The sequence below is a fragment of the Terriglobales bacterium genome (genome assembly GCA_035567895.1).
In the GTDB taxonomy this organism is placed as follows: domain Bacteria; phylum Acidobacteriota; class Terriglobia; order Terriglobales; family Acidobacteriaceae; genus Gp1-AA112.
The window spans coordinates 1-45764 of record DATMPC010000109.1; the positions used below are offsets into that span (position 1 = coordinate 1).

42 protein-coding genes are annotated in these 45764 nt (G+C 56.3%); 21 read left to right on the forward strand and 21 right to left on the reverse strand.

Going from position 1 to position 45764, the window contains the following annotated elements:
• Both VNX88_23395 and VNX88_23400 read left to right on the forward strand, forming a co-directional pair.
• A partial coding sequence (locus VNX88_23395; GenBank protein HWY71631.1) for a hypothetical protein occupies positions 1-286 on the forward strand: 286 nt, incomplete at its 5' end.
• A 63-nt stretch (positions 287-349) separates the two neighbouring features.
• Positions 350-1642, forward strand: coding sequence for a GAF domain-containing protein (locus VNX88_23400; GenBank protein HWY71632.1), 1293 nt, complete (start codon positions 350-352; stop codon positions 1640-1642).
• 156 nt (positions 1643-1798) lie between these two features.
• On the opposite strand, the gene VNX88_23405 is transcribed toward VNX88_23400, so the two are convergent.
• The 4 genes from VNX88_23405 to VNX88_23420 form a co-directional block, all read right to left on the reverse strand.
• Positions 1799-3769 (reverse strand): CocE/NonD family hydrolase, encoded by a 1971-nt coding sequence (locus VNX88_23405; GenBank protein HWY71633.1) that lies wholly within the window; start codon positions 3767-3769, stop codon positions 1799-1801.
• A 292-nt stretch (positions 3770-4061) separates the two neighbouring features.
• A complete protein-coding gene (locus VNX88_23410) occupies positions 4062-4586 on the reverse strand; it encodes a superoxide dismutase family protein (protein HWY71634.1) in 525 nt (174 codons plus the stop codon).
• Between the two features lie 241 nt (positions 4587-4827).
• Positions 4828-6288 (reverse strand): pitrilysin family protein, encoded by a 1461-nt coding sequence (locus VNX88_23415; GenBank protein ID HWY71635.1) that lies wholly within the window; start codon positions 6286-6288, stop codon positions 4828-4830.
• Complete coding sequence (locus VNX88_23420; GenBank protein HWY71636.1) at positions 6285-7817, reverse strand: pitrilysin family protein; 1533 nt, start codon at positions 7815-7817, stop codon at positions 6285-6287. The genes VNX88_23415 and VNX88_23420 overlap by 4 nt, the downstream gene beginning before the upstream one ends.
• 332 nt (positions 7818-8149) lie before the next feature.
• Between VNX88_23420 and VNX88_23425 the strand changes: the two genes are divergently transcribed.
• The 3 genes from VNX88_23425 to VNX88_23435 all read left to right on the forward strand — a co-directional run bounded on the left by VNX88_23425 (position 8150) and on the right by VNX88_23435 (position 11201).
• Complete coding sequence (locus tag VNX88_23425; protein HWY71637.1) at positions 8150-9475, forward strand: protein kinase; 1326 nt, start codon at positions 8150-8152, stop codon at positions 9473-9475.
• A 196-nt stretch (positions 9476-9671) separates the two neighbouring features.
• On the forward strand, positions 9672-10298 hold the full coding sequence (locus VNX88_23430) for a hypothetical protein (GenBank protein ID HWY71638.1): 627 nt from the start codon (positions 9672-9674) through the stop codon (positions 10296-10298).
• A 240-nt stretch (positions 10299-10538) separates the two neighbouring features.
• Entirely contained in the window at positions 10539-11201 is a 663-nt protein-coding gene (locus tag VNX88_23435) for a hypothetical protein (GenBank protein ID HWY71639.1), read from the forward strand.
• A 111-nt stretch (positions 11202-11312) separates the two neighbouring features.
• Here VNX88_23435 and VNX88_23440 read toward each other — a convergent pair whose 3' ends face one another.
• Together VNX88_23440 and VNX88_23445 are read right to left on the reverse strand one after the other, a co-directional pair.
• A complete protein-coding gene (locus VNX88_23440; GenBank protein ID HWY71640.1) occupies positions 11313-12020 on the reverse strand; it encodes a metallophosphoesterase in 708 nt (235 codons plus the stop codon).
• Positions 12021-12071: 51 nt separating this feature from the next.
• On the reverse strand, positions 12072-12899 hold the full coding sequence (locus VNX88_23445) for a nucleotidyltransferase (GenBank protein ID HWY71641.1): 828 nt from the start codon (positions 12897-12899) through the stop codon (positions 12072-12074).
• A gap of 154 nt (positions 12900-13053) precedes the next feature.
• Here VNX88_23445 and ligD point away from each other — a divergent pair, with 154 nt between their 5' ends.
• The gene (gene ligD / locus VNX88_23450) at positions 13054-14109 is read left to right on the forward strand and encodes a non-homologous end-joining DNA ligase (protein ID HWY71642.1); all 1056 of its coding nucleotides are present in this window, start codon (positions 13054-13056) and stop codon (positions 14107-14109) included.
• Between the two features lie 48 nt (positions 14110-14157).
• Positions 14158-14847, forward strand: coding sequence for a GntR family transcriptional regulator (locus tag VNX88_23455; GenBank protein ID HWY71643.1), 690 nt, complete (start codon positions 14158-14160; stop codon positions 14845-14847).
• A gap of 53 nt (positions 14848-14900) precedes the next feature.
• Here VNX88_23455 and VNX88_23460 read toward each other — a convergent pair whose 3' ends face one another.
• From VNX88_23460 to VNX88_23470, 3 genes are all read right to left on the reverse strand, one after another.
• Positions 14901-15170: a DUF2277 domain-containing protein gene (locus VNX88_23460; GenBank protein HWY71644.1), complete on the reverse strand. Its 270-nt coding sequence runs from the start codon at positions 15168-15170 to the stop codon at positions 14901-14903.
• Positions 15171-15290: 120 nt separating this feature from the next.
• Entirely contained in the window at positions 15291-15800 is a 510-nt protein-coding gene (locus VNX88_23465) for a DUF2147 domain-containing protein (GenBank protein HWY71645.1), read from the reverse strand.
• Positions 15801-16028: 228 nt separating this feature from the next.
• The gene (locus tag VNX88_23470; GenBank protein ID HWY71646.1) at positions 16029-16691 is read right to left on the reverse strand and encodes a hypothetical protein; all 663 of its coding nucleotides are present in this window, start codon (positions 16689-16691) and stop codon (positions 16029-16031) included.
• Positions 16692-16916: 225 nt separating this feature from the next.
• Between VNX88_23470 and VNX88_23475 the strand changes: the two genes are divergently transcribed.
• Entirely contained in the window at positions 16917-17453 is a 537-nt protein-coding gene (locus tag VNX88_23475; GenBank protein ID HWY71647.1) for a DUF1569 domain-containing protein, read from the forward strand.
• A gap of 117 nt (positions 17454-17570) precedes the next feature.
• Here the strand turns inward: VNX88_23475 and VNX88_23480 are convergent, their stop codons facing one another.
• A complete protein-coding gene (locus tag VNX88_23480; protein ID HWY71648.1) occupies positions 17571-18119 on the reverse strand; it encodes an SRPBCC family protein in 549 nt (182 codons plus the stop codon).
• A gap of 102 nt (positions 18120-18221) precedes the next feature.
• On the opposite strand from VNX88_23480, the gene VNX88_23485 reads away from it, so the two are divergent.
• The 6 genes from VNX88_23485 to VNX88_23510 all read left to right on the forward strand — a co-directional run bounded on the left by VNX88_23485 (position 18222) and on the right by VNX88_23510 (position 22858).
• Positions 18222-18578 carry a metalloregulator ArsR/SmtB family transcription factor gene (locus VNX88_23485; protein HWY71649.1) on the forward strand — a complete coding sequence of 119 codons (357 nt, stop codon included), beginning with the start codon at positions 18222-18224 and terminating at the stop codon, positions 18576-18578.
• A gap of 20 nt (positions 18579-18598) precedes the next feature.
• A complete protein-coding gene (locus VNX88_23490) occupies positions 18599-19054 on the forward strand; it encodes an SRPBCC domain-containing protein (protein HWY71650.1) in 456 nt (151 codons plus the stop codon).
• A 419-nt stretch (positions 19055-19473) separates the two neighbouring features.
• On the forward strand, positions 19474-19839 hold the full coding sequence (locus tag VNX88_23495) for a DUF1801 domain-containing protein (GenBank protein HWY71651.1): 366 nt from the start codon (positions 19474-19476) through the stop codon (positions 19837-19839).
• 302 nt (positions 19840-20141) lie between these two features.
• Entirely contained in the window at positions 20142-20513 is a 372-nt protein-coding gene (locus VNX88_23500) for a DoxX family protein (protein HWY71652.1), read from the forward strand.
• A 733-nt stretch (positions 20514-21246) separates the two neighbouring features.
• Positions 21247-22176 (forward strand): hypothetical protein, encoded by a 930-nt coding sequence (locus tag VNX88_23505; GenBank protein HWY71653.1) that lies wholly within the window; start codon positions 21247-21249, stop codon positions 22174-22176.
• Positions 22177-22570: 394 nt separating this feature from the next.
• Entirely contained in the window at positions 22571-22858 is a 288-nt protein-coding gene (locus VNX88_23510) for a hypothetical protein (GenBank protein HWY71654.1), read from the forward strand.
• A gap of 168 nt (positions 22859-23026) precedes the next feature.
• On the opposite strand, the gene VNX88_23515 is transcribed toward VNX88_23510, so the two are convergent.
• Together VNX88_23515 and VNX88_23520 are read right to left on the reverse strand one after the other, a co-directional pair.
• The gene (locus VNX88_23515) at positions 23027-24847 is read right to left on the reverse strand and encodes a PAS domain S-box protein (GenBank protein HWY71655.1); all 1821 of its coding nucleotides are present in this window, start codon (positions 24845-24847) and stop codon (positions 23027-23029) included.
• Positions 24848-25414: 567 nt separating this feature from the next.
• Positions 25415-26812 carry a M20/M25/M40 family metallo-hydrolase gene (locus tag VNX88_23520; protein ID HWY71656.1) on the reverse strand — a complete coding sequence of 466 codons (1398 nt, stop codon included), beginning with the start codon at positions 26810-26812 and terminating at the stop codon, positions 25415-25417.
• A gap of 85 nt (positions 26813-26897) precedes the next feature.
• On the opposite strand from VNX88_23520, the gene VNX88_23525 reads away from it, so the two are divergent.
• Positions 26898-28751 carry a mechanosensitive ion channel domain-containing protein gene (locus tag VNX88_23525; GenBank protein HWY71657.1) on the forward strand — a complete coding sequence of 618 codons (1854 nt, stop codon included), beginning with the start codon at positions 26898-26900 and terminating at the stop codon, positions 28749-28751.
• 8 nt (positions 28752-28759) lie between these two features.
• On the opposite strand, the gene VNX88_23530 is transcribed toward VNX88_23525, so the two are convergent.
• Complete coding sequence (locus VNX88_23530) at positions 28760-29194, reverse strand: helix-turn-helix domain-containing protein (protein ID HWY71658.1); 435 nt, start codon at positions 29192-29194, stop codon at positions 28760-28762.
• Between the two features lie 161 nt (positions 29195-29355).
• On the opposite strand from VNX88_23530, the gene VNX88_23535 reads away from it, so the two are divergent.
• Complete coding sequence (locus VNX88_23535) at positions 29356-29892, forward strand: DinB family protein (protein HWY71659.1); 537 nt, start codon at positions 29356-29358, stop codon at positions 29890-29892.
• A 54-nt stretch (positions 29893-29946) separates the two neighbouring features.
• Here VNX88_23535 and VNX88_23540 read toward each other — a convergent pair whose 3' ends face one another.
• Entirely contained in the window at positions 29947-30792 is an 846-nt protein-coding gene (locus tag VNX88_23540; GenBank protein ID HWY71660.1) for a hypothetical protein, read from the reverse strand.
• Positions 30793-30901: 109 nt separating this feature from the next.
• Positions 30902-31810 carry a winged helix-turn-helix domain-containing protein gene (locus VNX88_23545; GenBank protein HWY71661.1) on the reverse strand — a complete coding sequence of 303 codons (909 nt, stop codon included), beginning with the start codon at positions 31808-31810 and terminating at the stop codon, positions 30902-30904.
• Between the two features lie 276 nt (positions 31811-32086).
• Between VNX88_23545 and VNX88_23550 the strand changes: the two genes are divergently transcribed.
• Positions 32087-33148 (forward strand): AI-2E family transporter, encoded by a 1062-nt coding sequence (locus VNX88_23550; protein HWY71662.1) that lies wholly within the window; start codon positions 32087-32089, stop codon positions 33146-33148.
• A 186-nt stretch (positions 33149-33334) separates the two neighbouring features.
• Positions 33335-34990, forward strand: coding sequence for a trypsin-like peptidase domain-containing protein (locus tag VNX88_23555; GenBank protein ID HWY71663.1), 1656 nt, complete (start codon positions 33335-33337; stop codon positions 34988-34990).
• A gap of 201 nt (positions 34991-35191) precedes the next feature.
• Here the strand turns inward: VNX88_23555 and VNX88_23560 are convergent, their stop codons facing one another.
• On the reverse strand, positions 35192-35659 hold the full coding sequence (locus VNX88_23560; protein ID HWY71664.1) for a hypothetical protein: 468 nt from the start codon (positions 35657-35659) through the stop codon (positions 35192-35194).
• A gap of 208 nt (positions 35660-35867) precedes the next feature.
• On the opposite strand from VNX88_23560, the gene VNX88_23565 reads away from it, so the two are divergent.
• On the forward strand, positions 35868-37571 hold the full coding sequence (locus VNX88_23565) for an alkaline phosphatase PhoX (GenBank protein HWY71665.1): 1704 nt from the start codon (positions 35868-35870) through the stop codon (positions 37569-37571).
• A gap of 120 nt (positions 37572-37691) precedes the next feature.
• On the opposite strand, the gene VNX88_23570 is transcribed toward VNX88_23565, so the two are convergent.
• The 5 genes from VNX88_23570 to VNX88_23590 form a co-directional block, all read right to left on the reverse strand.
• Positions 37692-40457, reverse strand: a complete 2766-nt coding sequence (locus VNX88_23570; protein ID HWY71666.1) for an ABC transporter permease — start codon at positions 40455-40457, stop codon at positions 37692-37694.
• Positions 40450-40794 carry a PadR family transcriptional regulator gene (locus tag VNX88_23575; GenBank protein HWY71667.1) on the reverse strand — a complete coding sequence of 115 codons (345 nt, stop codon included), beginning with the start codon at positions 40792-40794 and terminating at the stop codon, positions 40450-40452. Before VNX88_23575 ends, VNX88_23570 begins: the two co-directional genes overlap by 8 nt.
• A 205-nt stretch (positions 40795-40999) precedes the next feature.
• Positions 41000-41686: a DUF3455 domain-containing protein gene (locus VNX88_23580; GenBank protein ID HWY71668.1), complete on the reverse strand. Its 687-nt coding sequence runs from the start codon at positions 41684-41686 to the stop codon at positions 41000-41002.
• 235 nt (positions 41687-41921) lie between these two features.
• Positions 41922-42665: a tetratricopeptide repeat protein gene (locus VNX88_23585; GenBank protein ID HWY71669.1), complete on the reverse strand. Its 744-nt coding sequence runs from the start codon at positions 42663-42665 to the stop codon at positions 41922-41924.
• Between the two features lie 95 nt (positions 42666-42760).
• Positions 42761-42970 carry a hypothetical protein gene (locus tag VNX88_23590; protein ID HWY71670.1) on the reverse strand — a complete coding sequence of 70 codons (210 nt, stop codon included), beginning with the start codon at positions 42968-42970 and terminating at the stop codon, positions 42761-42763.
• 871 nt (positions 42971-43841) lie between these two features.
• Between VNX88_23590 and VNX88_23595 the strand changes: the two genes are divergently transcribed.
• Both VNX88_23595 and VNX88_23600 read left to right on the forward strand, forming a co-directional pair.
• Positions 43842-45338 carry a hypothetical protein gene (locus tag VNX88_23595; GenBank protein ID HWY71671.1) on the forward strand — a complete coding sequence of 499 codons (1497 nt, stop codon included), beginning with the start codon at positions 43842-43844 and terminating at the stop codon, positions 45336-45338.
• A gap of 125 nt (positions 45339-45463) precedes the next feature.
• Positions 45464-45764: hypothetical protein (locus tag VNX88_23600; protein ID HWY71672.1), on the forward strand; the 301-nt coding region annotated here is incomplete at its 3' end.

Here is a 45764-nt window from a genome sequence, read left to right on the forward strand (position 1 = left end):
CGCCCGCGAAGTACAACTGAATCGCTTTGCCGCCGCTGGTGAACGCATCTACTCGAATGCACAGATGGGACCGCGCCAAATTCGTACGTACTGTGAACTCTCGAGCGACTGCGAACGCCTGCTGGAACGCGCCATGCAGCAGCAAGGTCTCAGCGCCCGCGCACACGACAGGATTTTGAAGGTGGCCCGAACGATAGCCGATCTGGATGGAACGGCCGATATCCAGTCGAAACACATCGCCGAAGCCATTCAGTACCGAACTTTGGATCGGAGTTATTGGGCATAATCATGTCCTGCAACTCGATTGGATGTAAACCGTAGTGAGCAGTTCTCGTTAAGCATTCCGAGAATGGGTCAAAGCCAATCCATCCCGCTTACACGCGATTCCGGAACACCTGTTCCTCCTCGTAGTGAGCAGTCCGCAAGCTACGAAGTAGAGCTGAGTAAGCTTGCGGTTCGACTGATGTTTGCTGTAAATGCCAGCGGAGTCGCCATTGCGATCCAGTCTCCCGCCGATCCCGCGACCATGGTATGCGTTGCGCGTTGCGGAGATACGGCGCCGCCTCTCGGGGCGCTGCTCGATATCAATTCCGGAATCTCGGGAAAAGCGGTTCGGGAGAACCGTACATTGCATAGCGATGACACTGCTACAGATCCGCGTGTGGATAAAGAAGCCTGCGAGCGATTAGGCATCCGTTCAGTAGCCGCTGTGCCGATCTCCAGCGAGTCTCGCTGCGTCGGCATCCTGGAAGTCTTTTCGAACCGACCGGGCGCGTTCGATGCGGCGACCTTGACCCGGATAGAGGCCGAAGCTCTTCGCTCGTTCGCCTTAGTCGAGGAGCGGCCTTCGGAGACGAAACTACGGGATCCCCAGAATTGGAAACTGAAATCCCCAGGCTTTGAATTGGATCAGGCTGGCCGGCTCTCCGCACTTCAGACTCCATCTACCGAGATCGCGACCAATCACGCCGATCTCCGCTCAAGGATATTGTCGCTGCTGGATTTCCCAAGTGTCTCAAGAGTTCTAAAGCGCCTCTCGCGATGGATTGCGCTAGCATCAGTAGCTACCTCGCTTGCGTTCTCCGCTCCCCGTTTGCTTCACCGCAGGAATGTGACTTCGACCAGTGGCGACACTGCGGCGATTACTGAAAAACACTCGAGCGCGCCTGCTTCGGCCGGCAGTCTCGAATCGACGACAGCGCTGGTAAGTGATGCCGCTCCGAAAGTACGCGTGTTGATGGCCAAGGCCCTCAGCGGAGATACAGTTGCACAGGTCTCACTCGCAGATCATTACGCGGCAGGCGACGGAGTAACGAGAGACCGTGTGAAAGCTGCGGTATGGGCGGTGATTGCGCGCGAAAATGGAAACCAAAAGACCGATAAATCTGCCGCAGGGATACCACGCAAACTGCAACCCTACGAAGTCGGGCAAGTCCAATTTAATCTCGGGACGATGTTGAGAGACGGAATTGGCACACCGCGCAACCTCGTCAACGCGTACGGCTGGTTTTTACTTTCCGAAAAGACAGGCGACGTACGCGCAAGCGCTGCCTTGCTGAATCTGCAACAAGTGATGTCAGCCAGCGAGATCGCAGAGGCTCAACGCCGGGCCCCGCAGCTGGTTAGTCACCCCAGGAAGTAAATCTCAACCAATCGAAGGATCGACCGCGCTCGAGCGGGTCGCGTGTGTCAGTACCGGCGGCGGCAGCCGCTACACGTATGTCCCCTCTCAGGCATTAAGCGCACAGGTAACGTTGACCCGGCGGCTACTGCCGCCGGTACTGATCTTCTCGTCCCGTTAAGGGCCCGTCACCACCGGCAACTCAACAAAACTAGCTTGTCCCAATGTGTGATACAGCTGCTGAGTGGTCTTGCGATAATCCCCCGGCTTTGCCCAAAAGATGTTCGGAACAAACGTCTGCGGATTGCGGTCGTAGAGCGGGAACCAGCTTGATTGCACCTGCACCATGATCCGGTGACCGGGCAGAAAGACATGGTGGGCCGTCGGCAGCGAAAATTTGTACAGCAGAGGCTTGTCGGGAGTGATGGCCTTCGGATTCTCCAGACTCTCGCGATAGCGGCCGCGGAAAATGTCAGCGGAAACCATCAACTGATAGCCCCCCATCGCGGGCTGCTCGGCGACTTCGTCGGGATAGACGTCGATCACCTTCACTACCCAATCTGAATCGGTGCCGCTGGTGGACGCCACCAGGTTCACTACAGGCTGCCCACTGATCTTCACTGGATCTTTCAGCACGTCGGTCACGAAGGACACGACGTCTTGCCGCCCCGACGGCTCGCGTTGATCGTCGACTAGCCACTGCGACCATGTCGACCCGGGAAAGTACACAGGAACATTCGGTCTTGAGCGATAGGGCACCGGCTTCGCCGGATCGGAAATGTATTCTTCAAACGCGGCATCGCCAGCCTTAGGCGCACTGAGACTCAGTTTACGATCGGCGTTGAAATAGATTGGCTTGCCCTCGACTTTGCAGCCGCTCTCGCAGCCTGCAGGCCACGCAGGCAGACGCCTCCACGCATTCGTTCCCGTTTCGAAGGCTGAAACCGTGGGAACATCTGCCTTCGGCGCATCGTCCTTCAGATAGTGCGCGAGGAATGGGCCAAGTATCCGTTGCCGGAAATACAGCGCTGTGTCGCTCCCAAACTTGATCGCCCCCAGCGCGCTGCCTTCGTGGATCTCCTGGCCGTGGCTCCATGGGCCCATCACCAGGAAGACTTTGTCATTATTTGTGTCTTTGGGCTTTAGCGCTTTGTACACCGCAGGCGCACCGTAGATGTCTTCCTGGTCCCAAAGGCTATCGACCAGCATCATCGGCACCTTGAGCGGCTGCGCGGCGAGAATCTTATCCATCGCCTGTTCGCGCCAGAAGCTGTCGTAGCTGGGGTGCTCCAGGATCTTGCGCCAAAAGCCCATTTGTTCCAGCCCATGCTGGCGTCCGAGTTCGCCCGCCGATCCGGCCTGCATGAACTCGTCGTAGTCATCGTAATGGCTTCTCCACCACTTGAAGTCGTTCTTTCGCGACGACTCCTGTTCGTAAATGTACGGCATGTTCTGTTCGCGGAAAGCACCATTATGGAACCAGTCGTCGCCCATCCATCCGTCGACCATCGGATTCATCGGCACGCTCACCTTCAACGCGGGGTGCGGATTCACCAGCGCCATGAGTGGAAGAAATCCGTCGTAGGAGATTCCAAGAATCCCCACTTTACCGTTCGTCTCGGGAATGTTCTTCACCAGCCAGTCGATGGTGTCGTACGTGTCGGTAGCATGATCCACCGGCGTCGGATTCAGCGGACCATGTAGCGGCCGCGTCATCACGTAATCGCCTTCAGAATCGTATTTACCCCGAATGTCCTGCACTACGCGGATGTAGCCGCCCTCCACAATCACGTCCACCGCATTGTCGTAGCCGTTCAGGATCGGACCGAGGTGTGAGCTGTAGGCATGATTCGTCAGCGAATCTGCCTCATAGGGCGTGCGCGTAAGCAGAATCGGCGCGTGAGTGGCCCCTTTTGGGACAAGGATCACCGTGTGCAGCCGAACACCATCGCGCATCGGGATCATCACTTCGCGACGGCTGTAGTCCCAACTTGCACTGGCAGGCTCGAACTTTGCGGGAGTTTCGCTAGGAAAGTTCGGGTAAAGAGGCGCGTTCTGCGCCGCGAGTGATGAAGCGAGTATGAGGACTCCAAATCCAAAGATCGGAGCACTCAACGTAAGAGTGCGGACGACGTGAGTTAGCTTCATGGGCGAAGGAGGTATTGAACATGTGGAAGACGCGCGAGGTCAAGGGAGGAGTGGGAATGTCAGCTTTGTGGCTGTCATCCTGAAGCCCGAAGTTGGCCGAAGGATCTCCTGAGATCCGTCGGACTTGTTCGCTATTTCCTGGCATTTCGGCCAGTGCTCAGTAATTTTTCGCCGAAGAGCCACACCGGCAGCATTTGTGGCTGACTCATTCCGGGAGATCCTTCGGCCAACACCAGGCCTCAGGATGACAGTGTTTGTAGACGAAATCCACTGAACAACAGTGAAAGTCACCCTACTTCGCAATCACACCGCAAGCAATGCGATCACCAGCGTTGCCCGAAGGATCGGTCTTCATGTCATCCGCCTTGGCATGGATCACGAGCGCAGTGCCACCATTGCTGAACAGAGAATGGCTGTCGGTGCCGAGTGTGACGTCAGCATCGTTGACGGTTGTCTTCGCTGTGCCATCGCTGCCGACGGTGAAGTTCTTCATATCGCCGGCATGGTGACCTTCGGGATTTTCGAGTCCGTGCTTTTTGTTGTCGGGATTGAAATGCGGCCCCGCAGACTTGAAGTCCGGCCCTTCGCACTTTGCATTCTGGTGGATATGTATTGCGTGCTCGCCCGGCGGCAGATTCTTCGCGTTGAGCTTGATGGTTGCACCCTTCTTGCCGGCAGACGAGACCGTGGCAGTACCAACATCTTCACCCTGGCCATTCTTCAGTTGAACAGTGGTTCCCTTGCTCTTTGCCTGAGCCGAAACTGCGCAGATGAGCAATCCGCAAAAACAAATCACGAATAATAGACGGGCTTTCATTGGCTCTCTCCTGTATGCGATGGGAATTCTACTCTTTAGAGGATAAACAGAGGACACGGGACCGACGCGCGCAGTGGCACAGCCGCCCTCAGCTGTGGCTCCGCCAAAAGCCGGCAGGGGCGACGGTGTCTGTGCCACAACAGGGAGGATCCAGAAGTCCACCTCTCAGAACCTAAATCCTGGGTACTCAAGGCTGACCCCCGCGCGAGGGCGGCGTCGGTCCTGGGTTCCGGACATCTCCTTAGTCCTGACCGCCCGTCGGTGCCGGCTTCGCTCCCGGAGGTGCGGTTGGAATGCTGATGTCAAGCTTCGTCACCTGCCCGAACTGCGCCAGCGGCTTGTCGAACTCTTTTGGATTGCCCACCACCAGCACCGCCAGCTTGCGCTTGTCGATGTACTTCCGGGCGACGCGACTCACTTCCGCGGCTGTCACTTTGTCCACCGCGTCACGGAAGCGCTCGAGGAAGTCTTTTGGATATCCGTACAGCTCATAGATAAGCTGCTCGCCGAGAATCTTGTCGGGCGAATCGTACGCAAAGATAAAACCGTTGAGAATCGAGTCCCGTGCCTGCTTGAGTTCCGTTTCAGTCGGAGGCGTGCCGAGCAGGTCGTCGATCTGCTGATACAAAGCTGCAACCGCCTTCGCTGTTGACGAACTCTTTGTACCCATGCTGATATCGATCAGCCCGGGATGGTTATATCCGGCACCGATTTGCCCGCCCACAGAATAGGCCAACGCTTGTCCAGTACGCAGATTCTTGAATAGTCGCGAAGAAAATCCTCCGCCAAAGATCTCGTTCATCACGCGCACCGCGAAGTAGTCGGGATTATCGCGGCGAATGCCAACACCGAGCATGGCGATCTCACTCTGGTTCGTATCCGTCTTTTCCGCAAGATACACCCCCGGCTTTGGACCCGGAACGGGAATATGAGGTGGATCGTATGGTGTGCCCTTCGGTAGCGAGCCAAAAGCTTCGCGCAGACGACTCTCCATCTGCTTCGAATCAAAATCACCGACCATGCCGAAGATGATGTTATTGGGAGCGAAGTGGCGCTTGTGCCAGTCGAGCAGATCCTGGCGAGTTACTGCGGCGACGGTCCAGTACTCTGCCTCGCGGCCATAAGGGCTGTCCTTGCCGTAGCCGAGCTTGGCCGCCTCGCGGCCGGCGATGCTGTCGATCTCGTCGTTCCGTCGCGATATGGCGGTGTTGAGCCGGCGCTTCGCCAACGCGATCTTGTCTTCGCGAAACACCGGATGCTCGAGCACATCGAGGAAGTCGCCGAATACCTGATCGAAATTCTCTTTCAGGCAATTAAAGCTAGCTGAAGTCGTGTCGACACCTGCACCGGTTTCAACCTTCGCGCCGATCGCCTCCAATTCATCGTCGAGCTGATCCCCAGTCTTCTTCTCCGTCCCGCTCGTGCGCCAACTGGCCGAGTAGATCGACATCATGCCCGTCTTCGCCGCAGGCTCCGAACTTGAGCCGCCCTTGATCAACGCTGACCCGCTGATCAGCGGGAGCTCATGATCCTCCTGAAGAAAAATAACCATGCCATTCGGTAACTGAATGCGCGTAGGCTCCTGAGGCGTGAACTTCGCCAGCGGAGGAATCGGGACCTGCTGCCAGCTCTGCTGTGCGAAGGATACGCAACCGGCATAGACAAGCCAGGCAGCCAACAGGTACTTCGTCGTCCGTATCACCGTTCACCTCCCGGTCCAGCTGGGCTAGGAGGTGCAGACGGCGCCACGGTTTGGACCACCGCAACCGTCCGATTTGTGCTTGTAAACGTCTTATTGGCCACGCGACGAATGTCCTCTTTCGTGACTTTTTGCAAACGATCGATGTTGTAGAACAACTCGCGCCAGTTGCCATAGCGCGCCTGGGCAATCGCGAGCTGCGCTGCCAGACCGCCGTTCTCACCGAGTCCCCGAATCAGATTGGCTTTGGCGCGCGTCTTCACCGTCTGCAATTCGGCGTCACCTACATCCTGCGTCTTCATTCGCTCAATCTCTTCGCGAAATGCCGTCTGCAGCTCGGGCGGCTTGTGTCCCTGAATGGGAACCGCGTAAAAGCCAAACAGGCTCGGATACTTAATCCCAGGGAAATCCGTAAATCCAACTGCTGCCGCCGCGATCTTCTTGTCGCGCACCAGCGACCGATACAATCGCGATGTTCTGCCTTCTGAAAGCAAGTCAGAAATTGCGTCGTACACGGCATCATCTGGATCGCGATAGTCCGGGCGATGATAGCCCTCGAGATAAATCGGCTGCGACGGCTCCGGAATCGTAATGTTGCGTTCATCCACTTGCTCCGGCTCGACTGTATGTAGCTCCTCCGGCTTGGGTTTGGCTGGCAGACGTCCAAAGTATTTCTCTGCAAGTGCGAACACTTCGTCGGGCTTCACGTCTCCCACGACCGCAACCGTCATGTTGGAAGCAACGTAGTAAGTGTCGAAGAACTTCTGCGCATCAGTGCGCGTAAGGCTGGCGAGATCCGACGGCCATCCCACATTGGGGTTGCGATAAGGATGCGCCGCGTATGCCGTCGCCAGGAACTGTTCGATCATGCGCCCAATCGGACTCGAATCCGTCCGCATGCGCCGCTCCTCGAAGACGACGTCGCGCTCCTGATAAAACTCCCGCAGCACAGGGTGCAGGAAGCGCTCAGATTCGAGATACGCCCACAACTCCAACCGGTTGGCCGGCATGGAGTAGAAGTACGAAGTCTCGTCTTCACCCGTGGCGGCATTTAGGTCTTGTCCACCCTGGGCCTCGACGATCTCGCTAAACTCATTCTTCTTTACGTACTTGTCAGCCTCTTCCTGCGCTTGGAGAAACACCTTCTCCAACTCTTCAATCTTCTTTGGATCGCTCCCGACTCGCTTGAGGCGCTCACGCTGCAGCGCGAGATATGCTTCCTCTTCCTTTTCCATCGCCGCTTTTTCTGCCGCGTAGTTCGTGGTACCGATCGTGGGCGTACCCTTGAACGCCATGTGTTCGAACATGTGCGCCATGCCGGTCTCGCCTTTTGGATCCTGTGCGGAGCCGGCATCAACGTGGGTGTAGAACGAAAAGACAGGCGCTTCGTGCCGCTCGCAGACCAGGACAGTTAGTCCATTCGCCAGCGTCTTGACGTGGGTTTTCTTTTCGAAGGAAGCAACATCTTGCGCAGCTGCTGCCGCAGCTAATGCGATAAGCAGAGACAAAGAAAGACGAATAACTCGGGACATCGAGTCTCCTTGCGAACTGTCTGCGAAGCTAAATGCAAACTGCACCGGGGGTCAACACGAAGGACAACGAAGAATCGGGCCATCGGGTGATCGGGTGAAGTAAGAACTTGGGTCCCTTTGGCGATCAGTGTTCCGGCAAAAGCAGATTTCTTGACATCTCTTCCTCATTGGCCGATCGTCCAAATGCGCTTGCCTTTCACTTCACCCGATCACCGGATGGCCCGATTACCTGATTCGCCCCTGCCCTTTCGTGCTGGCAACTCTGCTCCCAGCAGGGCATAATTGCCCGAGCGCTGCCGTTCTGAACCAAAAACCCCCAAGGAGCAGATTCCATGCTCGAAGCGACCCAGACAGCGAGCGGCGAGATTGTGTTTGAACAAAGCAAGCAATGGGAAGGACAAGTCGTAAACGGAACGTATCCCCTACGCCAGTACCTCGGCGGTTCAGATCACAGCGCCGTCTTCCTCACTGAAATTCTTAGCGGGAATCCACAGAAGGCAGCGATTAAGCTGATCGCAGCAGACGAAGCCAATGCCGACATTCGGCTCGGGCGGCTAAAGCTCTCAGCAAAGCTCTCGCATCCTTACCTTCTTCGCATCTTCGAAGTAGGAAAGTGCCAGCTGAACGATCATCAACTGCTCTTTATTGTGATGGAGCACGCGGATGAGACGCTGTCGCAAATTCTTCCGCAGCGCCCTCTAACGCCACAAGAAACACGCGACCTGCTCACGGCTACACTGAATACGCTCGCTCTCATTCACAACAACGGATTCGCTCATGGACGTCTGAAACCAGCGAACATTCTCGTTGCTGGAGAGCAGATAAAGCTCTCCAGCGACGGCCTCTGCCGGCCAGGCACTCCCACTTCGGGCCAGCCCTCCCCCTACAATCCGCCAGAGACTTCGACTGAAGGACTTACTCCCGAAGGAGACATGTGGTCGCTGGGAGTCACCCTGGCCGAAACTCTCACACAACGCCTGCCAACCTGGACCGATCGGCTGCGAGGTGAACCTTCGGTCCCGGACAAGATACCTGAGCCATTCGCCGATATCGCGCGTCACTGCCTCGTACGCGATCCGCGGAGCCGATGGAAGATCGCAGAAATTACTAACCGATTAAACGCGCTTTCACCCACACTAAAAAACCAGCCGAAAGCTGTGGTCGCATCGGTAACGCCGCAAAAGCGCAACAATTATTGGCTCTATGCAATCCCATTTGCGGCGATGGTTGGGATCATCCTGCTGCTGGCCGGCCTGTTGCACCGCAGTCCCAACCAGAAGCCCAAAGCTGGAGAGAATGCAGCGTCCTCCGCTCAAGCTGTGCCACGCAGTCCCGCGCGGACCGAAGCTTCGAAGACCACAGAGGGAACCCTTGCTCCGGATCAGATCATGCGTCAAGTCGTACCAGACGTTCCCGCGAAAGCTTTGCGAACCATTTCGGGAAGACTTAAAGTGACTGTGAGGGCGCACGTCGATGAACGCGGAAACGTTACGAGAGCGGAGTTCGCATCTGCCGGTCCAAGCCGGTACTTTGCGAATCTCGCCATGCAATCAACACAGGAGTGGAAGTTCGCGCCTACGCAGATTGCAAAGACCTGGCTCCTGCAATTTACGTTCACGCGAAGCGGCGTGACTGTTCAGCCAAGACAAGTCGGCTGAACTGCAGTTTTCTTGCCACGGAGCGCCGGCGCCCTGGCGGGCGCTCCGTTTACTACCTCGCTCTCTGGTGCATTGAACCTCCCGAGTAATCCCCGCAATTCCCTTGCTTCCAACAACCTCGCGCGCGTTACCAAAGTCCCTATCCCAGACGCATCTAGGGAGCGTGCAATAGATTTAGGTACTCTTGCGCGCAGCTATGCCCTGGCTTAACGACCACAGCGCGGTAGTAACCACTCTGATCAACTACGTTCCGGTAGTTGCAACAGTCGTCACGTGCATTTTCAGTTTGGTACTCGCGCGGGCAACGCTGCGCCAGGTTGAGGCAACCGACAAGGGAGTAGCCCTCGCCCGTGAAGAGTTCGAACGCGAATGGGCGCCCGAGTTGCACATCAAGTTACGCCGCCTGTCGGCCACGGAACTAGAAATCGTTGTCACGAACCTCGCAAAAGCCTCGGTCCTGCTAGAGGTGCTGCAGTTCCGCAACCTCACAGGAGCACGGCCGTTCGAGAAGGTCACTCTTAACGATCCGCTCATCGGAGGTCTGACCTGGGCCGAGAGCATCGGCGACCGCTTAACAGCCATGACCGGAAAAGACTTCGATGGGATCGTTGATATCTCGATTACGTTCTTCGCCGCCGGGCGCATGTTCCGGACCGACTGGTTTCGCTTCCACGTTCTCATTCATAACGGACACTTCATGCGCGCCGATGCCATCACGCTACCCGCACGTCGCGTGAAGGTCGCGCACGGACACGAGCAGCCAGCAGAACTCGAATTAGCGAAAGATGTTGTCTCGGCGGAAAGCAAGCTCGAAGAGGAATAGCAAGAAACAGTTTCACCACGGAGCCACGGAGCACACTGAGAAGCAGCCTAAGTCAAACCACAAAGGACACCAAGGCCACACAAAGGAAAATCTCAAAGAAGGCTTGCTTCTCGCAATGACTTCACTCGTGTTCCTTTGTGCCCTTTGTGGTTAGCTTGTTCTTCCTCCGTGACTCCGTGGTGAATCGTGAATCCGTGGTGAATAAGGTTTGATGAGTACTTGAAGTGGAGAAACTGCCCGATGCCCCAGAAGAACAAAATGCTCACCTGCACCTGTGGGAACACAGACCTGGAAAGGGTGCGCTTGCGTTTGACCAGCGAGGACGGAAGGTCCCTTGCCATGGTTGCGTTGCTGTGCCGTGGCGACGGTTGCGGTAGAGTGACGTTTCGCCCACAGGAGACTCCCAAAACGGAGGGCGACCATCAACTCAGCAAGCCGGCCAACGGTAACTTCACAGAATCGGCCAAAGTGATTGAGGGTGCCAAGTTCGTGGAGGATGCCAAGTTCGTGGAGGGTGCCAAACTCGTGGAGGGAGCCAGGCTGATCGAAAGCGCCAAGGTGGTAGAGAGTGCCAAATTCGTAGAGGGTGCCCATGTCACGGAGGGCGCCAGGCTCATTGAGGCTCCTAAGAAGACAGAAGTTGCTAAGAATGATGTCGCTCGGTCTGAAGGACCAAAGGGCGTAGCGGCATTATTCGAGCGCGTATACACTGAACGGCTTGTCTATAAGGCCATCGCAGAACGTGATCCCAATTGCCCGACCTTGTTCGACGCGCTCAAGCGGAATGAACAGATCTGTTCGGGAATCAACGCTGCCTTCGGCCAGGTGTATCAGCGCATTGAGGAGAATGAGGATTTGCTGGCCGCGCTGCAATCCCTACCATCGTTGGCGGGGCGGGGATAAGAAAACGCGTTTCGAGTTTTCAGGTTTCGAGTTTCGGCTAAACAAGGCTGGAACAGCATTGCTACAAGCGACTGGCTTTGCTGAAAAATCGAAACTACTTTCTCTTTTGGCTTACACATCGAACAGCCGATATGGTGCCGAGGGCGTTCGCGCCATTAGAAGCGGTAAGGCCACGTTATAGACGGGGACTCCGCCGGTAGTCTTTCCCTCCAAGGCTCCATGATGCGCGTGCCCGTGCACGGCGAGAATTGCCTGGTGACGATCAATTACCTCCGCTAGTCGTCCGCTACCTAAGTAAGGAAATATCTGCTCGGGCTCGCCTCTCACCGTATCGATAACCGGCGAATAGTGCGTGACCACGATGCGCTTTTCCGTGCGCAGCATCGACAATGCCCGCTCCAGCTTGAGCGTCTCATTGATCGCGCTCTGCACGAAGGCCTTTACCTCAGGCTCGCCGAAGGCGGTGAGGACACCGCGTCCAAAGCCCCCAATGAAACCCTTGGTACCGGCAAAACCCACTCCATCGCGCTCATATCCACTGCCATCGAGAACCTTTACGCCCTCGGCGGACATCATCTTCGCAAGCTCTTCCTGCTTGCCGCTCTCAAAGTCGTGATTTCCCAGCACCGCAACGATCGGGACACGAAGCCGCATGAACGACGCCAGCATCGACTCCATCTCTTCAGGCTTCCCGAGATTGGTAAGATCGCCAGCCAGAATCAGAAGGTCAGCCTCGTCGCGTAGCCGTCCCATGGCATCGCGAATACGGTCATAACTCTGGGGTGAAAAATGAAGATCGGCTAGCGCGGCGATTCGCATGGGTTCTTACTTTCGCTCTGAAGACTCACCGCTCAATATCGCCGGGGCTCCTCATGCCGCCGGCTCCCCTATTACTTTGAGCGCCGGCTCCTCAATCTTTGGCTCTGCCTGCGCTCGATACTTCTCGATCAAGTTTTCCAGGTTCCATTCGCACACGTCGATGGCGAATATTCTTTCGTCGATCAAGCTGCCGCGGAACGGTGCTTCCGAATTTGGGCTTTCGAGTTCCGCATGAAGTTTCGCCAGCAAATCGGACCAAATCCATTTTGGTACCGCATTGGAGCTGGGATACACGTAGTGAAATAGGGTGAGCGACCACAGCAGCACGCCCCAGTGATCCCCAACCAAGTTCAATAAGCGCTGCCAATCCATTCGGTCTCCCGCCGCATAAATAACGTGCGCAATGTCGGATCCGTCGAAGCGTTCGCGAAAAGCGACGAAGAGCTTAGAAGCAATCAGTTCTTCAGGCGCGAGCACCCGCACGGTGATCCCAAGCACTTCCGATTGTGATGCACGATCGATCCACGACTGATCTACACGAACAACCGCATTACTCATTCCGGAAATAAGATCTACGAAGTAATTGCCTTGCCGGGCCTTGCATAGCCACACAGGATCGCAAATTTCAGTCTCGAAACCGAGTTCGTTGAGGGCTTGCATCGTCCGCGATACTTGATCCGCCGCAAGAAAAATATCGAGGTCCTTGGTATCGCGCCAGATACCGGTATGCTCATGAAGCGCAAATGCCCCCGACACCGCACAGGGGACCTCTTGCCCGTTCAGGATCCGTAGCACTTCGCGAAACAGGTGCTCCTGCTCAGGCGCGAACTGCGGGGCCTGCGACGAACTTACCGGCAACGGTTTGTGAGTGTGGGGCACGGCTTAGGCTTAGATGGTAGTCATGTAGCTGTATGTTGTGGTCCCACAAGGGAAAATCGTAACCAGCAGCTCGGAATGCGCATGTATTCGTCAACTTCTGCGATACCTGCTAAATTGCATCCATTCATCCATTGAGGAACGGAGAGGAAATGCCGTGGCGAAGAAGGAAACGGTAATCGAGATCGAAGGCAAGATGCTGAAACTCTCTAATCTCGACAAAGTTCTCTACCCAGCGGTCGGTTTCACCAAAGGACAGGTCATTGACTACTTCGTGCGCATAGCACCGGTGTTGCTTTCCCATCTCAAGGACCGCCCGCTCACGATGAAGCGCTATCCCGAAGGCGTTGATGGCATGTATTTCTACGAGAAGAACTGTCCCAAGCATCGTCCAGACTGGGTGCAAACCGCGCCGATTTACAGCTACGGACGCAAGGACTACATGCAGTATTGTCTGGCCCAGGATCTTCCCACATTGGTCTGGGCGGCCAATCTTGCCGATCTCGAGCTCCACACCTCGCTCTCCTACGCCGCAAAGATCGAGCAGCCCACCATGATGGTCTTCGACCTCGATCCCGGCCCTCCGGCCGACATCGTTCTTTGCTGCCAGGTGGCGTTCTGGCTGAAGGATATCTTTGACAGTTTCAACTTGCAGTCCTTCGCCAAGACCTCAGGGTCGAAGGGACTCCAGATCTACGTTCCCCTAAATACTCCCGTCACGTACGACGAGACGAAGGGGTTTTCGCGCGCTCTGGCTCGCCTGCTCGAGCAGGAGCATCCTGACTTCGTCGTCTCGGATATGAAGAAAGCGTTGCGAGTGGGCAAAATCTTTGTCGACTGGAGTCAGAACGACGAACACAAGACCACGATCAATGTCTATTCCCTGCGCGCGAAGGAGCGCCCGACGGTCTCGACTCCCGTGACATGGGAGGAAGTTGAAAAGTGTCTCAAGAAGAAAGACGCCAATCTGGTCGTCTTCGATTCCAAGCAAGTACTCGAACGGGTGGGAAAGATGGGCGACATCTTCGCTCCTGTGCTCACGCTCGAGCAGTACTTGCCCAATGTCAGCGAGTTGGGCGCTGAGCCAGACGCAAAGCCTCGCACCCGCCGCGGCAGTAGGGCGGCCGGCCGTGAGGCACCGCCCAAAACCACTCCAAGCAAGAAGAAGCCGAGTCGGACGGCGAAGTCAGAAGCAACCAGCCAAGCTGGATAACCAAGAGCAGAATCGAGACGCAACCTGCTGCATCCTGACATGCGGGACATGAAATCCATCGAACGCGAGATCGCGGCCGCCGGCCTTAGCCCGGTAAGACTGCGATCCCTTCCGGAAACAGTCGCCGAGCAGATGCGCTCCGCGATCCTCGACGGCCACCTAAAGCCGGGCGAGCGCCTTATCGAGCAAAAGCTGGCAGACCTCTTTGGCATCGGCCAGCCGACGATTCGAGAAGCGTTAAAAGAGCTGGAGTATCAGGGCTTTGTCCGTAAACTACCGAATCGGGGAACGTACGTTACCGACCTCAATCCCACCGACATGCAGAAGATGTTCGAAGTCAGGATGGGGTTAGAAACACTAGCCGTCGAGCGCGCGGCTCGCAACATGACGTCCGCAGGATTGGCTCAACTTCAGCAGCACCTGGAAGCGATGGCCGGCGCCGCTGAAATCTTCGATCGATCTGCCTTCCACCAAAGCGACGTGGCTTTCCATCGTGCCATGTGGGAGATCTCAGGTAACGAACACCTCAGCGCCGCGCTCGATCGCATCACATTTGCACTGTTTGCCTTCGTTCTGCTGAAACATCACGACGTGAAGGGCGGCTACGCCGCAGCGGTGAAGCAACATCAACAAATCCTGGATGCACTGGCCACCAACGATCCCGCCAAAGCCAGCCAAGTATTCCAAGAGGTCACAGTCGGCTACTGGCGCAAATACCGCCACCTGCAAATTGACTAGTCTGGTTTTTAGGACGTTCGTCGGCTCGGACGAGCTCTCTATTCTGCCGCTCGTCAGGCTCCAAATCTTTCCAGTCCGCGAGCCCTCGCCTTGGCAGCTTCTTCTTCACGATTCTTCGGCGGAGCCGTAGTCTCGAGTGCCCGAAGAAGACGTAATGAGATCGCGGCAACCTCGTCCACCGCTGCCTCAAACGCGTCCTCATTGGCCTTTGACGGCTTGTTAAAGCCGCTGATCTTTCTTATGAATTGCAGCGAAGCAGCGCGAACCTCATCATCGGTGACTGGCGGATCGAAATTGAAGAGAGTTTTTATATTTCTGCACACGATCGGCACCTCAAAAACCAGAGCGATTCAATGCTCTGAACACTTCGCATTCTAAAGCAACCGTGTGGAAGGGCTGGAGGGTGGCGAAGCCAGATTTTTCGAGGTCGCTTTTGCTGAGGGCTAGTTGCTTCTCTTCATGGCAATTGAATCTCGCATTTCGCAGTCCGAGCTGAGTTCACCCTGGTACAGGGTCCACACAACGGTTTCGCTCAACCAGGAAAAATGTACGAGAGACCCACGCAGGCGCATCTCTCCAGGACGCTCTACCGTCAACCTACCCTCATATTCCTTGCCATTTTCCGCGTCGTAGAGCCTGCCCGCCCACATGGATCGCTGTTCGTTCCACTGGAGATTCTTGAACACCAGGCTGCCGCAAACCGGCCGGTTGCGCGCCTCCGGATCGGGATTGTATCCGTCGCGCCAAGGCATGCCATTCGCGTCCCGATTCTGCTTCAGCCCGACGACCCGTCCGCAGAGGGCGCCGCCGCAATCATAGATTTCCACTACACCTTGTTTGCTCGACGTAAGCCACTTGCCGAGAAAGGGCCCGAGGCGCATGCTCTCATCCTGGCCCTGAAGACCAGGCGAGACCAATAACAGCATCCCAACAAACGCGAGCGTTCGATTCAATAACCTGCGCATCGACAATGGCATAGTGGAAGTAGAGGCAATTCAAGCCAATAAACAGTGCGTCGGGAGGGGACCGGCGGCACCTATTTTGCCTGTAAGAGATCGATTTTCCATGGGTCGCGGAGGGACTCAAACGGCTATTTGCCGTGTCATAAATCTTAAGTAACTTGAAAAAATTAGCCGGGCGGGCAAGCCGAAGTTAGCCCTAAACTGCTTTTTCCGAACAGGCTACTTCTCTACGCGGACGAACTGATTGGTGGTTGCATCCACCACCACATCGAGGTCCGGTTCGTTGGTGCTTTTTCCGTAGACGACGTGCCATACCAGCATGGACCTCCGTCCCTCCCAACTCAGCCGGTAGTTCACCGGGAGGTCTGGATCTTTCTTTAGCAGTGCAACACCCCCATGCTTCTGGGCGGTTTCGAGTGCCTGGTCCGTGTCGAACTTCAGGTACACGAGTTGGAATGGCTGAGTAGACTTATTGGTCGCGCTCCAACTATCTTCAGTCCCGGGAGTGATGCCCGGACTCGGCGCATCCGGGCCGGTCAGGCCCGACCACATGTAGGTCTTCATAGACTGGCGACTCGACGAGGCAAAGGTTCCCCGCCAAATAGCCGATTTTCCATCATGTCCAAGCGGCGCTTCAGGATTCCCGCCGGCATGCTTGTAGTTCTGAGACTCCAGGCTGACTGGCTCCGTGTCTCCGGCCCAGCCACGTGAGGTCGTATAGAGCCTCTGGAAGGCTATGCGACCACTCCCGACATCGCTCTGCTTCGGAGGCTCAGGTTTCGCCGGAGCCGACGCCGTCTCGCGGCTAGAGGGAGATGAAGAGCACGCAAGCATCGCGCAAGCCGCGCAAAGCGTCAAAACCGTCTTCCAAATCGTCGTCATTGGAGCTAATAATACCTTCAACTTTTCGTCAGATACCCGGATGCTGCGGTCGGGAATCAAGCTCACCACCTGCGACCAGAAGGGCGTTCCTCTGCGCGGCTTTCCGCTTAAAGAAAGTTCGACCCTTTCCCTGTCCGCCTCATCGATTGGAGAAAGATTCCGCAACTGATTGCAGTCGGCCCGGTTTATATACATTGAAGACTTAATCCAACTGGAGTAAGGGACTTGCATCCGACCACCAAGCAGATTCGTGACGCAGTTGCCAACTCAACCGACGGTCTATCTGAGCATCAACTTCGCCTGCATCCTGAGGGCAAATGGGATTCTGCGGGGATCCTGGAGCATCTCGCGCTCACCTTCGGCACGACCGCACGCCTGTTCGAGAAGCTTTTGCGAGAAGGCCGCCCGCTGGCAACTTCGCCGACACTAAAGCATCGCGCCGCACAACTCTGCGTGCTGACGTTCAGCTATATCCCGAGTGGAAGAAAGAGTCCGAAGCGAGTTGAACCCACAGGAATCAGCGGCCGCGAAGCGACAGAGCTGATCTTCGCTAATCTGGAGAAGATGGACTTGGCATTCGCAGAATGCGAGCGGAGATTTGGAGAGAAGGTGAAGATTGCCGACCATCCTGTTTTGGGACCGATCCGTCTGAGCGGATGGCGCAAATTCCATCTCCTCCACACCCGCCACCACATGAAGCAGGTCGACGAACTCACGGCCACGTATGCAGCCCTCAACCGCGACATCGCCGCCGCGAGCTAGGACCCACCGGAGGCGCGTGGTGTTGATGGGTTCATTCTGGCGCACCTCTCTGTTTGTGGCCGTCGCCGCTGATTTGCCCCAGCGTCCCAACCTGAAATGGGAACACGCGAGTGAATTCTACTTGCCGTGTTCCAGGTATTTCGCCATAGGTTCCCAATAATGACTCTTCCAGCCTATTGCCAGATGAGCTGCGCTACCTTGCGGGAAACCAGTGTGGTCGAAGACGAGCCGGGTTCCGGAGCCGGAATCATGCAGCTCGAACTTGGCAATGGAATACACACCCGGCGCCCAACCGTCGTCGCGCCAGGCCTGGACGATGCGCTGATTCGGCACCAGCTCGATGTGTCTTCCCGTAATGTGGCCTGCGAATAGAGAGAACGCGCCCCCTACCTGACCACTGATGTGCGCCGTCGCGCCAGGCATGCTGAACTCGGTGATCTTGCTGAATTGCCCAGGATCGGTCAGCGCCTTGTATACGCGATCAGGAGCCGCTTTGAATACCACTTCCTGATGAATAGCTTCACTGTGGTTGGAGATCTCCTCGCTCTCCGCAGCTAAGGCCGAGACGGGCGAGATGAGAAACGGCAGGCCCGAAAGACCAAGCAGCGAACAAACCGACGCCATCCGCAAGGAAAATTCCCGACGATTCGAGAATGCAGACATCATGAATCCTCCTCACATGCCGAGCGCTCCGATTTCAATATCAATAGCGCTGGCAATATTTAACAAGATTGTTTAATATTAAATTCCTATACGGGAAGCGGATGCATGTTGTCAACCACGAAAACAAAACCATCTTTGTCCGACGCCAGGCTCGACGCGGTATTCCGTGCGCTGGGCGACCGCACGCGGCGGGCATTACTGGCCAGGCTGTCCCATGGTCCCGCGATGGTCACCGAACTGGCGGAGCCGTTTCGCATGTCGCTGCCCGCAGTATCGCGACATATCCGGGTGCTGGAAAAAGCTCGCCTGGTTGCGAGAAGCGTCGATGGCAGGGTGCACCGCTGCTCATTCCGGGCGGAGCCGCTCCAGGGAGTACAGCAGTGGCTCAATCACTACCGCCACTTCTGGGAGGGAACACTCGACTCCCTCGCCTCGTACGCCGAGCACAGCAAACACGAATAAGAGCGCGAAGGGAGACGCCATTGCCTGAACAGACAGCAAGCCAGCGGGAGACCTTGAGGCTTGAAGTACGCAAGACGATCGCCGCAACGCCAGAGTGGCTCTTCGCTGCCTGGACTCAGCCGGAGCGCCTCAAGCAATGGTGGGGTCCCGAAGGCGTTACCTGCATCGATGCGGTTGTGGACTTGCGCGTCGGAGGCAAATACCGAATTGGGAATCGCCTGCCTGACGGGAAAGTGCTTTGGATTATCGGCGAGTACCGCGTCGTGCAGCCGCCAATGAAACTCGCCTACACGTGGCAAATCGAATCCGAAACCCATGCCTCGGAAATCGTTACAGTGAGCTTCGAGCCCCGCGAGAACGGAACCGAAGTCGCTGTGATCCACGAGCGCATCCCCGATGTCGCTATTCGAGACCAACATCAATACGGGTGGCAAGGCTGCCTCTCCGGCCTGGCGGAGTACGCTGCGCTCAGTTAACCGGAGCCCCTAGCATATGGAGATCGGCGGCAGCGCACACGAGCGCCGAAGGCGCGCCAATCTGGTAGTCGGTTTTTGCATTTGATGTTGCCTTAACCGATTGCCGATTACCGATTGCCGGTTTTTCGAGCCTACCCTGACTTTTAGCTTGAGCGCAAAAGCGCGAAACCCCTGGTTGGCTGCTTCCCCTGTTCCCTGTCCCCTGTAACCTGTCCCCTGTAACCTGTCCCCTAGTCTTTGTATGGTTGTCTGAACGGACCAGAACGGGAAGGGGGACGCCGGGAGACCCGCCACGCTCTCTACCGGTTCCTTAACGGGAAGAAGACAAGGGTGAGGTACTCGGCCAACATCAACGACAAGATCCTGCTTGTGTTACCATCGTCGGCTCAGATTCGCAATCCAGAGCTATGACCCCTAAGATGCGTCCCAAAACGGTTGACGAATACATCAGTGTAGCTCCCAGAGAAACGCAGAAAAAGCTGCGGGAGATGCGCGATTGCATCCGCAACGCAGCTCCCGGCTCAACCGAGGGATTGAAATGGGGCATGCCGGCATATTCCCATAAGAGGATTCTCCTCACCTTCGCCGCCCACAAGAATCACATAGGCTTTCATCCGACTCCATCGGCGGTAAAGGCTTTCGCGAAGGAGCTCTCGGAATTTGTAACATCCGACAATTCTGTTCAGTTTCCACTGCAAAAGCCGTTGCCGTTAGATCTGATCCGCAGGATGACCGAGTTTCGCGTTCGGGAGAGCGTCGAGGAAGATAAGAAGTGGCGAACCTGACGATTCCAAACCTTTTCCAGGATATGAATGCATTGCTCCCCGGCTCATGTTCGTAAACAAGGACTGCGGTAGTCTTGCGGGTCTGTCGTGCTTTATGGGAAACCACCACACAAGTACTTAACTCGAATTGTGCCGCGCGGCCTGATCCGTAGTGTCCTATCGTGGTTGCTTGGAATCGCGACATCACTGCCGGCGGTTGGGTATCATGAGGTGCCCATGGTCACGAGATCTGGGCTCAGAACGTGGATCGCGCGGTGAGAAACCGCCCCGCGCCGACGCGGAAACCCGGAGGAGGAACTACGATGAACATCCTGTTGTGGGTCCTGCAGGTACTCGCCGCGCTCCTCTACGGCGCGTCGGGCGTCATGAAGGTCTTCATGTTCGACAACATAAGCAAGGATGTCCCGTCCTTTGGCGCGTTGCCGCGGGAAGCCTGGACGGCCCTCGGCATCCTCGAACTCGTCTGCACGGTCGGGCTGATCGTCCCCGCCGCCTTCCACTGGCACCCGGCGCTCACGGTGGTGGCCGCCACGGTCCTAGCGATCGAGAGCCTCGTGTTCGTCGGGGTGCACGCCAAGTACCGCGAGATCACGACCATCATCATGAGCGGCGTGCTGGGTCTTCTCATGGCGTTCATCGCGTACGAGCGGATGGTCCTGAAACCGATCCTCTGAACGGCGGCCGACCCCTGCAGCCCCCCCGTGACGCCCGTGTTGCATCTTCTCTCAAAAGAGTGCACTCCGCAGCCTTGGAGCCGGGCTTGCGCAGCTCCTGCGCAGCATCAAAGTGGCAATAACACTACTGAAAACTAAATAAGTGCATAGTGCCTAGTGTCGGGTTGTTATGGTCACTGATTCTCACGTCCTCTGGGACGGACTTACTCCTTCATACAGTTTACAAACACAACTCGCCCCACATCTTTCTTTGATTGACTACAAGCAAGCCCCTTCACGCTTACTTCAAGTGTATGACTTATAAGCTGTTTCTCTTGCTTAACGACTGCGCTACTCAGTTCGCGGGTTTTCGCATCACGTCATAACTTCATTACATCTCATGGCTGGCGGACGAGACCGAACGGTTGCGAGCATTCTCCTCATTCCGCCTACTCATCCCGTGTTGAGAACTTAGACGAGTTGGTGCGAAATCGTCTTTCCTCGCGCAGAGGAGTAAACACATTTCGTTGTTGTAACCGGTGGGATCGTGCACGCGGAGTTGCATTAGAGGGGTCTTCGCGTGCACACCTAACCTGCGACTAACCAAGCTGAAGAGATATCAAGACAAAACTCTTCGCAACTATCCGGCCACTGGGAACCCACAGAGAAGTAAAAGACCTCGCACGCAGTCTAAGGCCCCGATTGTTTATCACAAAACAAGTTTAAACAAATACGAACTTCACAAGGAGCAAGAATGAGAAAGCGACTTAGTCTAACGTTATTCACAATGGCTTTCGCGAGTTGTTTTGCTGTTGCCGCGCAGGCCCAACATTTTTCTTTCACCACCGGTAGCCCCGACGCCAAATTGGGCGCGCTCTCCCGGACTGCTGGTTCCCAGGGACTTGAAACCGAAACAGCCGATGATTTCGTGCTGACTCAGCCTACAGTTGTAAGCGGAGCCACGGTTCACGGGCTGATCACAGGGGGCGGTGCCTCTAACGTCACCAGAGTCGAGGTGGAGATTTACCACATTTTTTCCGCGGACTCCGACGCGAATCGTACACCCAGCGTACCGACGCGAGCCAACTCTCCTTCCGATCACGAAATCGACAGCGCAACTCGCGATTCCAACGGCGGTACTCTGAGTTTTGTCGCGAATGGGATCGGAGATTTTCAAGTCCAAAATACTGTAGTCAACAGTATCAACAAGTTTCCCCAGCAGCTTACGCATGGTGAAGGGACGGCGCAGGGCCAGCAGGTGGAAATCGATATCACCTTCAGTACCCCGCTGTTCCTCCCAGCAGGCCACTACTTCTTCCGACCCGAGGTTGAAGTAAGCGGCGGCAATTTCTTATTCCTCTCTGCACCCAGGCCGACCACTGCCGGTACTCCCTTTCCTCCCGGGATAACCGACTTGCAAGCGTGGATTCGCAATGCCAACCTCTCACCCGACTGGCTGCGTATTGGCGGAGACATTGTGGGCGCCGGAACCTTCAACATGACATTTTCCCTTGACGGGAATGCTGTTACCGGCATTGGTACGCCCGGACAGCCAAACTGTCACGGAAAGACCGTTTCTGCAATGGCGGATCAGTTTGGCGGCATGGAAGCCTCCGCTTCAACGCTTGGCTACTCCAGCACGGCCGCCCTGCAGGACGGCATAAGAGTGTTTTGCGAACAATAACGTCGCACTAGACCAACAGGGGACAGCCCTGAACTGAGCGATTCTAAGCAAATTACACAGTTCAGGAGCCTGTCGGAGATAGATTTTTGCGAACGAAGAATCAACAACTTACAAATAATCGAGTCTCTGTAAGTTATTGATTCCTGGTTCGGGAATCGTTCTCTCCGACAGGCTCTCAGGCCGTTCCCTTTTTTTCTAAGACTGTCATTCTGAGGCCCTCTGTTGGCCGAAGAATCTCCCGCGATGTCTCGGACTGAATTGCAGCTTACTGGCACTTCGGCCAACACCGCGTACAATGTCGAGCCGTGAAGGACCACTGCTACTCCGTCTACATCATGTGCAGCCGGACACACGTGCTCTACATTGGCATTACGAGCGACTTACAGCATCGTGTTTGGCAGCACAAGAATGGACGTTCGAGGGCTTTACCAAGAAATACAACTGCCACTACCTCGTGTATTTCGAGCGCTACGACAATGTCTACCAAGCGATCGGCCGGGAAAAGGAATTAAAGGGTTGGAAGCGAGCGAAGAAGATCGCGTTGATTGAATCGGCGAATCCACGCTGGCATGATCTGAGTGAACATTGGGGCCGGCAGATCCTATTTCCGCGACAGTCGAAGGCGGAGGCTGACGCCACTGTGGCGTCACGAATAAAACTGAAAATTCCGGGTTCCTCGTGAAAGTGCCCTACTGGCAGCAATCAAGTCCTACGCACCGCGGGAGATTCTTCGGCCAACGGAGGGCCTCAGAATGACAGTCTTTAAAAAATCGTGCACCAAAACACTCCTACACTCCGCATTGTTCGCAACAAGGAAAACCAGGGACAGCTGTCCCCAGGTTCCAGGACACTACCCAGGGCTGGCAGCTTTGAGCGCAACATCAGTTGGGATGGATAGTTGGACCTCAGTACCTAAAACTGGACTACTCAGGATTTTGACCAGCCCGCCGATTCTCGTCGCACGTTCCCGCATGCCTGCCAGGCCCCAGTGTCCGCCACGCCCTTTCTCGAGCACCTGAGGATCGATTCCACGTCCGTTGTCCCGAATCCGCACGCACAAGTTACTGTCGGAGTATTCAAGTTCTAACTCGACGCGTTTTGCCCCGGAATGACGAAGCGCATTGAGCACGGCCTCTCTGCCAATTTGGTAAATCTCATTTTGAATCTGGCATGGCAACTGCGTCTGCCGGCCGGTGACTACGACGCGGAAGTCAATGTTGGACTGGACCTCGAGTTCCTGCTGAATACGAGACAAAGCAACAACCAGGTCTGAGGTTTGAGAGCCGGACGAGCGGAGGCCCTGAATCGCGTTCCGGCCCTCCTCGATCCCTTGCCTCATGATCTCAAGAGTTCGATCTATCTGCGGTTTGGCGGGCGAGTCTTGAGCTACACCGTCCTGCGCCACACCCAGATGCAGCAAGGCGCTCTGGAAAGTTTGCAGAAGAGTGTCATGGAGTTCTTGCGCGATCCGGGTTCGTTCTTCAAGCCGCACATTTTCTTGCCGGATCCGTTCTTCCTCCTGCTTACGCGATTCAATTTCCGTCGCGCTCACGTACCATCTTCTGACTCGGCCTTCCTCTACCAAGGGGTTGTACCGCCCCAGGAACCAGCGATGGATGCCGTCTTTTCCAAGAAATCTTGCATCGAGTTCAAACGGCTCACTCCCGGCAAACCCATGCTTGCGTGCCGCTCGCACCCTCTCCAAATCGTCGGGATGAATTACCCTCCCGATCACGTCCAGGGACCGAAACTCCTCAAGTGTCAGACCTGTGTATTCGCGGGCGAAACGATTTGCGTGAATCACCTTGCTGTCCGAGTCGAACACCACAATTAACTGGGGAACAAAATCAACGAGCTGCTGAAGCTCCTGCTCCGCACGCTTACGCTCGGTGACATCGATCACGGTACCTACGAACTCGTCGAGATCGCCGGATTGGTTGAGGACCGCATGGCCCAGGACGTGAATGTCCCTGATCCCTTTGTTGGGATGGACGATTCGGTACCCAAATTCGAAATCCGCTTTGTCGCGGATGGCTCTCTCCCACCGTTCCCTGCTCGCGGCCTGATCGTCCGGATGAATTCGATGAAAGAATTCTTCAAATAACGGTGGCGGCCCAGCGGGGTCGAACCCCAACACGCGGTAGCACTCCTCCGACCAGTACCTGCTATCAGCGAAAGGTTTCGAGGCCCAACTGCCGGTTTGGCTTAGCCTCTGTGCTTCTGCCAGATATGCTTCGCTTTCACGTAAAGCCTGTTCAGCCCGTTTGCGCTCAGTGATGTCACGATAGATTACGTACTCGGAAATCTGGCTTCCCGCAATCGACACACGTACACCGACAATCGAGACCGGAACGCGGGTGCCATCCTTGCGCTTCCGCGTCGTTTCGACGTTCAGGATCTCTCCTCGAGTACCACGGCGGGTGCACTCTTCCGCCTCAGCCCAAAGTTCTTCTGGAACGACTAGCTCATTGATCGGACGCCCCAACGCTTCCTCTTCGGCATAACCGAAAATCCTGGTGAATTCCGGATTGACCCGCAAAATGCGGTCATCGGTGTCGAGCAAAACGATGGCTTCTGGCACTGTCGCAAACAGTTCGTCGAGGAGGGCTTTTTGTCGAAGCTGATCGTCAGGCTGCGCAGATAAACGAACGGCCTGGCTTTCGCGACCCATCGGCATACCCCCGAATCGCTGTGATTGTAACGCCGCTCACTCGATTACGAGCAACGAACCATAATTCCCTCACCTCATTCCATGTGTGCGGTAGTACCACTCTCTGGTTAGACGCACTGGCGCGTCCGGTTCTTGCTGCTTCTCTTGGCCTTCCCCGCCTCCTCTCGATAGTAGGTCACAATTCCCGGTTCCCAGAGGTGGGCCCGCCATGCTTCTGAGACCACTATTTAGCCCTCCTACTACTGAGCTGATCGAAGCGCAAGAGGAAATTGTCCGCTCGCGCTCAAGCGGATGATCCTTGTGTCACCCTAATTTTCGTGGTACCACGGTAGTGGTGGGTCGTCAAACAAATTCGTTGTCCGTTTTGGGAATCTGGCCATGAAGCCGGCAGGCACCTGCACGATTCCCTGCAATTTCCCTGCTCATTCCCTGGTGGATTGCGAATCCCCTGTGTTTATGCGGGTCCCGCTCCAAAAAATATTTTTCGCGGGAAAAATTCCCTGCTCTTTTCCCTGCCACGGGAAAATCGGCATGCGTCGGCAACCAGGGGAAGGTCGGCTTTTATGACTATTGCTTCTGCCCCGCAACCGCAATCACCACGTCATGCAGATATCGCGTGAAGGTGTTCAGGCCGTCGACACTCGTGCGCTCATCGTTGCCGTGGACGCGGTGGGCATCGTCGTCCGTTTTCGGCGTGCTGATTCCATACGCCTGCACCCCTTTGGCGCGAAGCTGCGCTGAGTCCGTTGCCCCGGTGAGCATGTCGGGCATGGTGATCGCATTCGGGAACATCTTTTTCGCAGTGGCTTCCATGGCGCGATAGAGATCGGTATCGAGCCGCGATGGAGGAGACGCCGGACGGTCGTTGCCCGAGGTTCTCTTGATATCGATCGCGGGATCGTTCACCAGCTTCTTCATCTGCTCCATCAGCGCAGGAATGTTTTCATCGGGCAAGGCGCGGATGTCGAGTGTGGCTTCGGCGTCGCCGGGAATCACGTTGGTGCGAAAGCCGCCTTTGATGATGGTGGGCACAATCGAAGTGCGAAGCTTCGAGTACTCCATCCAATACTTCTGCTGCAGCGCGGTCTGGGTTTCGGGGGCATTCAGGTTCTGCAGCAGAGACTTCAATTCCGGATCGGCGATCTGCGCGAGCTTCTGAAAATAGACGCGCGTTGTGCCGTTCAGGCGCATGGGTGTTTGCCAGTTGCCTAGTTTGGCCACGGCCTCGGAGATATGCACAACCGGATTATCAGGACGCGGTATCGATCCGTGTCCGCTGGTTCCGCGCGCGGTTACGATTATGCCGCGAGGGACTTTTTCCGTCGTAGCGATTGAGACATAGTTGACTGCGCCATCCTTGATGTGGATCGATCCGCCTTCATTGAGAACGTATTCGCAATCGATCTTGTCCCAGTGGTTCTCGATCATGTATTCGATGCCATACTTCGGCGTGCCCTCTTCGCCTGCCTCGGCGAGAAAGATGATGTCGCGATCGAGCGGAACTTTCTCCCGGTGCAACTGGAGAAACGCAGCCAGGTTGGCGGCCACCATGCCTTTGTCGTCGCTGGCACCGCGTCCGTAGAGATACCCGTCTTTGATCACGCCGGCAAAAGGATCGACGGTCCACTTCTCGCGCTCCACTCCGACGACGTCGAGATGCGCCATCAGCATCAGGGGGCGAGCTTTTCCTGATCCCTTCAGGCGAGCGACGATATTGCCGCGACCGGGAGCGGACTCGAAAATCTCGGAGGAAATGCCTTCCTTATCCAAAACGCTCTTGATGTACTGCGCTGCCTGTGTCTCGTTCCCGGGAGGATTGCTGGTGTTGACCCTGACGAGCTGAATCAGGAAATCGACTGCTTCGCTGCCGGCAGACGTCGCGGGCTGGCTTTGCGTACATGACGCCGTACTGCAAAGCGCAATAGCGCCAATCAGAGAGAACAGTTTTGCATTCGTCGGTTTCATGCGGCTAACAAATGTAGCAGAGCGGCTGTGCCGATCTCGCCTCAGGCGGTACTAGAATGGCGTTAATCAGGATTTCCGACCAAGAATGAAACAAAAGCGAAGGATCGTTGCGATTGTTCTGCTGGTACTGCTGGGTGCCACAATTTATGGACTGGTGCGCACTGGATCGCAGAGCCCCTTTAGTTCCGGAAATGGAACAACGGGGGAAGGCACGACTGGACCGGCCGGGCTGGTGGACCAGACGCCGTTGCTTACTGCGCAGCGATTGGCGCGGATGCCGATTAGCACGGAGGAGTTCCCTTTCGCGCAGGAAGCGCTGCGGCTTGGGGACCTTGAAATGGATCTGGCGTTTGCGGCGGCGGTGATCGACACGACAGAGCATCCGCCGGTGTTGAGCGCCGCGGCGAAGGAGATTCAGGCGCGGTTGCAGACGAGGGAGGACGCCCTCGCGGCGCAACAGGCTGAGCTCGCGCAGTTGACGGCCGCGGACGCGAAGGCCAGCGGGTCGCGGAAAGATGCGCTGGACGATCAGCTCGATGTGGCCAAGGCGCGGCTGGAACTGGCTCAGGACGAAGTGGATGATGCGAAGCAGGACATGATCCGTGCCGGGGGCGATCCGCAGGGACGCATCCAGGCGCTGGTGCAGGAACACCAGGCGGCTTCGCAAGCCTCAGACACAACCAAGGTGGCAGTTAGTGCACCGACTGCAGCGCGTGGGCTCGTCAATCGGCTCCAGCAATGGTCGGCACTACATGAGAAACAGTCGCAGTTGTCGCAGGCAAAGCAGGATGCGGCGTCGATAGCAACCACGCTGGCCATGAAGCACAATTCTCTCGAGCAGCAAATCGGGGCGCAAAAAGAAAAATCACCGGGCACGGTTGCGACGAATAGTGCGTCGACGGCGATCCCCGGCGGACAGTCTGGCGGCCCCACTCGCCAAGAATCGGCGGCGATGGTGAACACGGCGAAACTCCGGGCCGCCGATCAAAAGATGCTGGCCAATTTTGACAAGCGAATCGACAACGAAAAGCAACTGGCCAATGTGTACGGCAAGTGGATCGACGTTGTCGCGGGGCAAAAGCGCTCGGTAGTGAACCGCGCGCTGTACGGCGTGCTGATCATTCTGATGATCGCGATCATAGGGCTCTTCGTCGATGGCTGGATTGAGCGCCTGCTGGGGAAGATGCCGATGGACCGTCGCCGCGTGGCGACGCTGCGCGCGGTTACGCGTGTTACTCTGCAGATTGTCGCCGTGCTCCTGATCCTGCTGGTGATATTCGGTCCGCCGAACCAGCTCGGAACTATTTTGGGACTCGCGGGCGCCGGCCTGACGGTCGCCCTGAAGGATTTCATCGTCGGGTTCTTTGGCTGGTTTGTCTTGATGGGAAAGGACGGAATCCGCCTCGGCGACTGGGTGGAAATTAACGGCGTCACTGGGGAAGTCGTGCAGCTCGGAATGTTTCATACCGTGCTGCTCGAGACCGGCAACTGGACAGACTCGGGCCATCCCACCGGACGCCGTGTGACCTTTACAAATAGTTTTGCCATCGAAGGTCACTACTTCAATTTTTCCACTTCGGGACAGTGGCTGTGGGATGAGTTACAGATCGTTTTGCCGGCCGGAAATAATCCATATCCGATCGTCGATGCCATCAAGAAAAAGGTTGTGGAAATGACGTCGGAAAGCGCTCGACAGGCCGAGCAGGAATGGCGGGGCGCGGCAAAATCGCGCGACATGAACGCCCTCTCGGCGGCGCCCGCGATCACCGTAAAACCTGTGATTGGCGGCACGCAAATTTCTGTGCGCTACATCACGCGCGCCCACGAGCGTTCGCAGTTGCGTGCCCAGCTAAATCATGCCGCTGTCGATCTGCTGGGGGAGGGACTTGCGACGCGCAGCGCTTCCCTTTCGCCACAGTCCGCGTCTACGCCAAGCTGAACATGAATTCAGGCAGGTCCTTTTTTGTCCTGCTGCCAATTTCTGCGAATCCCGGCGATGAACGTTCCGCGGTTCTTTTCCATCTTCTGAATCATGGCTCGGGAGGCATCCGTCTCTTCGTAGCGCGCACTCCACGACGCCAGTTCCAACAGAACCGGACCTAAATCGATGCCCTTCTGCGTGAGTTTGTAAATCAGCTTGCGGCGATCGCCGGGATCGCGCGAAGTAGAGATGATTCCGCTGCCTTCGAGCTTCCGAAGGCGGTCCGCCAGGATGTTCGTGGCGATGCCTTCTTCTGAGTTCAGGAATTCCCGGTAGGTGCGGAACCCGCGCATCATCATGTCGCGAATGATCAATAGAGACCAGCGGTCCCCGATCATCTCCAGCGAGATGTTTACGGGACAGCCCGATCGCCTGCAGGGATCTGGTGATTTGCGTGGCACCTTACTAAACTAAAAATACTGTAACGAATATGACTTGCATTTCACAAGTTATCTTTCATAGACTGCTTGCATTACGCAAGTGATCGCGCTTCGGTCCGCAGCGGTCCGGCAGCGCTCGCGCTTAAAGGAAACAGCCACAACTCATCCCGCAAGGAGGGACCATGAATTTCTACGGACCTAAGCAGTTGGTGGACAGCATGCGCACAGTGCGCAAGAACACAATTCAGATTGCGGAAGACATCGCAGAGAAAGACTACGGCTATCGTCCTACGCCCGAGAGCCGCTCGGCGGCGGAGACGCTTGTACACATCGCGCGGCTGGCACAATTCGATCGTGTGGTGCACGAACAGGAACATCTCTCGTCGCTCGAAGGCTTCGACTTTGGGGCGCTCCTCGGGAAGTCGGAAGTCGAGGAGAAGCGTCCGCGATCAAAGCGCGAGATCGTCGAACTGCTGCGCACTGAAGGAGAGCGCTGGTGCGAGTGGGTGGGGAGCCTTCCCGAATCGATACTCGCCGAGCAAGTGCGCATGCCCGGCGGCGTGTTCAAAACCCGTTTTGAAATGTTGCTCGGAACCAAAGAGCACGAAATGCAGCACCGGGGGCAATTGACGGTGATCGAGCGCTTACTTGGTGTCGTGCCTCACCTCACACGAAACCGGCAGCAGGCGCGCGAAGCCGCTGCCAAGGTTGCCAGTTAACAGCTCACCCGACCGATCCCGCCTGCGCGGGATCGGTCGGGAATCAGTCGCCGCTCACACTCCCGGCGTTCGACTCATCTTTCCCACCAGTACAACGTCCGGATCGTTGACCGTCATCGTCCTCACTCCTGCATCTTGGGTAAAACGAATGCGAACCGCTGGTGCGCCGCTGGGGTGGAACACCTGCTCTCCCAGATGAAACAGGCCACGACCCATAGTCCCTTGGCGCGTCCAGGTGAGTTTTCCCTTTTCTACCGTCACATCGACTTGCTGCGTAGGGCTTGGACCAAAGATGTAAGTTCCCAGAATGGCAGCACGCTCTTGGTCCCCGAGCGGCGCTTCGGCGGGCGCATCAGCGTCTCCAAGTGACTGGAGAAACTCAAAAACCGGGCGCGAGGCATCGCCTCCGGCTTTGGCGTGGGCGAGCAGGCTGATGCTGTGTGGACCGCGAGTCCGCTGAATGCCCGGCTGGGCCGTGATGAACGCCTTCACTACATCCACTTGTCCGAGCATGGTTGCGGAAAAGATGGAAGGATGCGCTCCGTTCGCCAGCAGAAATTCGGCTATCGCACGATTCCCCATGTGCGATGCGGCGCCGAGCGCAGTCTCCCAGTCACCGAATCCCCAATCCCAACTCGCTTTCGCCAGTGACGGATGCGCCGCCACCAACTCTTTAACCCGCGCCAGGTTGAAGTGGGAAACCAGCACTGTCTCCCGTGCCAGCTCGGGTGGTTCTGCTGGATAGAGCTCTCCTGGCGCAGCTACGCCTGACGAACTCTTGGCGCCTTGTCCCGAATCAGATTTCGCTGGCGCCGACCGGGAATGCAGGCCGATGGCCATGGCTGGGACGGTTAACGAACTGACGGCCAGGAAGCGCCTTCGTGACACGCTTTCAGACATTTTGCTCCTCCGCTCTTGCTTCAGCAGATTTCGCCAGAATGCCGGGAATTCGCAAGTGAGTTCTGCGCAGAGCGTGCCAGAACAATGTGAGGAGGAAAATCTTTCCCCTTCAGAGACTTGCGCGCGGACGTGAGGCGAAGGGCACGAACGTTGTGCGAATTTTTGGAGAGAACTGGCTGGCCACCGTCTGCGCCACCTGTGATTCGAGCGTCAACGGGTTATCCAAAGTGCGGTCGATGCGTGTGACCCAGACATGGGTTTGTTCAGGGAGATGAATTAGGTGAGCGAGAATGCGGGTTTGATCCCCACTGCGCTGCACCTGTCCCAGAATGACATAGGACGCCCCCAGAGAGGAAGCTACAGCATTGAGATCACGGTGCTCGCGCGCGACTCGCAGTTCGCGGGCGTTACCGATCACGCGATACTGCCCGTCTCCTTTGGCGGTCAACTCGGCGACAAGCATGTCGGTAACGGCGTCGCTGAGCCTTGTCATGTCAGGATCGCCGGTCTCGTTATCGAAGCGCAATACGGCAACGATTGGAGTCTTTTCCACTAAGGACCGGCTCTTCACCCAGTAGCCGGCAGCAAACAACGAGGCTAGTAGGAGACAAAGGGCGAGGACGCTTGCCACTGTCCTGACTCGCGATCTCGCATCGGGATTGCCGAGGTGTGTCGGCAGCAGATCACTATTGCTGGTTGGAGTGACTGGGGCAACGAACTGGTATCCGCGTTTCGGAATTGTGCGGATGAAACGCGGCTCAGGAGGATTGTCCTTGAGAGCAGCCCGAATTTGTGCAATACAGAAATTTAAACCGCGCTCGAAATCAACGAATGTGTCCTCACGCCACACTGCCTGGCGCAATTCTTCCCTCGACACAACCTCTCCTGCGCGTTCGAGCAAACAAACAAGCACTTGAGCAGGTTGCGACTGCAAACGGACCAGCACCCCATCTCTGCGCAACTCTCGCGCGCTTCGATTGAACTCAAATATGCCGAAACGAAATCGCTCTGCAGTCATAGAATAATGACGATTCTCGCACAGAAAAGTCTTAGGAAACACGGCGCCAAGACAAGAGCCAGAACGCCTCCGTCCGCTCCTTTCACCTCCAGAACTGGAACGAGAAGCTGCTCGATAAAAGCCCGACGCCCCAGGCGGCTCGGAAATCGAAATTTGTGAGAGCTAAAAAGAAGCTACGTCTTGTCTCGTACGAAGGATCGATAATGAGTTTGAGAAATAGCGCGTGCGCAAAGCTCTAAAACTCATTCCCGGCCTCCGGGAGCAGGGAGCAGAGACGTGACGGCAACTTTGAGCAAGCAGGCTGAGCTTATTTTCCTCAGTGTATTGACCCTGCTCGGTCTGTATTTGTCCTACTTGCTGGTGCGGCCATACGCTGCACCAATTCTGTTCGCTCTAGTTCTTGCGATTATCTTTTATCCGCTGTACGAGAAATTGCGCCGCCTTGTGCGAAATCCATCGGCGCGCGCCTTACTCACCACACTCATTACCCTGATTGCTACCGTACTTCCGCTCGTTCTTCTGGCGATCGCCCTGAGCCGCGAACTCACCGATCTGTACCAAACGCTTACAGTGAAGAGCGCGGCTGGAGGCGGCATCGCACAACTCCTTCTGCATTACGGACAAGTGGCAACTGAGTGGATTCGCCAACGTATTGGACTCCCACCAATCGACATTCGAGGTGTAACTCTGCGGTATGTGGGGCAAGCTAGTGCGGCGATCGTTCAGTTCGGGGCGGGGGCAATTGCGAATTTCTTTAAGTTGCTGGTCGATGCGGCGATCGCTTTTCTGCTCCTCTTTTTTCTCTTTCGCGATGGCAGATCCGGACTCAAGCGAGTTACTTCTAATTTGCCCATGAGCGACGAACGGGCGTCGGAACTATTCCGTCGAATCGGCTCCACTGTAACGGCGACTTTCTATGGCGGGCTCGCGGTGGCCGCGATCCAAGGGACCCTTGCTGGCCTCGCGTTCTATGTTCTCGGATTACAGTCCGCGGTATTGTGGGGCTTTGTCACGGCCATCGCTTCTCTCTTGCCGGTGGTTGGATCGGCAACCGTGTGGGTGCCAATGTCAGTCGTGTTGCTCGCCAGCGGGCATTGGCTGAAGGCGGTTGTGCTTTTGGGCTGGGGATTTGGCGTCGTGGGACTCGTGGACAATTTAGTTCGTCCGCTAATCGTACGGGCGGGCACCCAGCTTCACATGGTTTTTATCTTTCTTTCTCTTCTCGGCGGACTGAGCGCTTTCGGAATGCTGGGACTTTTCTTGGGTCCGGTGATCCTCTCAGTCACAGGAGCGGTAATTGGGATGTTGCGCGATGAAGTCGCGCGGAGGAATGCCTAAGAGCAAGTGACGCGCGTGCAATCTTCTTGATTGCAGGCAAGTTCGACATGGATCAGCAATTCGGGGCGGCCATCGGTCTTTCGTTGTTTTCTCTGAATGCTGCTACTATTCGTCGGCGACAAACATCAAATCCGCGGGACTAAAATGCACTGAGGATCGCTTAAGAAAGGCAGCAGGAAATTCTCGATGGAGTTTGGACCTGACAAGGCATTTGTAGTTGAAGTGGACGCTAGCTCGCGCGAGCACGTTGCAAAGATTCTCACTGACGCGGGATATCAAGTCTCGAGCCAAATCGCTGCCACTTTGAAAATGGTGCTGGCGTCCATGCCCGATGTGATCGTTATGGGCGCGAGTCCTCCCGATCTTGACTGCTGCGACCTGCTCTCGGATATAAAGCGGTCGGAGCAGGCGCGGCATATTCGCGTAATCATGCTGGCCGAGGGCGGGACTGCGGAACGAATCCGCGGGCTCGATCTGGGCGCCGACGATGCGCTTTCTGTGCCATTCGACGATCGCGAGTTATTGGCTCGCGTGCGCGCTCAGCTTCGCGAGAAGCGTCCCGAGGACGATTTGCGCGCGAGCGTGCGTGATGGCCGGAATTCGCGGCGAGAAGCTCGTCGTGTTCTCAGCGCGCTCAATCGAGGACGACGTACACTGCGTCTTGGCGTCACGCTACTCATAGTTGTTGCGGCGCTCGCCACCGGCGGACTCGGCTTCCTCTACTGGCGTTCGCAACGACAAGACGTTCGCGTTTACACCGCGCTTGCGAAGTTGCAGACCGGAATCGCGAGCGAACGCGAACTGCTGGAACTGGCCCGCAAGGCAAGAGCCCAGGCGGAACAAAGCGCGACCGACTCCACCGAAGCGCAGCGCCAGGATCTAAAGCGACAAAACAAAGAACTGCGCGACAAGATAGCCGGGGCCGATCCATCGCAGGTGGCAGAACTCGAACGCCAGCTTCGGACGTCGAACGACCGCCTGCAGAAACTCGAAACCGAACGCACGGTTGCGCAGGATGTAATCCGCTCGTACTCGTCCAGCGTATGCCTGCTGCACGTAGTGGTTGGCTTTCGCGACAAAGGTTCGGGCCTGATTCTTCGCTACACCGCGATGACTCCCAACGGCTCACCGCCTCCGGAGGGGAATGGGCACACCCAGGTTCAGCTCGGTGGAATAGGTCCCGAAGTGCACATGGACGCCTTCGGAACGGGGTTTCTAGTTTCTGCCGACGGCCGCATCGTTACGAACCATCACGTCGTTGAGCCCTGGTGGAAGAACGACGACATCGCGGAACTGCTGAAGCAGGCGGTTGACCTCGAACCCAGAGTTGTCGAGATGACTGCGTACTTTCCCGGCATCTCTCATGGCATTCAGGTAACCTCGCAAAAAATTTCCTCCGATGCTGACCTTGCTGTGGTTGCCGGCAACATCTCGGGACTGAAGCTGAAGCTGCTGTCGATGGATGACAGTCCCAAGGCCGCCGTGAGCGGACAGCCGGTTGTGCTGATCGGCTATCCCACGGGCGTAGATGCGATTCTCGCGCGAACCAGCGAAGATGCTGTGCGCTCGATCGCCGCCAATACCAACGGAGATCCAACCAGCCTGGTCACCGAGCTGGCGCATCGCAACCTGATACGGCCGACCAACACGCAAGGGCACATCGGCGACGTCCTCGCCGACAAGATCATCTACGACGCGCAAACCACTTCCGGGGGATCGGGCGGTCCGCTGTTCAATGCTGAAGGCAAAGTGATCGCCGTAAACGTAGCCATGCTCCGCGACTTCGGAGGCTCGAACTTCGCGATTCCAGTCCGCTACGCGAAGCCGCTGCTGCCGCGTTAATTCATAAGGTTGGGATGAACAAGAAACAGTCATAGGAGAGCCGTCCGTCTCGGCCGTGTTTTGCCCGCGGTTGCTAAGAGTCCCAGGAGATCTAGCCTGTTTCGGTTCGAGATGTAGACCTTCTTGAAGTCCCCAACAGAAAACACGGGCGGAGGCGGGCGGTTCTCCTGCTTTTTCTTGTTTTTCTTCTTGCCCTAATAGTTAGGCGGAAGCCACCAGGCGAGCGTATTCCGAGTCAGCCTGCGGAGACATTAGAACCCAAAGGGTGTAGACGCCTAGAGCTGTTCCAAATGGAACATTGAGCAAGGCAATGAACGCCATCACTAAGGCTAGAGGACGGCCCCAGCTTTGTCGTTCAAGCAAGCTAAAGCCGGTAATCAAACTCACGCCTGCTTTTGCTAGAAGGAAAACAGCGATACCGCTCAGAAGTGGATGGATAAACGCCGGATGCTCCCCGCTGCCGTAGCGCCCAAAGATCGTGTTGGAAACAATCAGCAGTATGCAGCCACCGACAGCATGAAGAAGTGCGTAGGCGATCCACAGGATCCCAACTAACCTCAGATGTTGTTCGACGCGGCTAAGAAGCGTCCTGCCGATTACCGCATGGCCGCATTTGTTGCAAACCGTCTGATTGGCCACAAGTGCGTTGCCGCAGAAGTTGCAGTACATAGGGGATAGGTCTTCCTTCTGGATGCAACAACTTACTACAACTCCCTGATCGATAGTGAATACGCGAATTGTATCGGGGAAGTTCCAGAATGACCTCCGTAGAAGGTGCCTTTTAATCCCCCTGCATTTGCGTAGTCACTGAACATTCATTCTCTCCTCAACTTGTATTGACAATCGGCAACTAGGGTTGGCGACCGGAGGAATTCGAATGCTTTTTGAAACGAATACGAAGATTCAGGCCCCAACAAGGCTAGCGACACTCGCGTCATGCTGCCTGTTGACGTTAGGTTCGCTCGCGTTCGCCGCCGACCCCACTTCAGTCCCTTCTGCCAACCCGAAAGTTGCTGGGTTTTGGAAGGCAGACATTCTTTCACCTGAGCTTGTAGAAGCACCGGTCGCTCAAGGCGCAATCCCGGTGGAGAATCCATCCGCATTGGTTGGCTTCTATGGCTACAACAACGATGGTCCACTGCTCCCGGCTCCCGGCGCAGATACGACCGGAGTAGCAAAAATAGAAGCGTCTAAGACCGAGCCCGACAAGAACACTTACCTCATCCTGCGGAATCAGAAGGGATCCGATCCCAATTACAACTACGGTACCCACTTTCTGTTTCAGGGGCATGAGACGGGACAGACTGGCTACATCACGCGCATCAACCTCGATGCCGACGGACCACATCGCGTCACCCTGATGGCCGACCAGGACGTAAACGGCCTCCAGCTGCCAACGATCGACGGTTCCACCTGGTATCCGTTCTCTGAGCACCTCCTGTTCACTGTCGAAGGAGGCGCTCGTGGCGGCGTTTTTCAGTCCACTCTTGGAGATGACTCGAGCCGCACATTCAAATCGACGGTTGAAGATCTCGGCGGAATCATGGGCCGGGGCGGCTATGAGGGAATCCAGGCAGATCCCTGGGGCAACCTGATGATTGTCGAAGATTCCGGCGGAGCTGCGGGTGCCGTAAATAAGAACGCAAAACAGCCAAACAGCTTCGTCTTTCGTTTCATCCCTAATGATCCGCGTGATTTGAAGAAGGGTGGAAAGCTGCAGGCACTTCAGGTAATCGGGCGTTCGGGCTCTCCAATCATCTTCCACGCCGGTCAGGCTGATGCGGACATCCTGAGTCAGGACGTGAAGGACCTGCACACCTATGGCCTCGTATTCCGTACGAACTGGGTCACTGTCCAGAACACTACGAGCAGCACCGCTCCGTTCAACGCCAATGCTGCGGCAAAGGCAGCGAATGCGACGCCGTTCAAGCGGCCCGAAAATGGTCAGTTCCGTCCCGGCTCGAACTTCACCGAATTCTTCTTCGACGAGACTGGGGACACCAACGCACAAACTGAAGCTGGCAGCGCGTTCGGTGGCTTCGGCTCAATCATGAAGCTCCGGACATCTCCCAGATCGGATGTCGGCGCACTGCAGCTCTTCTTCTTAGGCGACCTCGACCACACTGGCTTCGACAACACAGCTTTCTGGACGAAGGACAAGATCGTCTTCGTGGAAGACCGCGGCGACGGTTTGCACAGCGATCACAGCGCCCTCGACTCTGCGTTCTTGTTTGACGTCCGGGTCAACTATGGAGCCTCAGGAGCACCACAACCGATTCGTCTGCTGGCCCAGGGACGTGATCCTTCGGCAACACTAGATTCCGGGTTTCTGGCCGTGAAAGGAACCAAGCTCCAGAACGAAGGAGACAACGAAATCACCGGCTGGCATCTTTCTAACGGCGATCCGGGCGTAGACGGCCTGCTGGGTGCGAGAAATCCGCATCCGTTCAAAGACGGATGGAGGCTCTTCTACACCGGGCAGCATGGCGACAACGTCACGTACGAGATCCTGCCATCAGCATCCGGACAACACGACCGCGATGACTTCAACGGCGGCCACGATCGCGACGATGATGAGTAATTAGTAATGCTTTTGCAGATAAAAGGGCGACATAAATGTCGCCCTTTCTTTCTTCAAAGCGAGCCTCGACGTTGTTTGAATGCTGCTAAACCTGCAAGTCCTGTGTGTCGGTATGCAGAGTTACTCTTCCCGCAGTGCTTCCAGAGGATCCAGGTGGGAAGCCTTCTGCGCAGGAACAAAACTTGCCATCATGGCGACAATGGTAAGCAATGCGATGGCCGCGCCCAGGATAGTAGGATCGGTGTTCTTCACTCCAAATAACATGCTGCGGGCGGCGCGCGACACCCACCACGACAGCGCCGCACCGGCCACCAGTCCGATGCCAAGCAGTTCAACAGCTTCCCGCATAACGAGTTTGAGAACGCGCATTCGGTCAGCGCCGAGCGCCATTCTGATGCCGATCTCGTTGCGCCGGCGCAGGGCCATGTAGGAGATCAATCCATACAGCCCAATCGTGGTCAGTACCGCAGCTAGTACTCCAAAAAATCCGGAGAGCGATGCCATCAGCCGTTCGCGGACGAGCGTGTCGCGAATTTGTGTCTTCAATACAGTGAACTGAATCAAGATTGCCGGATTAATCTCCGCCACCGCCTGCTCGACCGCGGTCGTAAGCGAATCGAGCTGCAGGTCGGAGCGCATTACGACGGAGCAACTCGTGTCAGGCTGTTTGTCCTGACCGCGCGGGACGAACGCAATCGGGGTCAACTCCTCACGCAATGTGCGGTATTTCGTGTCTTTTACAACACCGACTACCTGATACACCGATTCCGGTTTGCCTGCGCCTTCGTCGACTTTGAAAGTCTGCCCCAGCGGATCTTTGTCTTTAAAGAGTTTTCGTACAAATGTTTCATTGACGACTGCGACTGCGGGAGAGTTAAGCGTGTCGGAGAGGCTCACGTCGCGGCCGCGAAGAATCGGAGTGCCCATGGTCTTGAAAAATCCCGGACTCACCCGATCAAACCAGGAGACTTCCTGCAGCTCTTCTCCGGAAGCGTTCGTGTGGACCGAATCATTCCATCCATTTCCACTCACGGGAACGATGGAGACCCCGGCGGCCGCTTCCACTCCGGGAAGAGATTGCATGCGATCCGCGAGTTGCTGCTTAAAGCCATTTCTCATCTCTACGGGGATGTTGAGCTGAGTGAAATCGAGATCGGCTACCAGGATTCCCGTCTGCCGAAACCCAGCATCAACGGAGACGAGCTTCTGAAAACTGCGCACGAACAGGAGTGCACCTACCAGCAACACCATCGACAGCGCCACCTGCGCAACTACGAGCACTCGACGCATTCCGAGTCGTTCGCGCCCGCCGATCGCTCCGCGTGCTCCGGCCTTCATTGCCACAATGGGCGGCGTAGCCGTGGCCCGCATGGCTGGCGTAAGTCCGAAGAAAAGGCACGTGAGGACTGCAACCAATCCGCTGAAGCCAAGCACCCGCCAATCGAGTGTGACATCCAGTGCTACCTGTCCACCGCTCGTCATGAGAAAGGAGATCAGGACTCGAGTCAGAACCTGTGCGAGTAATATGCCCGCCGCCGCCCCGATTCCGGCTATGAGCAGGCTCTCCATCATCAACTGCTGGAGCAGTCGCGTACGCGACGCGCCCAACGCGAGCCGCACGGCGATCTCCCGTTCGCGTGCATTCGCTCTGGCAAACATGAGGTTCGCCAGGTTCGCGCAGGCAATCAGCAGCACAGTTCCCGCAATGGCCAGCAACATCCACAAGGGCTGCTCGTATTCCGTGCGCAGGTTAGAAATCCCAGCGCTCGCCGGATAGGCCGCCAACTTCCACGACAGGAACTCCTTGGCCTCTTTCTCCTTGTACCGTTCCGGAAGAGTCGCCTGGAAGACTCCCGGTGATATCGACTCCAACTGCGCCGTCGCCTTGGCCGGAGTCCATCCTGGTTTCAGACGGCCAACGACGGCCAACCACCATCCGTCGCGACGATCGAGTACTTTCCACTCGCCATCGATGATGGCTTCGCTGCAGATCGGTACGGCAACATCAAACGAGTGTCCCACCTCCATGCCGTAAAAACCGGCAGGAGTTACGCCGATGATCTCTGCGGGGTGCCCGTCAAGCGTAAGCTTGCTGCCCACAGCCGACGCGTTGCCGCCATATTCCCGTTTCCAGAACGGGAAGCTGATCACCGCTCCCGGCGAGCCGCAGCCCTTAGTGTCATCGGCCGACGAAATCAGCCGTCCGGCCGCCGGGAGCACGCCGAGGATATTAAAGAAGTCGCCACTTACGTAAATCCCTCGGGCAATACGCGATCTTCCACCGGTCGCAAGGTTGAAGCTGGTCGAGTTCCAGGCAGCGATCCCAGAAAATGCCTGCTCGTGGTCACGAATTTGTTCCCAAATCGGATTCGTGAAAGTGGAGAAGCTGCCGCGGAAATTTCCAGACCGCCCGTGGCTGTTGGAGGGCTTCAGGTAGACCAGCTCCTCCGGATTCCTCACCGGCAGACTGCGCAGCCGCACCGCGTTCAGCAACTGGAAGATCGCGGTATTCGCTCCAATGCCCAGCGCAAGTGACAGAATCGCCACCGCAGCGAATCCCGGACTGAGCCGCAAGCTCCGCAACGCATAGCGCACATCCTGACCGAGATGGGCCAGCGAGCCGCCATGCCATGGTCCACCTGCAGGCACTGGCTCAAAACGCGGCTGACGCGCCACTCGCCGCAGCCCATCGGCCAGTAGGTTGCGCTCATCGAGTTCTGCCAAAAGTGCAGCGTACGCGTCTTGCTCCGGAGTTCCTCGCGATTTCAGCTCTGCATAGCGGTCCTCGAGGTGCTGGCCGAGTTCCTCGACAATCGCCGCTTCGCGCGTAGATTCGAGTTTCAACAGCGCCAGCCGCTTTCTGACCTCGTCTCTGAACTCAGGCATTCTCCAACCCCGTAATACTGCTCATCGCTGCCACGAACGCTTGCCAGGTGTTGCGCTGCGCTCTCAGCACCTTCCGTCCGGCGGCCGTCAACCTGTAGTAGCGCCGACGCCGCTGACCGGCCTTCTCGGTCCAGCGCCCTTGGATCCATCCGCGATCCTCAAGCCTGTAGAGGAGCGGGTAGAGTGAGGCGACGTTGAACCGAAGCGTTCCGCCTGAGCGAGTCTCGATGATCTTGCTGATCTCGTATCCGTGCCGCGGACGGTCTTCCACTAGCGAAAGGATCATCAACTCGGCGCTGCCCTTCTTCAACTCACGATCCAGCATTGATGCTGCCATATATGTCTGTGCAATATATTGCTGAAGCACTGACGTGTCAATCGGCTTAGACCGTGGTGGCAATTGAAGGTTAGGTCGATTTTTCTGGCGCTGTTTGGTGGGCTGTTGGCATGCATGAGAACGGCCCACGGTCGCGGCCGTGGGCCGTTCTTGCCTTAGTGGTGCGAAGCGCTATTACCGTCAAAGGATGACGGTAATAGCGCGCTTACTCGTCCTTCTTGAAGAAGAAGTAGTCCGCGGAGTACGGCACGAGGGCTTGTTTTCCCACGTCATTTGCTGTGAAGCAACCGTCTGCGGGAGCTAATCCGCCTTTCGTATTCAAGCGTTGAATGAACGTGGTTCTACTCAGAAGCCTGCCGCCAGTTGGCCCATCTTCCGTCCCGATTGACTGCAGTAACAGGCAGGCAATGGCGCCGCTGTTCGGGCAACTCGGCTCGGAGCCGGCAGGGACCGCATTTACCTTCTGTGCCCAGACCTTGCTGCTGTCAAAGGAACTCTGCCAGGTCACGCTTCCGAAGGGTAGCGGGCTCGGGGCAATTCCGTTGGGGTGAGTGTCTGGGCTAAGGAAGTGGGTGATGATCTGCACCTGTTGTCCGAAGAACGTCGTAAAAAGAGTGGCTTCGGGACGAGCGTTGTTGGCGTTCCACGCAGCAGTAGAGGCACCCGCGCTCGTGGGAAGGCAAATATAACCCTGAGTCCCAACACCATGACCGAACAGGAATGCAGAATTCCCCTCCTGCACCTTAATGGTATCGGAAGTAGGCGGAGGCGTAACTCTTTGCGCAGCTGCTTGGCTGACAATACCGAATGCAGATCCGAGTACGACCGCGGCTGTGAACAGTCTTCGTCCTCGCGCAGTGTTTTTCATCGATTGACTAAAGTTGTGGCTCATTATTTTTTAGTTCTCCTTGTTATTTCCATTTTTGGGAAGAGTTAACGTTCTGAGGCAGACAATCAGGTCCAGGCGCAGTACTGACCAAAGCGCCTTGCCATGTATCTGCTTTGTTAAGTGCGTTGGGCCGACCTGGCTTGATTCCTCCGATTGGGGTCACGCAGGTTGAACATCAGGTTTGACTGGCTCCCAGAACGAAACCTAGGCAAAGCAGCGCTTCACAAATGGGACCCTCTCACGAATCTCGATTTGGAAATGCTTTCCCGACGCGCTGCATTGGATGCTGCTGAGAGCCCTTGACGAGTAAAAACTCCGTCATGCTTTTGTCAGCAATCCATCTTGTTGGGATGAGTGGAGCGCGTTGGCTTGAAGACGAACAGATCATGCCGAGCACGAGTTCTGCCGCCGGATACTCTTGCTTCGCCGCTTTTCGAATCCAACCGATAGCTTCACGCACGTCTGGCTGCACACCGATGCCGTTCAAATAGAAGAGACCAAGATGGAATTCCGCGGCTGCCAGTTTCTGACGTGCGGCTCGTGCAATCCAGTTCACTCCCGCGGACATGTCCCGCGGCCCTCCGAGTCCCTGCATCAACAGCACGCCAAGATCGTTCTGCGCCGGCGAGTAACCGGAGAGTGCCGCACGCTGAAACCACTTGAAGGCTTCGTGAAAATCTAGCGGCACACCGTCTCCCCTGGAGTAGGCATATCCGATGTTGGTCTGCGCTTCTGCATTCCCCTGATTCGCCGCCTGCAGGAACCAGCGCGCGGACTCAACCGGGTCCCTGGGCACCCCAGAGCCCGCATGAAACGCATGCGCCAGTTTAAGTTGATCGTCAACGTAGCCTTTCTGGGCTCTTTCACGCGCCCGATTCAGGTCGTTGATGTTTTGGGCCGGCAATGCACCAGAGAGAAGTGCAGACCCCAGCAAGAAAGCGATCTTCCTGAAACAGAACCGATAACCATACTGACGAACCATTTTCTTACCTCCAAACAGAAAGAGGCCGCCTGTGCTGAAACCCAAGCACCAGGCGGCCTCCGGTTGTCGCGGTCGGCCGAATTTATCGAATCAGTTCAACACCAGCGAATTTTCTTGGTTACTACCTCCGCGGAGATCGGGAGACCGTCGTGGATTTTGAGGCACGCGATCTCCCCATATCCCATCTCCCTGCAATAGCGGATCACCGCCTGCCATGCGGGATGAAGCGCTGCTTCCTGCTCATCCTGTCCCGAAACGGTCCCTCGGACGAGGGGAACCTTAGGTGCGCTGGGGACACGTGACATACCCAAGCCTCTAGTTAGTTCAATACTCAGAAGACGGCTTGACAGTTACAAGGCAGTCCAGGGAGCCTGCCTGCTCAAACAATAGACACCGCAAATCCAGATACGTTTGGGCATTTGTAGATGTTTTTTTATAAAGCACCGAAGATCACGTGATCCAACTATCGGACCATCAAGCAATCGGGTGATCGGGCGATCGGGCGAAGTCAGAACCGTCCGCGGTAGCGGATGGGTGAGCGCATCCCGATCGACTCGCCGATATTTCGTGACCGCTCCCGAACTTCATCGTTGACTGTAAACACTTCGAGCGATTTTCGACGCGCTGGAGTTCTGTTGGCGTTCCTAATTCGTGGATTGCTAAGCACAGGGCTACTCATTCATAGAGGTGCGCAATGTGCACCAGTGCTTGTCGCAACACGACGGTCAACGAAACCGGCGAGCCTCGCGCTGTTGTTGTGGGAAGGACGCGAAGTCCAGACCGATGCGCAGACCGTTGGAATTCAGCAGCGCTCGGCTGAGTGTCTAATTACTGGGTTGTCCGAAGGCACGAATCTGATTTAAGGCGGTCGAGCGTCAATGAGTGAAATCGCCTGATTACGTAAATCATGAATCTGCCTGCCCCGGGTGCAGGGATCGTAAGTTACGATATGACCTGTTCCCGCCGATGCAGTTAGGCGTTCATATGAAGGCGAATGTCTTCCGGTTAGCACTCATCCTCCTGGTCAGTTGTGGTTGTGCACGCGCTTACCCCGGCCCAGTTCCCGGCACAGAAGACATTCCAAAACTGATCGCCGCATCTTCACTGGTGTGCAAGGGTGAGGTTACAGACGCTCCCCCACTAATCTTCGTCCAATCTTCTGAGAGCATCCCTCGAATGACCGCAGTTGGTCACGTGCGGCCAGACCGCTGTTATAAAGGCACGCCTCAAACCTCCTCTATTTCGGTTCTGTTCGACGGATTTCCCATCGGCAATGGGCCCTCATTCGTTCTTCGCAAAGGCGATTATCGACTGTTCTTTCTGATGCAGCAGGACGGGAAGTATGCCGTTGTCGACACTTGGTTTGGTGCGCTCCCCATCTCTCGCGAACTCGGTGAGACCGTGGACGGCGCAGACCCTCTGTACTTACTTGAGTTAGATCTGAAGGCCGGATTGCGAGATCCAAATCCGGAGCGCGTGCTTGACAGTATCCGGATGCTCGGCAACGTGAAACAGCTTCACTCCACCGCAGAGCTAAAGAAGCTGGAAGCAAGTTCGAATCCGCTCGTGAAGACCTATGTTTGGCAAGCGCTGCTACGGTTGAAGGACTACTCGGTTCTGCCCGAGGTTGCGGAATTCTTCGCGAACCAGCCGCCCGCTCCGCACGAACTTTTACTGCCGCGCGATCGTTTGTTCCAAATGCAATTTGCATTGCAATCCGAAATCGCGGTCATCCGTGACTCGACCACCCTCCCGTATCTGGAGCAGTTTGCGACCAGCGGCCACGATTACCACCTGCGAATGTCTGCTCTGCAAGCGTTGAGGAGAATCGGATCCTTCCACAGCGCAAGAACGTATCTCAAGGAATTGGACGACTCCAATGCAGATAACGGTTTTTCGGCGATGCAGGGACTTCTATCGCTGGCTGGCGGTGGCCCAATCGACTGGGTGCCTACATGGAAGCATTTCGACGAGACGCCAGGATACTACGCCACGGAGTGCCGGGAGTGGTGGGCTGCAGAAGGCGAGCAGAAAGCCAAATCTCAAGCGCAACATACGTTACGCTTCGTCTTAAGTTTGCCCGACAACGTCCGCTCCGATTTCGTCCAAATCCATTACGTTGCATTCAGGTCGGGGAACGGTTACGCCGACATCTTGCGCGAGCCAGCGAAGCAGAACGCGTATGAGTTGGCGGAACCAGCCGAAAAGTTGAAGGTCCTCGCCTATCTTCCCGGCTGTCAATTCGAGGTACTGGAATTGAGCTCTGGCATAACGCCTACCCAATCATTGTTGTGTCGGCCGTTGCGGACGGCTCAACTAAAAGGGCAGATAACGAACCCCGAACTGTTTGCCGGCAAGTCAGCGGTTGTGGAGCTTTCAGTTGTGGCGCACCAGATTTTCGGCGTGGTGGGCGGAGGTTTTACGACGTTCCGCTTGGCTGTTTCTCCCATCGACTCTAGTGGCGGATTCATGCTTTCACTTCCAGATTTCACCACTGATCCGTCAGTGCAGGGCTGGGGAAAAGAAGTCGGATGGCAGTTCGTCATAAGCCAACCCAGAACGAGCAACATCATGTTTCGGCTCCGCGCCGCCGACTCGGACGATAAGGCTCCTGGGCTCGCGATCCAATCGTCATATCCAAACGTTGTTAAGTTCACAGCCGTGGCGAATTAGTGCGGTGCGCGTACTGCGACATGAGACCTTAACGAGTGTGAAATCGCCATTTCACTCACAGTCAGGTTCTGAGTGAAATCGCCTGATCTCAACACCTATCCCAGCGAACGATATACTTCGCCACGATGTCTTCCAAACTAAAGAATGCGCTTTCTACCGTTTACGCCACTGTGATTGTTATCGTGTGCGTGCTTTTGGCGACAATCTGCATGGTTCAAGCTTGGAGTGAAAGAGCCAGCAGGGGTACCGCAGCAGCATTCGCCATCTTCGCGTTGTTATTCGTCAATATATCCATAGTCCTATTGTTTCAGGCTTACAGGTACTTCGAATACCGACGAGTGCTTGCAACGCTCGGTTTTTTGCCTCTGGACTGGAAAAAGGCTCCATTTAATGACTTGGTGCTTCGTGCCATTTTCCAGAATCGCA

What these genes read in the sequence shown, in the direction of transcription:
- VNX88_23400 (HWY71632.1), top strand. Translation starts at nt 350, where the DNA reads ATGGGTCAAAGCCAATCCATCCCGCTTACACGCGATTCCGGAACACCT.
- VNX88_23405 (HWY71633.1), bottom strand. Translation starts at nt 3,769, where the DNA reads ATGAAGCTAACTCACGTCGTCCGCACTCTTACGTTGAGTGCTCCGATC.
- VNX88_23410 (HWY71634.1), bottom strand. Translation starts at nt 4,586, where the DNA reads ATGAAAGCCCGTCTATTATTCGTGATTTGTTTTTGCGGATTGCTCATC.
- VNX88_23420 (HWY71636.1), bottom strand. Translation starts at nt 7,817, where the DNA reads ATGTCCCGAGTTATTCGTCTTTCTTTGTCTCTGCTTATCGCATTAGCT.
- VNX88_23425 (HWY71637.1), top strand. Translation starts at nt 8,150, where the DNA reads ATGCTCGAAGCGACCCAGACAGCGAGCGGCGAGATTGTGTTTGAACAA.
- VNX88_23430 (HWY71638.1), top strand. Translation starts at nt 9,672, where the DNA reads ATGCCCTGGCTTAACGACCACAGCGCGGTAGTAACCACTCTGATCAAC.
- VNX88_23435 (HWY71639.1), top strand. Translation starts at nt 10,539, where the DNA reads ATGCCCCAGAAGAACAAAATGCTCACCTGCACCTGTGGGAACACAGAC.
- VNX88_23440 (HWY71640.1), bottom strand. Translation starts at nt 12,020, where the DNA reads ATGCGAATCGCCGCGCTAGCCGATCTTCATTTTTCACCCCAGAGTTAT.
- VNX88_23455 (HWY71643.1), top strand. Translation starts at nt 14,158, where the DNA reads ATGAAATCCATCGAACGCGAGATCGCGGCCGCCGGCCTTAGCCCGGTA.
- VNX88_23470 (HWY71646.1), bottom strand. Translation starts at nt 16,691, where the DNA reads ATGACGACGATTTGGAAGACGGTTTTGACGCTTTGCGCGGCTTGCGCG.
- VNX88_23480 (HWY71648.1), bottom strand. Translation starts at nt 18,119, where the DNA reads ATGATGTCTGCATTCTCGAATCGTCGGGAATTTTCCTTGCGGATGGCG.
- VNX88_23485 (HWY71649.1), top strand. Translation starts at nt 18,222, where the DNA reads ATGTTGTCAACCACGAAAACAAAACCATCTTTGTCCGACGCCAGGCTC.
- VNX88_23495 (HWY71651.1), top strand. Translation starts at nt 19,474, where the DNA reads ATGCGTCCCAAAACGGTTGACGAATACATCAGTGTAGCTCCCAGAGAA.
- VNX88_23500 (HWY71652.1), top strand. Translation starts at nt 20,142, where the DNA reads ATGAACATCCTGTTGTGGGTCCTGCAGGTACTCGCCGCGCTCCTCTAC.
- VNX88_23505 (HWY71653.1), top strand. Translation starts at nt 21,247, where the DNA reads ATGAGAAAGCGACTTAGTCTAACGTTATTCACAATGGCTTTCGCGAGT.
- VNX88_23515 (HWY71655.1), bottom strand. Translation starts at nt 24,847, where the DNA reads ATGGGTCGCGAAAGCCAGGCCGTTCGTTTATCTGCGCAGCCTGACGAT.
- VNX88_23520 (HWY71656.1), bottom strand. Translation starts at nt 26,812, where the DNA reads ATGAAACCGACGAATGCAAAACTGTTCTCTCTGATTGGCGCTATTGCG.
- VNX88_23525 (HWY71657.1), top strand. Translation starts at nt 26,898, where the DNA reads ATGAAACAAAAGCGAAGGATCGTTGCGATTGTTCTGCTGGTACTGCTG.
- VNX88_23535 (HWY71659.1), top strand. Translation starts at nt 29,356, where the DNA reads ATGAATTTCTACGGACCTAAGCAGTTGGTGGACAGCATGCGCACAGTG.
- VNX88_23540 (HWY71660.1), bottom strand. Translation starts at nt 30,792, where the DNA reads ATGTCTGAAAGCGTGTCACGAAGGCGCTTCCTGGCCGTCAGTTCGTTA.
- VNX88_23545 (HWY71661.1), bottom strand. Translation starts at nt 31,810, where the DNA reads ATGACTGCAGAGCGATTTCGTTTCGGCATATTTGAGTTCAATCGAAGC.
- VNX88_23555 (HWY71663.1), top strand. Translation starts at nt 33,335, where the DNA reads ATGGAGTTTGGACCTGACAAGGCATTTGTAGTTGAAGTGGACGCTAGC.
- VNX88_23560 (HWY71664.1), bottom strand. Translation starts at nt 35,659, where the DNA reads ATGTACTGCAACTTCTGCGGCAACGCACTTGTGGCCAATCAGACGGTT.
- VNX88_23565 (HWY71665.1), top strand. Translation starts at nt 35,868, where the DNA reads ATGCTTTTTGAAACGAATACGAAGATTCAGGCCCCAACAAGGCTAGCG.
- VNX88_23570 (HWY71666.1), bottom strand. Translation starts at nt 40,457, where the DNA reads ATGCCTGAGTTCAGAGACGAGGTCAGAAAGCGGCTGGCGCTGTTGAAA.
- VNX88_23575 (HWY71667.1), bottom strand. Translation starts at nt 40,794, where the DNA reads ATGGCAGCATCAATGCTGGATCGTGAGTTGAAGAAGGGCAGCGCCGAG.
- VNX88_23580 (HWY71668.1), bottom strand. Translation starts at nt 41,686, where the DNA reads ATGAGCCACAACTTTAGTCAATCGATGAAAAACACTGCGCGAGGACGA.
- VNX88_23585 (HWY71669.1), bottom strand. Translation starts at nt 42,665, where the DNA reads ATGGTTCGTCAGTATGGTTATCGGTTCTGTTTCAGGAAGATCGCTTTC.
- VNX88_23590 (HWY71670.1), bottom strand. Translation starts at nt 42,970, where the DNA reads ATGTCACGTGTCCCCAGCGCACCTAAGGTTCCCCTCGTCCGAGGGACC.
- VNX88_23595 (HWY71671.1), top strand. Translation starts at nt 43,842, where the DNA reads ATGACCGCAGTTGGTCACGTGCGGCCAGACCGCTGTTATAAAGGCACG.